54 protein-coding genes, 1 tRNA gene and 1 pseudogene (2 of these 56 cut by a window edge) are annotated in these 57671 nt (G+C 46.9%); 34 read left to right on the top strand and 22 right to left on the bottom strand.

What is annotated here, in order from left to right; genetic code table 11:
• Together IM638_01285 and IM638_01290 are read right to left on the bottom strand one after the other, a co-directional pair.
• Positions 1–75: the beginning of a M28 family peptidase gene (locus IM638_01285; GenBank protein MCA6361646.1), read on the bottom strand. The gene continues 1278 nt to the left of window position 1, outside the view; 75 of the gene's 1353 nt are visible here — the first part of the coding sequence; the start codon lies at positions 73–75; its stop codon lies beyond the left edge, outside the window.
• Positions 76–83: 8 nt separating this feature from the next.
• Positions 84–791 carry a hypothetical protein gene (locus IM638_01290; protein MCA6361647.1) on the bottom strand — a complete coding sequence of 236 codons (708 nt, stop codon included), beginning with the start codon at positions 789–791 and terminating at the stop codon, positions 84–86.
• A 91-nt stretch (positions 792–882) separates the two neighbouring features.
• On the opposite strand from IM638_01290, the gene IM638_01295 reads away from it, so the two are divergent.
• From IM638_01295 to IM638_01315, 5 genes are all read left to right on the top strand, one after another.
• Complete coding sequence (locus IM638_01295) at positions 883–1476, top strand: thymidine kinase (protein ID MCA6361648.1); 594 nt, start codon at positions 883–885, stop codon at positions 1474–1476.
• On the top strand, positions 1473–3950 hold the full coding sequence (locus IM638_01300; GenBank protein ID MCA6361649.1) for a bifunctional UDP-N-acetylmuramoyl-tripeptide:D-alanyl-D-alanine ligase/alanine racemase: 2478 nt from the start codon (positions 1473–1475) through the stop codon (positions 3948–3950). Before IM638_01295 ends, IM638_01300 begins: the two co-directional genes overlap by 4 nt.
• A complete protein-coding gene (locus IM638_01305; GenBank protein ID MCA6361650.1) occupies positions 3947–4537 on the top strand; it encodes a Crp/Fnr family transcriptional regulator in 591 nt (196 codons plus the stop codon). Before IM638_01300 ends, IM638_01305 begins: the two co-directional genes overlap by 4 nt.
• A gap of 49 nt (positions 4538–4586) precedes the next feature.
• Complete coding sequence (locus tag IM638_01310; protein MCA6361651.1) at positions 4587–5165, top strand: NAD(P)H-dependent oxidoreductase; 579 nt, start codon at positions 4587–4589, stop codon at positions 5163–5165.
• Between the two features lie 169 nt (positions 5166–5334).
• On the top strand, positions 5335–5523 hold the full coding sequence (locus IM638_01315; protein MCA6361652.1) for a hypothetical protein: 189 nt from the start codon (positions 5335–5337) through the stop codon (positions 5521–5523).
• A gap of 207 nt (positions 5524–5730) precedes the next feature.
• Here the strand turns inward: IM638_01315 and IM638_01320 are convergent, their stop codons facing one another.
• Positions 5731–6501, bottom strand: coding sequence for a hypothetical protein (locus tag IM638_01320; protein MCA6361653.1), 771 nt, complete (start codon positions 6499–6501; stop codon positions 5731–5733).
• A gap of 149 nt (positions 6502–6650) precedes the next feature.
• The gene (locus IM638_01325) at positions 6651–8252 is read right to left on the bottom strand and encodes a glycine--tRNA ligase (protein ID MCA6361654.1); all 1602 of its coding nucleotides are present in this window, start codon (positions 8250–8252) and stop codon (positions 6651–6653) included.
• 108 nt (positions 8253–8360) lie between these two features.
• Here IM638_01325 and IM638_01330 point away from each other — a divergent pair, with 108 nt between their 5' ends.
• The 11 genes from IM638_01330 to IM638_01380 all read left to right on the top strand — a co-directional run bounded on the left by IM638_01330 (position 8361) and on the right by IM638_01380 (position 20200).
• Complete coding sequence (locus IM638_01330) at positions 8361–8831, top strand: hypothetical protein (GenBank protein ID MCA6361655.1); 471 nt, start codon at positions 8361–8363, stop codon at positions 8829–8831.
• Positions 8828–9595, top strand: a complete 768-nt coding sequence (locus IM638_01335) for a heparin lyase I family protein (GenBank protein ID MCA6361656.1) — start codon at positions 8828–8830, stop codon at positions 9593–9595. The genes IM638_01330 and IM638_01335 overlap by 4 nt, the downstream gene beginning before the upstream one ends.
• A gap of 508 nt (positions 9596–10103) precedes the next feature.
• A complete protein-coding gene (locus IM638_01340; protein MCA6361657.1) occupies positions 10104–11015 on the top strand; it encodes a hypothetical protein in 912 nt (303 codons plus the stop codon).
• A 107-nt stretch (positions 11016–11122) separates the two neighbouring features.
• Positions 11123–11698: a DUF3109 family protein gene (locus IM638_01345; protein ID MCA6361658.1), complete on the top strand. Its 576-nt coding sequence runs from the start codon at positions 11123–11125 to the stop codon at positions 11696–11698.
• A gap of 60 nt (positions 11699–11758) precedes the next feature.
• Positions 11759–13141 carry a M23 family metallopeptidase gene (locus IM638_01350; protein ID MCA6361659.1) on the top strand — a complete coding sequence of 461 codons (1383 nt, stop codon included), beginning with the start codon at positions 11759–11761 and terminating at the stop codon, positions 13139–13141.
• Between the two features lie 529 nt (positions 13142–13670).
• Positions 13671–14648, top strand: coding sequence for a ribonucleotide-diphosphate reductase subunit beta (locus IM638_01355; protein ID MCA6361660.1), 978 nt, complete (start codon positions 13671–13673; stop codon positions 14646–14648).
• Positions 14649–14702: 54 nt separating this feature from the next.
• A complete protein-coding gene (locus IM638_01360) occupies positions 14703–17087 on the top strand; it encodes a ribonucleoside-diphosphate reductase subunit alpha (protein MCA6361661.1) in 2385 nt (794 codons plus the stop codon).
• Between the two features lie 310 nt (positions 17088–17397).
• Positions 17398–18366 carry a hypothetical protein gene (locus IM638_01365; GenBank protein ID MCA6361662.1) on the top strand — a complete coding sequence of 323 codons (969 nt, stop codon included), beginning with the start codon at positions 17398–17400 and terminating at the stop codon, positions 18364–18366.
• Between the two features lie 132 nt (positions 18367–18498).
• Positions 18499–18924 carry a VOC family protein gene (locus IM638_01370; protein MCA6361663.1) on the top strand — a complete coding sequence of 142 codons (426 nt, stop codon included), beginning with the start codon at positions 18499–18501 and terminating at the stop codon, positions 18922–18924.
• 86 nt (positions 18925–19010) lie between these two features.
• Complete coding sequence (gene cutA / locus IM638_01375) at positions 19011–19325, top strand: divalent cation tolerance protein CutA (protein ID MCA6361664.1); 315 nt, start codon at positions 19011–19013, stop codon at positions 19323–19325.
• Positions 19326–19381: 56 nt separating this feature from the next.
• Positions 19382–20200, top strand: a complete 819-nt coding sequence (locus IM638_01380; GenBank protein ID MCA6361665.1) for a methyltransferase domain-containing protein — start codon at positions 19382–19384, stop codon at positions 20198–20200.
• A gap of 9 nt (positions 20201–20209) precedes the next feature.
• On the opposite strand, the gene IM638_01385 is transcribed toward IM638_01380, so the two are convergent.
• A complete protein-coding gene (locus IM638_01385) occupies positions 20210–21754 on the bottom strand; it encodes a hypothetical protein (protein ID MCA6361666.1) in 1545 nt (514 codons plus the stop codon).
• A 476-nt stretch (positions 21755–22230) separates the two neighbouring features.
• Here IM638_01385 and IM638_01390 point away from each other — a divergent pair, with 476 nt between their 5' ends.
• Complete coding sequence (locus IM638_01390; protein MCA6361667.1) at positions 22231–23121, top strand: helix-turn-helix domain-containing protein; 891 nt, start codon at positions 22231–22233, stop codon at positions 23119–23121.
• Positions 23118–23861 carry a class I SAM-dependent methyltransferase gene (locus IM638_01395; protein ID MCA6361668.1) on the top strand — a complete coding sequence of 248 codons (744 nt, stop codon included), beginning with the start codon at positions 23118–23120 and terminating at the stop codon, positions 23859–23861. Before IM638_01390 ends, IM638_01395 begins: the two co-directional genes overlap by 4 nt.
• 45 nt (positions 23862–23906) lie before the next feature.
• On the opposite strand, the gene IM638_01400 is transcribed toward IM638_01395, so the two are convergent.
• The 3 genes from IM638_01400 to IM638_01410 are packed head-to-tail and all read right to left on the bottom strand — an operon-like array spanning position 23907 to position 26055.
• The gene (locus tag IM638_01400) at positions 23907–24470 is read right to left on the bottom strand and encodes an aminoacyl-tRNA hydrolase (protein ID MCA6361669.1); all 564 of its coding nucleotides are present in this window, start codon (positions 24468–24470) and stop codon (positions 23907–23909) included.
• 9 nt (positions 24471–24479) lie between these two features.
• The gene (locus tag IM638_01405) at positions 24480–25076 is read right to left on the bottom strand and encodes a 50S ribosomal protein L25/general stress protein Ctc (protein MCA6361670.1); all 597 of its coding nucleotides are present in this window, start codon (positions 25074–25076) and stop codon (positions 24480–24482) included.
• Positions 25077–25116: 40 nt separating this feature from the next.
• Positions 25117–26055, bottom strand: a complete 939-nt coding sequence (locus IM638_01410) for a ribose-phosphate pyrophosphokinase (protein ID MCA6361671.1) — start codon at positions 26053–26055, stop codon at positions 25117–25119.
• A 200-nt stretch (positions 26056–26255) separates the two neighbouring features.
• Between IM638_01410 and IM638_01415 the strand changes: the two genes are divergently transcribed.
• Positions 26256–26447, top strand: a complete 192-nt coding sequence (locus IM638_01415; GenBank protein MCA6361672.1) for a cold-shock protein — start codon at positions 26256–26258, stop codon at positions 26445–26447.
• Positions 26448–26821: 374 nt separating this feature from the next.
• Here IM638_01415 and IM638_01420 read toward each other — a convergent pair whose 3' ends face one another.
• Positions 26822–28741, bottom strand: a complete 1920-nt coding sequence (locus IM638_01420; GenBank protein MCA6361673.1) for a hypothetical protein — start codon at positions 28739–28741, stop codon at positions 26822–26824.
• 68 nt (positions 28742–28809) lie between these two features.
• Between IM638_01420 and IM638_01425 the strand changes: the two genes are divergently transcribed.
• The 3 genes from IM638_01425 (at position 28810) to IM638_01435 (ending at position 30652) form a co-directional block, all read left to right on the top strand.
• Positions 28810–29478 carry a hypothetical protein gene (locus IM638_01425; GenBank protein ID MCA6361674.1) on the top strand — a complete coding sequence of 223 codons (669 nt, stop codon included), beginning with the start codon at positions 28810–28812 and terminating at the stop codon, positions 29476–29478.
• Between the two features lie 59 nt (positions 29479–29537).
• Positions 29538–29621 (top strand) — tRNA-Leu (locus IM638_01430).
• A 683-nt stretch (positions 29622–30304) separates the two neighbouring features.
• Positions 30305–30652 (top strand): TfoX/Sxy family protein, encoded by a 348-nt coding sequence (locus IM638_01435; protein ID MCA6361675.1) that lies wholly within the window; start codon positions 30305–30307, stop codon positions 30650–30652.
• Here IM638_01435 and IM638_01440 read toward each other — a convergent pair.
• A pseudogene (locus IM638_01440) lies at positions 30653–31025 on the bottom strand (helix-turn-helix transcriptional regulator).
• A gap of 159 nt (positions 31026–31184) precedes the next feature.
• Between IM638_01440 and IM638_01445 the strand changes: the two are divergent.
• Entirely contained in the window at positions 31185–31538 is a 354-nt protein-coding gene (locus IM638_01445; protein MCA6361676.1) for a DoxX family protein, read from the top strand.
• 45 nt (positions 31539–31583) lie between these two features.
• Here IM638_01445 and IM638_01450 read toward each other — a convergent pair whose 3' ends face one another.
• The 3 genes from IM638_01450 to asnS form a co-directional block, all read right to left on the bottom strand.
• The gene (locus IM638_01450) at positions 31584–32240 is read right to left on the bottom strand and encodes a nucleotidyl transferase AbiEii/AbiGii toxin family protein (GenBank protein MCA6361677.1); all 657 of its coding nucleotides are present in this window, start codon (positions 32238–32240) and stop codon (positions 31584–31586) included.
• Positions 32230–32685: a plasmid maintenance system antidote protein gene (locus tag IM638_01455; GenBank protein ID MCA6361678.1), complete on the bottom strand. Its 456-nt coding sequence runs from the start codon at positions 32683–32685 to the stop codon at positions 32230–32232. Before IM638_01455 ends, IM638_01450 begins: the two co-directional genes overlap by 11 nt.
• Positions 32686–32830: 145 nt before the next feature.
• On the bottom strand, positions 32831–34255 hold the full coding sequence (gene asnS, locus IM638_01460; protein ID MCA6361679.1) for an asparagine--tRNA ligase: 1425 nt from the start codon (positions 34253–34255) through the stop codon (positions 32831–32833).
• A 355-nt stretch (positions 34256–34610) separates the two neighbouring features.
• Here asnS and IM638_01465 point away from each other — a divergent pair, with 355 nt between their 5' ends.
• The 7 genes from IM638_01465 (at position 34611) to IM638_01495 (ending at position 44501) form a co-directional block, all read left to right on the top strand.
• Complete coding sequence (locus IM638_01465; GenBank protein ID MCA6361680.1) at positions 34611–35225, top strand: TetR/AcrR family transcriptional regulator; 615 nt, start codon at positions 34611–34613, stop codon at positions 35223–35225.
• A 59-nt stretch (positions 35226–35284) separates the two neighbouring features.
• Positions 35285–36643 carry a TolC family protein gene (locus IM638_01470; GenBank protein MCA6361681.1) on the top strand — a complete coding sequence of 453 codons (1359 nt, stop codon included), beginning with the start codon at positions 35285–35287 and terminating at the stop codon, positions 36641–36643.
• A 37-nt stretch (positions 36644–36680) separates the two neighbouring features.
• Entirely contained in the window at positions 36681–37808 is a 1128-nt protein-coding gene (locus tag IM638_01475; protein ID MCA6361682.1) for an efflux RND transporter periplasmic adaptor subunit, read from the top strand.
• A 38-nt stretch (positions 37809–37846) separates the two neighbouring features.
• Positions 37847–41278 (top strand): efflux RND transporter permease subunit, encoded by a 3432-nt coding sequence (locus IM638_01480; protein ID MCA6361683.1) that lies wholly within the window; start codon positions 37847–37849, stop codon positions 41276–41278.
• A 174-nt stretch (positions 41279–41452) separates the two neighbouring features.
• Positions 41453–42541: an efflux RND transporter periplasmic adaptor subunit gene (locus tag IM638_01485; protein ID MCA6361684.1), complete on the top strand. Its 1089-nt coding sequence runs from the start codon at positions 41453–41455 to the stop codon at positions 42539–42541.
• A 3-nt stretch (positions 42542–42544) separates the two neighbouring features.
• Positions 42545–43810 (top strand): ABC transporter permease, encoded by a 1266-nt coding sequence (locus IM638_01490; protein ID MCA6361685.1) that lies wholly within the window; start codon positions 42545–42547, stop codon positions 43808–43810.
• A 7-nt stretch (positions 43811–43817) separates the two neighbouring features.
• Complete coding sequence (locus IM638_01495; GenBank protein MCA6361686.1) at positions 43818–44501, top strand: ABC transporter ATP-binding protein; 684 nt, start codon at positions 43818–43820, stop codon at positions 44499–44501.
• 10 nt (positions 44502–44511) lie between these two features.
• Here IM638_01495 and IM638_01500 read toward each other — a convergent pair whose 3' ends face one another.
• From IM638_01500 to IM638_01535, 8 genes are all read right to left on the bottom strand, one after another.
• Positions 44512–46299, bottom strand: coding sequence for a hypothetical protein (locus IM638_01500; protein MCA6361687.1), 1788 nt, complete (start codon positions 46297–46299; stop codon positions 44512–44514).
• Between the two features lie 9 nt (positions 46300–46308).
• Positions 46309–46926 (bottom strand): gliding motility-associated C-terminal domain-containing protein, encoded by a 618-nt coding sequence (locus IM638_01505; protein ID MCA6361688.1) that lies wholly within the window; start codon positions 46924–46926, stop codon positions 46309–46311.
• 974 nt (positions 46927–47900) lie between these two features.
• Positions 47901–48431 carry a hypothetical protein gene (locus IM638_01510; protein MCA6361689.1) on the bottom strand — a complete coding sequence of 177 codons (531 nt, stop codon included), beginning with the start codon at positions 48429–48431 and terminating at the stop codon, positions 47901–47903.
• Between the two features lie 115 nt (positions 48432–48546).
• Positions 48547–48897 (bottom strand): hypothetical protein, encoded by a 351-nt coding sequence (locus tag IM638_01515; GenBank protein MCA6361690.1) that lies wholly within the window; start codon positions 48895–48897, stop codon positions 48547–48549.
• A gap of 194 nt (positions 48898–49091) precedes the next feature.
• A complete protein-coding gene (locus IM638_01520; protein ID MCA6361691.1) occupies positions 49092–49277 on the bottom strand; it encodes a hypothetical protein in 186 nt (61 codons plus the stop codon).
• Between the two features lie 204 nt (positions 49278–49481).
• Complete coding sequence (locus IM638_01525; GenBank protein ID MCA6361692.1) at positions 49482–49721, bottom strand: hypothetical protein; 240 nt, start codon at positions 49719–49721, stop codon at positions 49482–49484.
• A 167-nt stretch (positions 49722–49888) separates the two neighbouring features.
• The gene (locus IM638_01530) at positions 49889–50737 is read right to left on the bottom strand and encodes a hypothetical protein (protein MCA6361693.1); all 849 of its coding nucleotides are present in this window, start codon (positions 50735–50737) and stop codon (positions 49889–49891) included.
• On the bottom strand, positions 50712–51710 hold the full coding sequence (locus tag IM638_01535) for a hypothetical protein (GenBank protein ID MCA6361694.1): 999 nt from the start codon (positions 51708–51710) through the stop codon (positions 50712–50714). The genes IM638_01530 and IM638_01535 overlap by 26 nt, the downstream gene beginning before the upstream one ends.
• Positions 51711–52014: 304 nt before the next feature.
• On the opposite strand from IM638_01535, the gene IM638_01540 reads away from it, so the two are divergent.
• On the top strand, positions 52015–53955 hold the full coding sequence (locus IM638_01540) for a 1-deoxy-D-xylulose-5-phosphate synthase (protein ID MCA6361695.1): 1941 nt from the start codon (positions 52015–52017) through the stop codon (positions 53953–53955).
• Positions 53956–53984: 29 nt separating this feature from the next.
• Here the strand turns inward: IM638_01540 and IM638_01545 are convergent, their stop codons facing one another.
• Entirely contained in the window at positions 53985–54632 is a 648-nt protein-coding gene (locus tag IM638_01545) for an HAD family hydrolase (protein MCA6361696.1), read from the bottom strand.
• Between the two features lie 240 nt (positions 54633–54872).
• Between IM638_01545 and IM638_01550 the strand changes: the two genes are divergently transcribed.
• The 3 genes from IM638_01550 to IM638_01560 form a co-directional block, all read left to right on the top strand.
• Positions 54873–56015, top strand: a complete 1143-nt coding sequence (locus IM638_01550; GenBank protein ID MCA6361697.1) for a site-specific integrase — start codon at positions 54873–54875, stop codon at positions 56013–56015.
• A gap of 17 nt (positions 56016–56032) precedes the next feature.
• Positions 56033–57442, top strand: coding sequence for a hypothetical protein (locus tag IM638_01555; protein MCA6361698.1), 1410 nt, complete (start codon positions 56033–56035; stop codon positions 57440–57442).
• A gap of 64 nt (positions 57443–57506) precedes the next feature.
• Positions 57507–57671, top strand: partial view of a helix-turn-helix domain-containing protein gene (locus IM638_01560; GenBank protein ID MCA6361699.1) — the start only. The gene runs 180 nt beyond the window's last position; the window shows 165 of its 345 coding nt (coding positions 1–165); the start codon lies at positions 57507–57509; its stop codon lies off the right edge, out of view.

The raw sequence follows: 57671 nt of genomic DNA on the forward strand, positions 1-57671 counted from the left end.
CACATCGCTTTGTTGCGCGGCCAGCTGGGCCAGCAGCAACAGGGTAAATAAAAGCGAAAGGCTGAGACGAGGCATGGGGTTGATTAGCTGAAACGACGTTTTACCACATTGCGAAACAACTCAGCCGGCTCCGAATCGGCAGACCAGCGGTATTCGCTTTGCAGTACTGATACAAAAGACTCAGCCTCGCCGGGCGAGGAGCTGGAATTAATATGATTAAGTGCTTCGTCGTAAGCAGCTGCATCGCCGCCAAAGAGATTGCGCAAGAACATAAGCTTTTCATTAAACCCGATCAGGCTGCGCACGTCTTTACCCGTGGCTGCAGGCTGCGGCGCTTTCGGTTCGGCTTTGGGCGGTTCGGGCGCTTTTACTTCGGGCACTGCCACCGGTTCGGCTTTGGGCGGTTCGGGCGCTTTTACTTCGGGCACTGCCACCGGTTCGGCTTTAGGCGGTTCGGGCGCTTTTACTTCGGCAATTGCTACCGGTTCCACTTTTGGTGGTTCGGGTGCTGTAATTTCAGGTTCCGGCTTCTTCTCCGGCACGGCAGCAATAACAACCGGCTGCGGCATAACAACCGTTTCGGGCGTTTCTTCCTCGTCGGGCAAGGTATTGAGGTAGCTGAACACCACGGCTTTGCGGTGCAGCTGCTCGATGCTGTGCAGGATAAGGTCAATATCGGTTTGCGGAACGTTGCGGGTAGTGCCAATTCTGTCCGACTGATTCTTAATACTGTCGATGAGCGCAGCAATCTCCTTGCGGAGTTCATTTTTACGCGGCTTCTGATGGGCCATGAGCGATAGGAAAACGCCTTTTTGGTTAGATTTGCCGGAAAGCGGCCGGCTTTACAAAATTACACATTTTCCGTCCGCATATCCGAGAACAATGTTCATCGAAAATACACAACATCCGCAAAAGCGCCGTGGCTGGATCGAAGTCGTTTGCGGATCTATGTTTTCCGGCAAAACCGAAGAGCTCATCCGCCGTCTCAAACGCGCCCAGTTTGCACGGCTAAAGGTGGAAATTTTCAAGCCTGCCGTGGATACGCGTTACGACGAAACACAAGTTGTATCGCACGATGCCAATGCCATTCACTCAACCCCCGTGCCTTCTTCGGCAAACATTCTGCTGCTTGCCAGCGATGTGGATGTGGTGGGAATTGATGAAGCGCAGTTTTTTGATGAAGGACTTACGCAGGTGTGCAACCAGCTGGCCGATAACGGCATCCGCGTAATTGTGGCCGGGCTTGATATGGATTATCTCGGCAAACCGTTTGGGCCCATTCCGGCACTCATGTCGGTAGCCGAATATGTAACCAAAGTGCACGCCATTTGTATGCGCTGCGGACACATCGCCAACCACTCACACCGCATTACCGGCGGCGAATCGCTTATTCAGCTGGGCGAAAAAGACAGTTACGAACCACTCTGCCGCGACTGTTTCAGCGAAGCCATGCAGACTGAGCATCCGCAGCCATGAACTACCGCTTTTCTGATATTGCCCGCATCCTGCACGCCGCGCCGCCCGCCGCCGACGGGCCTGTGCAGCACCTGCTGATCGACAGCCGCAACACGGCACAAACCGAGGCGGCAGTATTTTTCGCCATACGCGGTGAGCGGCACGACGGCCACAGCTTCATTGCCGATTTGTATGCGCGCGGCATCCGCTTTTTTGTGGTGTCTGAAATGCCTGATGCCACTGCATTTCCCGATGCAGGCTTTATTCAGGTAAGTGATACGCTTACGGCCTTGCAGGAGCTTGCCGCGCATCACCGCCGGCAGTTTCATTTTCCGGTTATTGCCATTACGGGCAGCAACGGAAAAACCATTGTGAAGGAATGGCTCTGGCAACTGCTGCGCGATGATTACCGCATTGTGCGCAGTCCCAAAAGCTACAACTCGCAGGTAGGCGTGCCGCTTTCGGTGTGGCAGATGAGTGAAGAACATACGCTGGGCATTTTCGAAGCCGGTATTTCACGCACGGGTGAAATGCAGCGCCTGCAAAAAATTCTTCGCCCCGATGTGGCGCTGCTTACCAACATCGGCCCTGCACACGACGAAAATTTTTCATCGCGCGAAGAAAAAACACACGAAAAACTCAAACTCCTCGAAGGCGCCACACTTATTATTTCCGGCAAAGACGATGCGGCCACCTACGGCATCCTTGCCTCCGGCGAAGGCGCTGCCAGCCAGCGATTCAGCTGGTCGCGCAAAACAAAAGCCACACTCCAGCTGGCCGATATCAAGCGCGACGGGCACGAAACCGAACTCAAAGGGGTTTACGACCACCGGTTTGTCACCATCCGCATTCCGTTTACCGACGAAGCCTCCATTGAGAACGCCATTCATTGCTGGTGTGTGCTGCTGCATTTCGAGCTAAGCGACGAGACCATTGCCGCGCGTATGAAACAGCTTACGCCCGTGGCCATGCGTCTGGAAATGAAAGAAGGCGTAAGCAACTGCTCGGTCATCAACGACAGCTACAACTCCGATCTCGGATCGCTGTCTGTGGCGCTCGATTTTCTGAACCAGCAGCAGCAGCATCCCAAGCGCACACTCATTCTGAGCGATATTCTCCAAAGCGGGCGCAACGAAACCCAGCTTTACGGCGAAGTGGCCGCGCTGCTTCAGGCCAAAGGCATCAACCGCATCATTGGCATTGGCAGCGCCATAAGCAGCCAGCAGCAGTTGTTTCAGGTGCCCGAAAAACAGTTCTTCGCCACCACGCGCGATTTTCTGGCTGCCTTTCACGTATCGCAGTTTCACGACGAAACCATTCTCATTAAAGGCGCGCGTGCATTTGGTTTCGAGGCCATCAGTAAAGTGCTTCAGCAGAAAGCCCATGAAACGGTACTCGAAATAGATCTTAATGCTGTAGTGCATAACCTCAATTACTTCCGCTCACGCATTCACCCCGGCACAAAAATTATGGCTATGGTGAAAGCATTTTCCTACGGAAGCGGAAGTTTTGAAATTGCCAACGTACTGCAATACCATCGTGTCGATTACCTGGCGGTAGCCTATGCCGATGAAGGGGTGGAATTGCGCCGCGCGGGTATTACATTACCGGTAATGGTAATGAATCCCGAAGAGCAGAGCTACGAAACAATGATCCGCTACCAGCTGGAGCCTGAAATTTTTTCGTTCCGCATCCTTCAGCTTTTTGATGAGGTGGCAAAACGATACCGTCAGCGTCACCCTGAAACCCCGCCGGTGCCCGTACACATTAAACTCGACACCGGAATGCGCAGGTTAGGGTTTGAGCAAAGTGAAATAAACGAACTGGTGGTGCGGCTTAAAAATGCGAAAGACTTAACCGTGCGCTCCGTGTTTTCGCACCTTGCGGCCAGCGATGAGGAGGAACATGATGGGTTTACCAACATACAGATAAAACAGTTCATTGCCATGAGCGAGGTGATACGCAGTCATTTCGCACAACCCGTTTTCCGACACATCCTCAACTCGGCAGGCATTGTGCGTTTCCCGGATGCACAGCTTGAATGTGTGCGCCTCGGTGTAGGACTTTACGGCGTGGGGGTGGATGAAGCTGAACAAAAACGACTGCGGCAAATAGGCACACTACGCACCACCATTTCGCAAATAAAAAATGTAGCTGCCGGCGATACCATTGGCTACAGCCGCAAAGGAAAAACAGCGCGCAACACCCGCACCGCCACCGTTCCCATTGGCTATGCCGACGGGCTGAGCCGTAAACTCAGCAACGGTCGCGGATGTATGTGGATAAACGGAAAGCCCGCACACATCATTGGCAATGTGTGCATGGATATGTGCATGCTCGATGTAACCGACATTGACTGCGAGGAAGGTGACGAAGTAATTGTATTCAGCCCCGAGCACCCCATCGGCGAACTGGCTGCAGCTATGGAAACAATTCCTTACGAAGTGCTTACCAATGTTTCGGCCCGCGTAAAACGGGTGTATTATCAGGAATGAGCCAGACTGAATCTTTGCAGCGTTTGAGCACGTATCTGCACACGTTTGGTTTTCTGACTGAAACGGATGTGAGGGAAATGCTTGCATTTGCCTCTTTCCGCAAGCTGGAACGGAATGATTTTTTTATTCGTGAAGGAGAAGTAAACAAGGAGGTGGGCTTCGTGCTTTCGGGTATTTTCCGCTCGTTTTATGTATCGCCTCCGGGCGATGAGATTACTTACTGCATTTTATTTCCCGGTATTTTTATTGCTGCTTATTCCTCGTATATCACCGGTAATCCTTCGGTTGAAAATATTCAGGCCATTGCTGCGGCAGAATTAATCGTTATTCCGCGCAGCCAGATTCTCCGTCTTTCAGAAAAAAGTCCCGGCTGGCTGCGGTTTGAGAAAATGGTGGCCGAGCAGCAATACCTCGAACTTGAACGAAGGTTGTTTCAGTTTCAGAAAGAATCGGCGCTTGAGCGTTATCAGTCGCTGCTGCGCGATTATCCTGAATATGTGAAACACATTCCGCTGCATTATCTGGCAAGCTATCTTGGTATTACACAGCGCCACCTCAGCCGCATCCGCCGCGAGGCTGTTGTTTAATAGACAAATGTCCTCGTTACCTCTTTTTATGCTGCAATAGCTTTGCGGCATGAAAAAGATTCTGGTTATCAATTGTCATCCCGACAAAGCAAGTTTCAATTTTGCACTGGCGGCAGCTTATTGCAAAGGCGCGCAAAGTGCGGGCGCAGAAGTGGCGGAAATTGTACTTGCAGATCTTCACTTCGACCCTAATTTGCGGCATGGTTACCGGCAGCGCACCGAACTTGAGCCGGATCTTCTGCAAGCCTGGCAAAAAATACAATGGGCCGATCATCTGGTGTGGATTCATCCGGTGTGGTGGGGAGGTTTGCCTGCCATTGCCAAAGGCTTTATCGACCGGCTTTTTTTGCCCGGCATGGCGTTTAAGCCTCGTCCAAACAGTGTGTGGTGGGATAAATTGCTGGCGGGTAAAACAGCGCATATCATCACCACACTCGATCAGCCGGGCTGGTATTACCGTTTCGCATTCGGGCGGCCGAGTGTGAACCAGTTAAGGAAATCAACACTCGAATTTTGCGGTGTGAAGCCGGTGCGGGTAACCTATATCGGCATTGTGAAAACGGCTGATGAAGCGAAGAGGAGGGAATGGTTGGAGAAGGTGAGGAGGTTGGGGGATACACAGGGATAGGTTAAAATACTGCAAGTTGCTGCGGTGATATTAATTGCAATTTTTATGAATGTCGAAATTAGTCCGGTATAACAATCGAAAATTGCAATAATTTAACCGGTGTTTTATCAACAGATTTTCGCAAATCGGGCATGATTAGTTATTTTTGTATTTGAAAATAAATCATTCAATGCAGTCTCAAAGTCAAAAGCGTTCTAAAACAACAAATCAGGAAGCTATTCCAGAAGAAGTTTTGCGCTCTGTAATTTCGCATTTACAGGATAAACTTGATGCCCGTAGAATAGAAAAGGAAATGTTCACCGCCTCCATGAAAAAAATTACCGGAGGCAAAGGGTTTACATTAACTTTTTCAAAGTAATTACAGGTGCCTGGTAGGTTTGATTATTGATTTACCCAAAATAAAGTTTATCCCATTTTCATTTATTGTGGCCAGTTTTATATGCCCGCCTACAGTGGGTATTTCTTTTGTGTAAGCCTGAAAATCGCGTTCAACTTTTAGCAGAAGGTATGCCAGATCGGCAGCTTGTTGAAGGCTTATATTTGAAATATGAAACATTTGTGCCTCTTAAATCTGGCTGTTTATTATTTGGAGGGTTTGGGTTTCATCCAGAGACTTGAAAAAGCCATTTGGCAGTTGCTTTCCTTCAACAATGCCATTTTTACCCAATTCCTGTTTCAAGGAATCTAAAATCAGATTTTTTATCTCCAAGCCCTCGATTATTCCTCCATATAATATTCTGTATGCTATTCCTGGCTGACCATCGCAAACAATGAGTTCTTTTACTGTGTTTGTATTTATGCTTACTGAATTAATGTCGCTTGATGGTTTTACACTTACTTTAAATACATGAGGAGTGAGGGAGTTTTTATCAAAATGAGAGAAAATGAATGTGGTTTCTCCAATAGATCCGTGTTCATTCATGTGCGCACTTACTTCCTGATGTAATATTTCACAGAACTCTTCGATTTTTCTGACAATTCCCTGTTGCCTGTAGCTGCGTTTGTTTTTCTGCGTTTTTTTCTTGATTTCGGCTACCAGATTGACAATACGTTTATTATTAATTATTGCCGAACCCGCAGTTGAGATGAGAGTATAATCATCATATTCAAAGAGTTTGTTTTCGAAGTCTTTTGTGTGAGATGGTTTGGTTTGAAATAGCTGTGTTATTTCTTCTTCTGAAAATGAAAAGCCATTTTTCTTTTTTGCTACTGCACGGTTTTTCTCGATGAAGTCTTCCCAGTCTACTCTTTCCAGTGTTTCCGTAAACGAGGAAACTAAAGAATCAGCAACAACAGCAATCCCATCTTTAGCAATTACGCTTGCAATAAAAGTCATACATCAAGTATTGGTTGAATTTGTAAATATAAATACGGCGACAGGTGTATGTCAAGGAGAAAATGTGCGAAGAGAAAACTTATATATAAACAACAGCGGCAGAAGAACATTCTTCTGCCGCTGCTATATTTATAAACTACTAATTCAATCTACACAATCCGTTTCAGCGCCGATTTCAAACTCACGCGCTCATCAATAATAGCGGCAAGTTTGTCGATACTCACACGCTCCTGTTGCATACTGTCGCGTTCGCGGATGGTTACGGTGTTGTCTTCGAGGGTTTGATGATCAACGGTAATGCAGTAGGGAGTGCCAATGGCATCCTGACGGCGGTAGCGTTTTCCGATGTTGTCTTTCTCTTCATAAACGCAGTTGTGATCGTACTTGAGCAGGTTCATAATCTCAAGTGCTTTTTCGGGCATGCCGTCTTTGCTCATGAGCGGGAACACGGCTGCTTTTACAGGGGCGAGGAAAGGCGGAAGATTAAGTACCACACGTTCGGAGCCATCGTCGAGTTTTTCTTCTTTGAGCGAGTGCGAGAGTATGGCGAGGAACATACGGTCGAGACCAATGGAGGTTTCGATTACGTAGGGTATGTAGCTGTGGTTGTCTTTCCAGTCTTCTTCGGTTTGTGTTTTACGCAGTTCCGAGTTTTGCGGGCCGGTGTAGTCGGGATCGAAGTACTGGAGTTTTTTGCCCGAAAATGCCTCGTGGTTGCGCAGGTCGAAATCGGTACGCGAGTGTATGCCTTCGAGTTCCTTGAAGCCGAAGGGGAATTCAAACTCGATATCGCAGGCGGCATCGGCGTAGTGCGCCAGTTTGAGGTGATCGTGGAAACGGTATTTGGTTTCGGGGAAGCCCAGTGCGCGGTGCCATTTCATGCGGGTTTCCTTCCAGTGGTTGTACCATTCGGTTTGCGTGCCGGGGCGGATGAAGAACTGCATCTCCATTTGCTCAAATTCACGCATGCGGAAGATAAACTGGCGTGCCACAATTTCGTTGCGGAAGGCCTTTCCGGTTTGCGCAATGCCAAACGGAATTTTCATGCGGCCGGTTTTCTGCACATTCAGGTAATTCACAAAAATGCCCTGTGCGGTTTCCGGACGCAGATATACTGTGCTGGCATCACCCGCCACTGCACCAAGCTGCGTGCTGAACATGAGGTTAAACTGGCGCACCTCGGTCCAGTTGCGTGAGCCTGATACTTCACACACAATTTCCAGATCAAGAATAATCTGGCGAAGCTCCTCCATGTTATTGTCTTCGAGCGCCGTTTTGAAACGCGTATTGATTGCGTCTATTTTCTGCTGATACTCTACCACACGTGCATTGGTGCTGCGGAACATGTCGGCATCAAACGTTTCACCGAAACGTTTGGCGGCTTTCTCCACCTCTTTCTTGATCTTATCTTCAATTTTCGCCACCGCCCCTTCGATAAGCTGATCGGCGCGGTAGCGTTTTTTCGAATCCTTGTTGTCAATCAGCGGATCACTGAACGCATCCACGTGGCCGGATGCTTTCCAGGTAGTAGGGTGCATAAAAATTGCCGCATCAATACCCACAATATTCTCGTTCAGCTGCGTCATGGCTTTGTACCAGAACGTGCGGATGTTGTTTTTGAGTTCGGCGCCGTTCTGGCCGTAATCATACACAGCGCTTAATCCGTCGTAAATTTCACTCGACGGGAAAATGAATCCATACTCTTTACAGTGCGAGATAAGGTTCTTGAAATGATCTTCCTGATTAGCCATAGTGGCGCAAATATAGTACGCATCAGTGAGCCCACAGTCACCGGGTATCCTTTTGATTTTAAAAATTGATGTGTGGAATATGCCGTAAGAAGTTTATATTTGATTGTGATGCAGCGATTTATTGCTTTTTTTATTCTGCCTGTGCTTTTCGTTCCTGCCATGTTGCGGGCCCAGGCCACACACGCATTTCATGCCGAAGTACTTGGTATGGGTGGTCTGTACAGCTTCAGCTACGAGCGCACTTTTGGCGCAAAACAATGGATGCTTCAGCCCGGATTATCATTTTTTGTGGCCGACAGCAAACCACTTATTATTATTCCGGTGATGTTTAAAAAGGCTTTCGGCAAAGGCGTTCACCGCTTTGAAACAGGCATCGGTCAGGGTTTTACATTCAGACCCGACAACGGGCTCAAATTTTTTATGCGCGGACTGCTGCTGGCCGGATGGCGCATGCAGCGCAACGGGAGTCCCTGGATTTTTCGCGCATTTTACATGCCCTATATCTCCTACCTCATCAACGTGCAATACCAGCACTGGGGCGGAATAGGTATTGGTTATCAGATAGGAGGGAAGTCATGAAAAAAGTATGCCTGGCAACAATGCTGCTGATGCTGGCCGGTTGCTATAAAGCGCGTAACGAATACCTCGAAACGGCGATAAAAGACTATGCGGAAGATTTTGAAAGCTACACGGCATTTCCGCAGCCTGCATTTCTTGCCAACTGGCCGGGGTCGCAGCTTACGTTTTCGCAAAACAGAATTTCCATCGACTCCACATTTTCGCATTCCGGCAATAAATCGTTGCGCTGCGAGGCTACCAATACCCTGGGCGGCGATGTATCGAAAGCGAGCATTCTTAAAAACGATCTCGGCTTTGAGCAGGGCGAAGAAATTTACTTCGAATGCTGGTATTATCTCACCGCAAGTTCGCTCCCCAACATTTTTATTGCCGATTTTGAAGAGCCTGCCACCATCAGTTCAAGTCCCGGTTTCAGGCTTATGCTGAACGAAAATGGCGAATTGTGTGTGGAGCGGAATAAAATGAACAAAAGCACACTTTCACAAACGGGTTCACAGCCGCGTGTATTTCCGCAAATGCAATGGGTGCGCATACAGCTCGAGGCCAAACTCCACAAACGAAATAACGGCTATGTAAAAGTGTGGCAAAATGGCGAACTCATTCTTGAACACTACGATGTACAAACCCTGCCACGCGATATGATTTACGTTACACAGGGCACTGCGGCCGTGCTGCGGCAGGTGGAAATCGGGCTCACGGCAAACAGCAGCAGTGGTTCGGCGGTAATGTATGTGGATGATATGCGAATCAGAAAACTGCGTTAACCGTACTTAGTTAAGTTCGCCACACCACTCAGCGGGCTTCACATACCCTGTTTGTATAATTAGCTATTAATTATCCGCTTATAAATCAGCAGGCGCATACAACACATTCACAGACTCTAAAACTGCTGCGTGAGTATTCCGTATGTAAAGCTCCTGAACGCCCCGTTCACGCCTTAACCTTACCATTGGCTCAGTAACGGCTTCCATTCACTCATTTAGGCTGGCGTTTGGCTTTATGCCAAACTACTTTCGGGTCATAATTACAAAAGACCAGAGGGGCTGTAAGGATTTTTGTCTTGATTTTGATGGATTTTTTGTCCGATTGAGGCGGCTTTTGCAGCGGATCTTTGAAAAAGATCTGTGAAAAGCCAACGAAAAGCGGGTAACTAAGACGCAAAATTTCTGGGAAGAAAAATTCAAAGAGCCTCTGAAACCGAATGTGCACAATTTCGTCAGTGGTAGCCGAAAAACTGTAAAAGAGTAGGCATCATAACCCAAAACAAATCACATGAATACGAAACTGTTTACAGCCGGTTTGGCCGGCGCAGGCATACTGTTTGCAGTTGCATTTGTCAGCTGTCAGAAGGAAGAACTGATTTTTGCTGACAATAATGAAACAATCACCGGGCAAAAGGGCGGTAACCCCACAGTGCAAACCCTGAATCCTCCGGTGGGCGGTAAAGCCTATTCGGCTGTGTTTAATAGCGCAGGAACCTGCACGGGAGGCCCCATTGTAACCTATAATTCTTCAATTCGGTATTTCAATCCGACCAATGGAACCGGAGAGATTATTGTAAATAATCAGGTGTGCTATGCGCGCGCTGTTGCCGAAAATCCACTGGGTTGCGATATATATGTTGCTGTGGGGACTTCCGCCAGCGGTGTTAGTCAGTTATTCACTATCAGTAACACCGGCGCGCTTACGCTTATCGGGGACTTACGGAATCCCAACGGCACACCTTTTTATGTGGATGAAATGGAATGTGACATTTCCGGCAATCTTATTTTTCTGAACGGAGTAAATGTATTTTCCGTTCCACAGGCCAACATTACAGGCCCCAACATTACAGTTCAGTCTAATGGTACTATCGGATCAATTACGGTGAACCGGAAATACTCACTTTGCCGGAATGGTATTCAAATGCGGGTTGTATTGGATAACAAGCCGTTTAGCGGGCCCACTACTACCACAATTTACAACCTGACCGTGCCCATGAGCGGCTCGGCAACAATTGCCGGGGTGGCAACCTACAACTCGCCGGTGAATAGTATTGTGGATATTGCCACGTACTATCATGCGGGTGTACTTTACTACGCCAAGTCAGGCAATTTATACAATCTTGTTGCCGGAACCAATGTTGGTATTGCTACTATGTCAACATTTAACGACATGACCTACCGCGGAATTTGTAATCAGTAGCTTGTTTTACCCGTCCCAGTCCAATACCCCTTACCGGCTTGCCTGAACAGGTGAGCCGGTTTTTTTTTGCCCGGATAAAAATAATTCCTTTGCCTTACCTTTGCTGCATGATTGAAATTGGCCGCACACTGGTAGCTACCGAATTACTTGAGCGCAAATTTGTGTGCGATCTTACCGCTTGCAAAGGTGCCTGCTGTATTCACGGCGATTCGGGAGCTCCGCTGGAAGATGCGGAAACAGATAAGCTGGAAGAAATTTACTCGGCTGTAAAACCCTACATGACACCCGCCGGCATTGCGGCTGTGGAAGAGCAAGGAACCTGGGTAACCGACAGCGACGGCGATAAAGTGACACCGCTCGTGGGTGGCGACAAGGAATGTGCCTATGTGTATTTTGACGAGAAAGGAACAACCCTTTGCGCCATTGAAAAAGCATGGAAGGAAGGCAAAGTAGATTTTCAAAAACCGGTTTCCTGTCATCTTTACCCCGTTCGCATTACACCCTACAAGAAATTTGATGCGGTGAATTATGAGCAATGGGATATTTGCGCGCCGGCCTGCTCCTGCGGCGATAAGCTCGATGTGCCGGTATTCCGCTTCGTGAAAACGGCGCTCATCAGAAAATACGGCGAAGAATGGTATCGTGAGCTTGAAGAGGCCGACCGGCTTATGCGTAACGCATAATTTTACTTGTGAAAAGCTGTAGCAGTGAGTATCTTTCGATACTCACCTGACTCAGCTCACATGAAACGTTTCCTGTTATTTTTGTTAAGCATCCCGGCATTGTGCCCGGCTCAGTTTATTTCACAACCCGCAGGCAGTGCCTATACGTTTCAGTCGGGCGAGTGCATTAGCGATGCGCAGCGTGCGCAAATACGCACCCTGCTCGACAGCAGCAGGCAGCAACTTATTGCACAGGGCCGGCTGAGTAGTGTGCACAGCGCACAGCAGGTGGCGCTCAACTGGCCCCTGCGTTTCCGGTCGGGCATTACGGAATATAATTTCTACTCCATTTCCGGAGGTGTTGATCATAATCCGCAATTCCCTAACCAACTGCTCGATTACAATTGCGGTTCACTTACCTATGATACCCAAAGCGGCTACAACCACGCCGGCACCGATTATTTCCTCTGGCCGTTTGCATTCAATAAAATGGACAGCTCGGAAGTAGAAATTGTGGCCGCCGCCGCCGGGACAATTATTTATAAGTCAGACGGTAATTTCGACCGGAGCTGTGCATTTAACAGCAACAACTGGAACGCCGTGTATGTGCAGCACAGCGACGGCTCCGTGGCCTGGTACGGGCACATGAAAAACGGTTCGCTTACCACCAAAACTGTGGGTCAGTCCGTAGTGCAGGGCGAATACCTCGGTGTAGTAGGCAGTTCTGGTAATTCAAGCGGTCCGCACCTGCATCTCGAAATTTACGATGCAGCCAACAACCTCATCGACCCCTATGCCGGGCCCTGTAACTCGCTCAATACAACCAGCTGGTGGGCTTCGCAGGAACCCTACTTCAACGGTGGCATAAACCACATTGCCACAAACAGCCAGCCGCCGGTATTCAATGCCTGTCCCGGAACCGATATCCGCAACGAGCGAGATTATTTTCTGGGCACTGACACCATTTACCTCATGCTCTACTACCGTTTCCTCGAAACCGGCGACAATACCACATATACCATTTACCGGCCTAACAATACAGTGTGGGGCACATGGCCATCAACCCACAATGGCCCCGATTACACCGCAGCCTGGTACTATTACTGGATTATACCCGGTGTTGGTGCGCCTAACGGGCAGTGGAAGTTTGAGGCCACCTACAACAATCAGACTTATTACACTTATTTCTACCTCGGCACTACTGCTGCTGAGCAAATGCAGGCAACGCCTCCCGCAGCCAGAGTGTGGTACAACCAAGCCGCCACCACACTGCAGCTGGCCTCTACACAGCAGGGTATTTTGTATGTGTTTGATGCGGCCGGGAACCGGGTAAAGGAAACTGTAGTGCAGGATGCCAATGAAGCCGTGTGGTGCGGCGATCTTGCCGCAGGGCTTTATATCTATCACTTTGCCGGAGATAACGGGGCCTCGGTAGCCGGGAAAATGGTGGTTTCGGCCAACTGATGCCTAATCGTAATTCAGCGGTTTCCGGCGGGAGTTCAGCACGTTTTTCAAGCCGGTAAACAAAACCGGCTGTTGAAAGGCGTAGTGGCTTGTTGTTCAGCAGAATGTGTGGTATCGAGAGGTTGAAGCAGCCTTTTACGCAGGAAATTCCGGTTTGTTTTAGGGCAATTTTCAGATGTATTTCCGCTGAAATTTGCAAAGGGGTAAGGTAGATTTTTATTAAAATTTACATACACGCGCCGTACCCCGCACCGTTATTGAAAAAAAGCAAAGTTGTAACCCGTTTTCAACAGAACCGGCTCGTGTAGTGTGTTGACAACTTCGGGACATTGTTAATGGAATGGACTTGACTCCTTCGCCCGATTTCTAAAAATTTGTTGTCGGCGATAACGCTGAAGCAACCAGAATCTAAATGCTTCAACGCGAAGAGATTAACCAGAAACAGCAGGCACACCGCCTGCTTTTTTCGCCACAAAAGATTGATAATCAAAAAATAACATACACTTCATCCCAAAAGGAGGGCAGAATTATGGCAGAGACGACAGAACCGATTTTGGTTGATAATAAAGACCGCTTCGTGTTGTTCCCGGTTAAGTTCCGGGACATCTGGGAAATGTATAAAAAGGCAGAAGCCAGTTTCTGGACTGCTGAGGAAATCGACCTTTCGCCTGACCTTACCGACTGGGCGAACAAGCTGAATGATGATGAGCGTTATTTCATCAAGAACGTGCTGGCGTTTTTTGCAGCCAGCGACGGGATTGTGAACGAAAACCTGGCCATCAATTTCATGCGCGAGGTTCAGTATCCGGAGGCGCGCTGCTTTTATGGCTACCAGATTATGATTGAAAACATTCACAGCGAAACTTACTCGCTGCTGATTGATACCTACATCAAAGATCCGGTTGAGAAAGACAAGTTATTCCACGCCATCGACACTGTTCCGGCTGTTGGGCGTAAGGCCGAGTGGGCGCTGCGCTGGATTTCGAACGGTTCGTTTGCCGAGCGTCTGATTGCATTTGCTGCCGTGGAAGGCATTTTCTTCTCAGGCTCATTCTGCTCTATTTTCTGGCTCAAGAAACGCGGCCTGATGCCCGGCCTTAGCTTCTCAAACGAACTCATTTCGCGCGATGAAGGCCTGCACTGCGATTTTGCATGCCTGCTCTATACAAACCATCTCCAGAACCAGCTTCCCAAAGAGCAGGTTACACAAATCATTGCCGACGCAGTGTCGATCGAAAAAGAATTTGTAACCGATTCGCTGCCCGTAAAACTTATTGGCATGAATGCCGAACTCATGTGCCAGTACATTGAGTTTGTGGCCGACCGCCTGCTCGTGGCTTTGGGCTGCGATAAAATATACAACGCCACAAACCCGTTCGATTTCATGGAAATGATTTCGCTGCAGGGCAAAACCAACTTCTTCGAAAAACGCGTGGCCGAATATCAGAAAGCCGGTGTGACCTCAGACCGCAGCCAGAATGTGTTCAGTCTCGACGAAGATTTCTAATTCAGCCAAACCACCAGTACCCCCACATACTCATCTCTAAAACACACACGCTATATGTACGTAATCAAACGCGACGGCAGCCGGGAATCGGTGAAATTCGACAAAATCACCGCCCGCATTCAGAAGCTCTGCTACGCCCTCGACCCTGTTCACGTGAGCGCGGTTGAGGTAGCCATGAAGGTTATTCAGGGCATCTATCCCGGCGTGACCACCAGTGAGCTCGACAACCTGGCAGCCGAAACCGCTGCCTCGCTCACGGTAAAGCACCCCGATTACGCCTTGCTCGCCTCACGCATTGCCGTTTCAAACCTGCATAAGAACACTGAAAAGTCGTTCTCCAAAACAATGAGCATGCTCTACAACTACGTGGACCCGAAAACCGGTCAGCGTGCAGCACTCATTGCCGACGATGTACACGAAATTATTCAGGCCAACGCGCAGCTGCTCGACTCAAGCATCATTTACGACCGTGATTTCGGCTACGACTATTTCGGGTTCAAAACCCTTGAGCGTTCGTACCTGCTCAAAATTCACGGCAAAATTGCCGAGCGTCCGCAGCACATGCTCATGCGTGTTTCGGTAGGTATTCACAAAGACGATATCGAATCGGCTATTGAAACCTACAACCTCATGAGCGAGCGCTGGTTTACACACGCCACGCCCACACTCTTCAACGCCGGCACACCCAAGCCGCAAATGTCGAGCTGCTTCCTGCTTCAGGTTAAAGACGACAGCATTGACGGTATTTACGATACCCTGAAAAACTGCGCCAAAATTTCGCAGAGTGCCGGTGGTATCGGTCTGAGCATTCACAACGTGCGTGCTACCGGTTCATACATCCGTGGCACAAACGGAACCTCAAACGGCATCATCCCCATGCTGCGTGTGTACAACGATACCGCACGCTACGTGGATCAGGGTGGTGGAAAGCGCAAAGGTTCCTTCGCCATTTACCTCGAACCCTGGCACTCGGATATCTTCGAATTCCTCGACCTGCGCAAAAACAACGGTAAGGAAGAAATGCGTGCACGCGACCTCTTTACCGCACTCTGGATCCCTGATCTGTTTATGAAGCGCGTGAAGGAAAACGGCGAGTGGTCGCTGTTCTGCCCCAACGAATGCCCCGGCCTGCACGATTGCCACAGCGAAGCGTTTGAAAAGCTTTATACCAAATACGAAGAAGAAGGACGCGCCCGCAAAACCATTAAAGCGCAGGACCTCTGGTTTGCCATTCTCGAATCGCAGATCGAAACCGGAAACCCGTACATGCTGTTTAAAGATGCGGCCAACCGCAAATCAAACCAGCAGAACCTCGGCACCATCAAATCATCAAACCTCTGCACCGAAATCATCGAATATACCTCGCCCGATGAAGTGGCCGTGTGCAACCTCGCTTCTCTCGCACTACCCCGCTTCGTTGATCAGGGCAAGTTCGACCACCAGCGCCTGTTTGATGTAACCTACGTGGTGACCAAGAACCTGAACAAAATTATCGACGGCAACTACTACCCCATTCCTGAGGCGCGCAACAGCAACATGCGTCACCGCCCCATCGGACTTGGTGTACAGGGCCTGGCCGATACGTTCATTCTCATGCGCTATGCCTTCGATTCGCCCGAAGCCAAGCAGCTGAACATCGACATTCACGAAACCATTTACTACGCCTCCATGACCGCGTCGAAAGACCTGGCCAAAGAGCAGGGCGCCTACGAAACCTTTGCCGGGTCGCCGCTTTCAAAAGGTCAGTTCCAGTTCGACCTTTGGAACGTGAAGCCCACCGGCCGCTGGGAGTGGGACATTCTGCGCGACGAAGTAATGAAGCATGGTGTACGCAACTCACTGTTGCTGGCACCCATGCCCACCGCTTCAACCTCACAAATACTCGGCAACAACGAGTGCTTTGAGCCTTACACCTCCAACATTTACACCCGCCGCGTACTCTCCGGCGAGTTTGTGGTGGTAAACAAACACCTGCTCAAAGATCTCGTGAAGCTGGGCCTGTGGAACGATAACCTGAAAAACAAAATTATTGCCGCCAACGGCTCTATTCAGGACATTGCCGAGATTCCGCAAAACATCAAGGAACTGTACAAAACAGTGTGGGAACTTTCGCAGCGCACGCTCATTGATATGGCCGCTGATCGTGGCGCCTATATCTGCCAGAGCCAGTCGCTCAACCTCTTTGTACAGAGCCCCAACTTTGCGAAACTCACTTCGATGCACTTCTACGCCTGGGAAAAAGGCCTGAAAACAGGCATGTACTACCTGCGTACAAAAGCAGCTGCCGATGCCATCAAGTTTACGGTTGATACTTCAGCCCTTCAGGCTGCTCCCGAAACCACCGGCACCACCATCGAAGACGTGACCAGCGAACAACGCCTCGCCGAAATCGCCTGCTCACTCGACAATCCGGATGCCTGCGAAGCCTGCGGCAGCTAATACAGCCATTGAAGGATAGGTTTTGAAGAAAGAAGCCCTCTTTGCGAAATGCGGAGAGGGCTTTTTGTGTAAAGTAAAATTGAAGGCAACGTTTTTTATTTGCTGCGTCTGTATCTAAAAACCTGTTAATTGTTATAAGAGAAAGCTAAACCCAATATTACTTGAACAGGTAAGAAACGAAAACCTTCTTTTCGTTGCAATATGGCCTTTTGGGGCTGATTTACAGCTTGAACGAGGTAAGTAAGCCATCAACTCCGGTTGCCAGGCAAATGCAACCGTTGCAATTTTATCCCAACAAAACCCGAAACACATGAAAAAGATCATTCCCCTTTTGTGTATTGCCGCATTCGTTATGCAGGCATTTACCGGCTGCCGCCGCGAACCCGATACACTTACATACAGCAGTCGTTCCGAAGCATTTCTCAATGCTTTCTACGACCGGCATAAACCGCGCACAGAATCGTTTTCCTTTTCCGCATCAGCAGGATATACACATACTACACAAAAAGGAACAGTGGTTGTGATTCCACCCAACGCCTTTGTCGATCAAAATGGCCAGCCTTACAACAGCACCGTAACGGTTTCCATTACTGATTTGTACAAAAAGAGCGAAATGCTTTTTGCCGATATGCACACCGTAACCACCGGCGGTTTGTTGCTCGAATCGGCCGGCGAATTCAATATCAAGGCAGTAAACTCCATTCAGGTGCCACTCGAACTTGCGCCCGGTGCATTTATCCGTATAGAACAACCGTTGCAGCCCCAGCAGCAAATTGAACCGGGCATGATGGCTTTTATTGCGGAGCAAGACTCGGCAGGCGGAAACGGATGGGCACTGGCTGATACCGCAAGTGCCGCTCCACTCGTATCCGCACAGGCGAACTATATCTTTACGCTGTATTCATTTTCCACTCCGCTTGGCAATGGCACCTGGTGCAATTCTGATCAGCCGGCTTTTGGTACAATGCCCACCACCACGCTTACACTTAACGGAACCGATGACTACACGGAATTTTCAACCGATGTTTTTCTGATCTTCTCCGGTGTAAACAGTATGATTCATGTGTATTACGGTGGTGGTACGGGTGGAGCCGTGTTCCCCTATCCGTATGCACCGCAGGGGCAATCGTGCACGCTGGTAGCCATAGGTGCAAAAGACGATCAGCTTTATGCTTCGTTTGTGCCGGTAAACATTGGCACACAACCCACCAATGTAAACTTTACGCTTACACCAATCAGTGAAAACGATTTTGTAACGCAATTAGAGGCATTGAACTGATTGGCCGAGCAAGAAGATAAGCACGCTTAACAATATCAAGCAGGGGCTGCCGGGTAATATTCTGGCAGCCCCTGCCTGTTGTTATTCCCAATGAGAATGCGTAATCTTAACAAACCAATCATTCATCACCACATGGCAAAAGTTACATCCCTCGGCGGCATCCTCTTTAAGTGCGATGATCCGAAAGCACAAAACGAATGGTATCGCACACATCTCGGTTTACAAACCGGCGATTATGGTACCTCGTTTATCTGGCGTAAACACGGGCATCCTGAACAAACCGGCTTAACGGTGTGGAGTCCTTTCAGCAACAATACCAAGTATTTTGCGCCTTCCGAAAAATCATTCATGATTAATTTCCGTGTCGATAACCTCGATGAATTACTTGCGCAGCTTAAAGCACAGGGTGTGGAGCAGGTAGGCGAAGTGCAGGATTATGAGTATGGCCGCTTTGCGTGGATTATGGATCCGGAAGGCAATAAAATTGAACTCTGGCAGCCGCTCGAAAATGAATCGGAAGATTCACTCGGCAATGACATTACCGGTGTGGGTTACTAACTGCACGGAATTAGAATACACTTAAATACATAACCGGGTGCAAAAACCGGTATGTATTTTGTGCCGTTGTAAAGTAAAACCGCAAAATGATTTTATTGCACATTGCCTCCGCCAGCGACAGCGAATTGACGCACATTGCCGCACTGCTGCTGAAAGAAAAATTAGTGGCTGATGTGCGTATTGATACCATCAGAAGGCTCCTGCTGAACGAGAAAGGGCAACTTGAAGAAGTACCCCGCTTTTTACTCATCTGCAAAACCAAAGCATTATTATTCAACAGCATTGTAGATTTCATCCGCGAAAACAACAACAGCAGTCTCCCCGAAATTTATGCCCTGCCGTTGGTTAGCATGGAGCGTTCGCAGGAAGAAAAGGTTCGTATGCATACCAGACAGGTTTGAGCCTTGTGCGAGGTGTTGCCGTTTTGCCCCTTATCTTTGTCTGAAATAAATTTTCCATGAGCAACAACAGCAATTATCTGCACGGTTTTACCACTGAAGAACAGGACAGGCTTTATCGCCAGGCCCGTTTTCTCGAAAGTATTATTTACCGCGATGTGGAATTGAGTCAGGTAAAACAGTTGCTCGAAGTAGGAAGCGGTGTGGGTGCACAGTCGCAGATACTGCTGCGCCGGTTTCCTGATCTGCAGCTTACCTGTCTCGACTTTTCGCCCGCCCAGATTGCCCGTGCCGAACAAATGCTGGCCACCAGCCCGCTGGCTGCCGGTCGCTACCAGATCAGGCAGATGAATGCAATGGATATGGATTTGCCCTCGGCCACACAGTTCGACGGGGCCTTTCTCTGCTGGGTGCTGGAGCACGTACCCAGTCCGCAAAAAGTGCTTTCCGAAGTGCGCCGTGTGCTTACCCCGGGCAGCGTGGTATATATTACCGAAGTGCTCAATTCCACCTTTTTCCTTGAGCCGTATTCGCCCAATGTATGGCAATACTGGATGCGCTACAACGACTGGCAGTACGACAATGGCGGCGACCCGTTTGTGGGTGCCAAGCTGGGCAACCTGCTGCTTTCGCTGGGCTACACCAATATACGCACACAGGTAAAAACCATTCACCTCGATAACCGCCAGCCCGGCCGCCGCGCCGAAATGATTGCCTTCTGGAGTGAACTCCTCCAGAGCGGTGTGCCGCAAATGCTCAAAGCCGGTTACGTTACCGAAGAAACAGTTGCCCGGATGAAAGAGGAAATGCACAAAGTAGCCAAAGACCCCAATGCCGTGTTCTTCTACTCATTTGTGCAGGCCACTGCACATACCTGACCAGGCGCGCTAACGCATATCCATATCAAATGTATAGGTCCCGCTGGTGGCTACTTTCTCATTCCCGTCATAAATTACAAGATAGTATTGTAATTTATGATACTGCCCGTTTGCCAGATTCAGCTCGTTATACGGTATAGTAATTGAAATATCGGAATTGGCGGACTTGCTGTAGAGTGCATTCTGAAACTTTGGCATAAACTGGCGGCAAAACATCAGCTCAGCGCCCGATTGATTGACCAGCTTTTTACCATCGGTAAAGGAAAAATAGGCACATACCCGATAATTGTTGTTAAGCCCGTTCTCAATTGAAAACTGTGGCCTTATGTTGAGAAACTTATTCCTGTTGTTGAATTCGGTAATGGAAGAAAAATTGTGAATGATAGCCCCCTTTGTAAAATCGAAATAATAATGACCGCTTTTGAATAAATCATTCGAATGATTGCCCCATAATACAACCTGAAACTTCAGCTTGGAGTGACCCTGATTCATGTGTAATTCATCGTAAGGAATAAATAATTCCATTTTGGAATATCCCCCAACTGTAAAATCAGGGATAAATTTATACGAAACGGCTACCTGACCATCGGGTGCTTTATATTGCTGGTTAAAATCGCGCAGCATTTCACCATTTGCGTAATAGAAATAGGCGCTAAGCTCGCACGACTTTCCCATTGAATTTTTCAGTGAAAAAGAAGAATAAATCCGCATGCCCTTTTGATTATCCTTGAATTGATTATGCTGAATTTCAATCCACATATCTGAACACGTGGCTTCATCAGGGTTTTGTACCGTAGTGATTGGAAGCAGCGTTACCCTTTTCGGATACATTTCTTTAATCAGGCGAATATCTCCTTCTGATAAATCACTGTTCCAGCCTACCGAGTAACCGTTCCGGGTAAACTTTTTATCCACCGGATAGTGCATAATCGAATTCGGATCGTATTGCTGATTGGTGAGGTTTACGCTGTACCGGCTCAGCACCTGCTGATCCACCTGCTGTTTATTCCAGCCATGCGTCATAAAATAGTAGTTATATACGTATTCCGTATTCCACTGAATCGGGCTGAGCGGATTCATGTGCTCGTGAAGTAAGCCAAGCGCGTGCCCAAATTCGTGCAGCACAGTTGATTTTACCCACTCGTCGGCAGTCTTGTCGTCAAAGCCCTCAAAATTCATTGTCGGATTTCCAAAAGCGGCCTTTTGCCGGGCATTGGTACCGATCAGACTCCAGTAGCCGCCTTTTTGAAATGCAATCAGAATATCGGGCACGCCCGTGCTGTGAAAGTCGAAGGTGATGTTTGCATAATTCTCCCAAATTTTGGCATACCGCTCTATTCTTGTACGCACACCCTGCGTGCCGCCGTTGAACTGTACATGAATAATACTGCCGTTGGTCCATTGCACATTAGCAAGGTAAACTCCGCTGCTGCTGCCTGCGGCTACTTCCTGATGTTCGAGAATCTGATCGGTACACATTCTGACCTGAGCTAAGGCCGGAACTGCACTCATCAGCCATGCACACAGGAGGCTGACTTTCAAAGTTGTTTTCATTGTGTAAGGGTTTGAAATAATGTTTTAAAGTAATAAATAGTCCCGCACATGCTGCTCAATTGTGCATGCTGAGCCATAAATGAGTGCGACAAGCTATATACTTTCCGGGAAAGTGTATTAATCCCGCAGAGGGCCGAAGAGTAAGCCGGAAAAATAAGTGTAGTTTCTGATCGGTTCCCGGGGCGTTGTGGGCTTTACGCGATCAATATTGCATAAAAATGCGAAAGACCGGCTTCAGCCTGCCAGTCTTTCGCGTATTGGTGTGTTAAGCGGAATATTGTGAGCGACAACTATTCACGCTGTAGCAATCCGGTTCCAAAACCCATAATACCTGATTGCTTCACAAACATACATAGTTCAATAGTGTATTTGTTAATTCTATTTTAGCTTGTTTTTTGCTGATTTTAACCTTGGGTGCTTTTTTCTTCCAACAAGATGATTAATATTGCACCAACCAACACACCTGCGTAAATCTTATGAAAGCATTACCCTTTAAAATCCCCATAGTAGGGGATACCTCCGTAATTGTGGAGGAAGAAATAGAACCTCACTTTTACACTTACCTTCACCAACACGAGGAAGTTCAGCTAACCTGGATTCTCAAAGGTGAAGGTACGCTAATTGCCGGGAACTACACCGGGCAATTTTCATCGGGCGATATTTACTGGTTTGGCCCTAATCTGCCACACGTATTTCGTTGTGATCCAATTTATTTCCAGAACAAAGCCTGGCTCAAGGCGCAATCAATCTCGGTGTATTTCGATGTGTCGGAAACCCGCACCGGGCTTACTGATATTCCCGAGCTCACCGCCCTGCGGCAGTTTGCCAGCCGTTCGGGAAGAGGATTTCGGATTGAGCCGGAAAATTATGTGGCCATGACCGAGGCTTTTCTGAAAATTCGTGTGCAGCAGGGCATCCCCCGGCTTATGGCTTTTTTGCAACTGGCCGAAGAAGTGCTGCACCACAGTAGTTTGCAGCCGCTTTCGGATGTGCAGGCGGCTAAAGACCTTTCCGAAAAAGAAGGAACGCGCATGCACACCATTTACGATTTCACCCTGAAAAATTTCGATAAAGACATTAGCGTAAGCGACGCAGCTGCACTGGTGCACATGACACCCGAGGCCTTTTGCCGCTTCTTTAAAAAGCACACACGCAAAACCTATGTCACTTTCCTCAACGCCGTGCGCGTAGAGCAGGCCTGCCGCCGGTTGCGTACCGAAAACGACCAGCTTGTGGCCGAAATAGCCTACTCCTGCGGTTTTGGAAATGTATCGCATTTTAACCGCGTGTTTCGCAAAATAACAGGCAAAACCCCGCGCGAATTTCAGCAACAGGCCGTCGCTCAGGTGCAGAAAGCCAGCCGATGAAAAGCATTATCCGCAAACTGATTACCGGACGTGTCAGTCAGGTATTTATCGATAAGTCCGATGAATACCTGAACTGGCTGCTGGTGTCGAATCCCGGCATGCAGCACAAAGGCAATATCTATTGCTTTGAGCTGGCCGTGTGCGAGATGCCTCGCGGATTACCCGTACTCGAAATTGGTGCGCATGCCGGACTTTCGGCCAATATACTCACGTACCTGCTGCATAAACTCGGCCGCAGCGTACCTGTACTTTCGGCCGATCCGTGGATTGTGCGCGGCTACCGGGATGAGCAAGAGCCCGGTGAGGCTTACTTGCAGGTACTGGGCGATAATGCGCTGATTTCCCGCAAGTCATACGCCGATTTCATCTGTCAAAGCTACCTGCAAAACACCCGCTTCTTCAGTCCGCAAAACCAGCCCTACGGCTTTCGCCTCACGGCCGATGCGTTCTTCGAAAAATGGGCCGCCGCACAGCCGCTCACTGATCTCGAAGGCCGGAGTTTTGCCACTGGCGGCCAGTTCGGGCTCGTGTATATCGACGGCAATCACGATTACGACGATTGCCGCCGGGATTTCGAGAATGCTCACCGCTTTCTGGCTCCCGGCGGTTTCATTCTGTTCGACGACTCGGCCGACGGATCACCGTTTGGTTCCGCGAAATTTGCAAAAGAGCTGGAAAGGAATTCGGCCTACACGCTTGTGGCCAAAAACCCAAACAGGCTGTTCCGTAAAACGGGGTGACTTGACTTTTTTTGGCGGGGTGGTACTATTTTGACCAAACGGTGTTTACTTTCCGTTAAAGTTGGTCATGGTAAGTCCGATGCCGATGGTGGTGAATGCTTTTATCGCCTCGCTGCATTTTTCCAGCCGCTCAGGGAGCAGTTTTTGCTCGTCGGCATTCCATTTGCCAAGCACATAATCCACTTGGCGGCCTTTGGCAAATTCGCTCCCCACGCCAAAGCGCAGGCGGGCGTATTCCACACTGTTCAGCGTGGCCTGAATGTGTTTTAAGCCATTGTGGCCGCCGTCGCTGCCTTTGCCTTTAATGCGGATCGTGCCGAAGGGCAGGGCAATGTCGTCGGTTACCACCAGCAGGTTTTCCTGAGTAATTTTTTCGGCCTGCATCCAGTACTGGATGGCTTTGCCGCTCAGGTTCATGTAGGTGGTGGGTTTGATGAGCACGAGAATACGGCCCTTGTGCTTTATCTCTGTCACAAAAGCATGGCGGTCGTGCCTGAAAACAGCACTGGATGCCCCGGCAAGGGCATCCAGCACTGAAAATCCGATGTTGTGGCGGGTGTTGGCGTATTCGTCGCCGATATTGCCGAGGCCCGCGATTAAGTATTTCACAACAGCTTATTATTTTTTGCCTTTGGCAGCTTTCTTGTCATCGGCAGGAGCAGCCGCAGCCACGTTACGGGTGGTTTTAATGGTTACCACAGTCAGCGACGGAGCGTCGAGCAGGGCAAGACCATCAAGAGCCACTTCGCCGGCACGGATAGACTGGCCGAGATCGAGGGCGGTGATGTCGATAGTAATTTCACCCGGCATCTTGTCGATGGGGCCGCGCACTTTCAGTTTGCGCATTTTCTTGGTGAGTTTACCACCCGCTTTCACACCGGCAGAGTTACCGGTAAGTTTAATGGGCAGGCTCATTGTAACCGCTTTGCCATCGCCTACTTCCAGGAAGTCGGCATGAAGGATGCGGTCAGTAACGGGATGCAGCTGAAGGTCTTTCAGAATCGCTTTGTGGGCTACGCCGTCGATGGTGAGCTCCACAGTATGCACGTCCGGCGTAAACACGAGCGGCTTAAACTCCGCTTCGGTTGTCGAAAATGCAATCTGATCGGCACCACCGTACAGTACGCACGGCACAAGGCTCTGAACACGCAGCGCTTTAGCATCTTTTTTCCCTACGTTCGCACGACGCGAACCGCTCATAGCTACTGATTTCATTGCTTGTTGATTTGGTATTGATTGGATTTGATTAAAGATTTCAGATGATAAAATGTGAACTGATCGACTCGTGGTTTACGATGCGGTGGAACACATCGGAAAACATCTCGGCTACCGACAGCACTTTGATTTTGCTGCTTTCCTGACGCAGCGGAATGGTGTCGGTAACAATCAGTTCGGTGATTTTGGATTTCTCCAGGTTTTCATAGGCTTTGCCCGAAAGCACCGCATGTGTACAGAAAGCACGCACGCTCAGTGCGCCGCGTTCCATCATCATATCAGCTGCCTTGCAAAGTGTGCCGCCGGTGTCAATTATATCGTCCACCAGCACAATATTGCGGCCTTCTATTTCGCCGATGGCCGTCATGTGATCCACCACATTGGCGCGCGAACGCTGCTTGTAGCAGATTACAATGTCTGATTTAAGGTGTTTGGCGTATGCGTTTGCGCGTTTTGAGCCGCCCATATCCGGCGCCGCCATGGTCAGGTTTTGCAGGTTCAGGCTTTCGATGTAAGGAATAAACAGGGTAGAGGCGTAAAGATGATCTACCGGCACATCAAAAAAGCCCTGAATCTGATCGGCATGCAAATCCATGGTCATAATGCGGTGTACACCGGCCGTAGCCAGCATATCGGCTACTAACTTGGCACCGATAGCTACACGGGGCTGGTCTTTGCGGTCCTGACGGGCAAAACCGTAATAGGGCATTACCGCAATAATTTCCTTTGCCGAAGCACGCTTGGCCGCGTCCACCATCAACAACAGTTCAAACAGATTGTCGGTAGGCGGCATGGTTGACTGTACGATGAAAACGGTTGCACCACGTACGGTTTCTTCATACGAAGTTTGAATTTCTCCATCGCTGAATCGCTGAAAAGTCATATTTCCAAGCGGCTGACCATAAGACCGGGCCACATTCTCGGCAAAGTGCCGCGAGGCTGTTCCTGTAAATATTTTGACCAGTGATGACACGCGCAGTCGTTTTTAGGGCTGCAAATGTAGGAATTCGGCTGAAATACCGCAAGTTTTTCAACAGGTAATCTTTAAGAAGGATAGATAATTAAGTGCTTGTTTATCAATAAATTAATGCATAACTGCGAATTCCCTGGAGGATAATGTGTTAATATCTACGTATATTGGTCTATCTTTGACAAAATAATTCAATACCAATCAAATCAATGAAAACTGGAACAGTAAAATTTTTCAACGAAACAAAGGGCTTCGGCTTCATCAAGAACAGTGAAGACGGCAAAGACATCTTTGTTCATGTTTCCGGACTGAAAGAAGAAATTCGTCAGGACGACGAAGTTGTTTTCGAAGTTCAGGAAGGTCGTAAAGGCCCCAACGCAGTTAACGTTCGTCGTGCATAATATTTGCTGAGATAGTTACCTGAAAGCCCGCTCAAATTGAGCGGGTTTTTTGTTTTTTGTGATGTTGGTTTAGAGGTAATGGTGCAAAAATAGTTGGTACAAACTCAACCACCGGGCAGCATTCCCCCCGGTGGTTTCGACGGCATTTGTCGCATGTGAGCATTTTTGTAGCTCAACCACCGGGCAACATTCCCCCCGGTGGTTTCGACGGCATTTGTCGCATTTGAGCATTTTTGTAGCTCAACCACCGGGCTACATTCCCCCCGGTGGTTGAGTTTATCGAAACCACCGTAATTCAGTTCCCGGTGGTTGAGTTTATCGAAACCACCGTAATTCAGCTCCCGGTGGTTGAATGGCACAAAATCCACGTTATGCTAAAATGATGGCGTAATGGTCATGAAGCTTTTCTTGATTTCAAATGCGCAATCGGCCACGTTAGCAGGAAAAATCAGCGTAATGCGGCCTGTACGTGTGCTACGCACATTGATAAAACCCTGCAGTTGTGTATTAGGCGTGCGCGTGTTGTAATAGTTTACTACATACATCGCATTGCGTTCAAAACCGTTTAGTGTTATGGTTTTGCCGGTCCGGTTTTCGGGCGCAGCTACAGCATCATCGTCTTTAGGCAGTTGCATTTGTTTCTGGTTGCGGTCGCGGCAGTTTTGGCTCATGTTGGCCCACCAGTAGCTGGTGTTGTGGAGCCAGCCGGCGGCTTCTGTGCCTGCTTCATTGCTGCACCAGAAGGCCTCAAGGCCGTTTGCGGTGTTTGTGCCGGCACGTGTAAATTTATGCATGGGAACCTTCGCCAGGAAGGCTGCCAGCGCGGGGAAATTGGCCGCACGTATGCTGTCGTTGCGCCATTGCCACCAGTTGAGTCCGGTGCCGAAACAACCCGTAAAGCATGTGGCCCAAAGTGCGTTGTGAAAGCTCACATCGCTGCACCAGGTGTAATCGTCGGGGTCGGCCGCATTTACAGGGCCGTTTATCATTCCCATTTCGCCAAACTGGCTGGGTTTGTTGTACCGGCGCAGCGTGCCGCGTTTTTCGCCAAACAGCCCGTCGCCGTTTATGAGTTCGTAGCGGCGGTGATTGTCTCTGAAATCGTTTGTGTAATGATGAAGGCTTACAAACTGCACGCCTTCCAGGTCGTAAATACTGCCATAAGGCGGTGTGGCAAACGACACAGTAAGCAGGTGGCGGTTGTCGTGCAGGCCATTGCGCACAAAGTTTATCTGCTGTTCAATCCACGATTTAAACAGGGGCCGGTTTTGCTCAAACTGTGGCCAGTTGTCCATTTCACCCATCAGTTCATACACCGCCAGATTGGGGCTGCTGCCGTAACGGGCATGGAAATAGCGGATGAGTTGCTGCTGCAGTTTCAGGGCCGAATCGTTGCGCAGCAGTTCGAGGTAGCTGCCTGAGGCCACCGTGTTTCGCAGCGGGTGTTTTTCCCAGTTCCACTGATGCTGCCACGGCACAGTATAGCCGTGATGAAATTCGAAATTCACCTGCGCGTATATGCCGCGTTTTTCGCAAATATGCAGCATACTGTCGAGCGCAGCCGCATGATCCTGCCTGTAGTTGCCAGCTACACTGCTTTCCAGTCCGCCGCACCAGGGTGTAAGTACAATGCGCACAAAATTTCCGCCGCAATCGGCCAGATGATTAAGATAATGGTACACATCCTCAAATCCGCCGATATACACCGGATGCGGACCATTGAATCCTTTCAGCACGGCTTCTTCGGCCCAGGCAATATTCTGGCCGATAGCGAAAAACGGTGTGCCGTCGGTAAATTGCAAATGACGGTTGTCGGGCGCCACCTTCAGCCAGCCGTGGCGGTCTGATGCGGCACAGTTAAAACGTATGTTTGTGGCCACGGGTATGGCGGTTTCGCCGGGCTGCGTGGTAAGCAGTTGCATGGTCCATATTCCCGGTAGCGGTGGTGCATAGCGAATACGCCAGGGCCAGGCAGCAGCTTCAGTATCGTAGCGGTTGGCGGCGCGGTTTATTACCGGCGCTTCGTACCAGAAAGCCTGTACCGTATCGCGCAGCACACCATTGCTGAATATTGCCCGCAGGTTAAGGTGTTTAGTCGTATATGGACTCAGTCCGCCACTTTCCCCGGCAATGAATGCCCTGAAACGGTTATCCATCGACGGGATGCTTACCCCCGCTTCAAGGGTCTGCCATTGTTTTACAGGCTCCTGACTAAGCAGTTGGGCATAAAAATTCAGTTGTGCCTGCGCTGTGAAGCAGAATAGTAGAGAAAGAGAAAAAAGTAATTTTCGCATTACTTCAAATTTGGCAATTTTAAGGCGCAAAAAGCAACAACCGGCACTGTTGTTTGTTATTTCACCGTATGCCACGCGTAAAGAAAGCACCCACCGAAGAGAGAGGCATCATTGCCCGGTTTCTCAATCAGCATCCCGTAAGTACCGCTACCCGGTTTCTGCTGGGCGGTATTACTGTTTTGTTTCTTACACTCATGGTGCTTTTTGCGTTGTATTCGCCGGGCAAGTTTCTGGCCGGGCAACCTTTTCCGAAATGGTTTTTCTTCAGCACGGGAATTATCCTGCTCAGCAGCTTTACCATTGACCGTGCCCGGCGCGCGTATCTGAAAGACGATGGTGCTGTTTTGCTAAACTTTCTGCTCATTACGCTGGTACTTGGCACACTGTTCAGCATTACACAATTTTTAGGCTGGCAGCAATTGTGGAGCGCCAAACTCACACTTTATGGCGTACCTGAAACGCCGCGTACCGAGGGTGCCGAACTTCGCACCACGCCCGGAGCCGCATTGCTGTTTATAATTTCCGGCCTGCACGTATTTCACCTTGCAGGCGGGCTCGTGTATCTGTTTATCAGTATGTTCCGCACTGTAAATCATAACGGTGATCAGGTGAAGAGCCTGCTTTTTTTCTCCAGTCCGCTCGAACGGGCTCGCATCACCGCGCTGGCACTCTACTGGCATTTTTTAGACCTGCTCTGGGTGCTGCTGTTTGTTTATTTTCTCTGGTTTTTTGTCTGAATGCCGGAAAACGGTATTTTCGCATCCCGGTTCAAACGCACCGCCGCTGAACCGGAAATGCCCTGATGGCGGAATTGGTAGACGCGATGGTCTCAAACACCATTGTCTTCACTGACATGCCGGTTCGAGTCCGGCTCGGGGTACAACACAGAGCGAGGAACAGAGCGAGAGCGATGTTCCTCGTTTTTCTTTTCTTTTCTTCGCTCTCATTCTCCTTCTCGCTCTAAGTTTTTCGCTCTCTTTCTCCAACTCGCTCTGCTTTTCTTCGCTCTCTTTCTCCTTCTCGCTCTGAGTTTTCGCTCTATGTTGTCCCCATATCAAATTTCGATGGCCTTATATACAACACAGAGCGAGGAACAGAGCGAGAGCGATGTTCCTCGTTTTTCTTTTCTTCGCTCTCGCTCTGCTTCTCGCTCTGTTTTTTTCGCTCTCTTTCTCCAACTCGTTCTGCTTTTCTTCGCTCTCTTTCTCCTTCTCGCTCTAAGTTTTTCGCTCTCGTTCTCCAACTCGCTCTGCTTTTCTTCGCTCTCTTTCTCCTTCTCGCTCTGAGTTTTTGCTCTCTTTCTCCTTCTCGCTCTGAGTTTTTCGCTCTCATTCTCCTTCTCGCTCTGAGTTTTTCGCTCTCATTCTCCTTCTCGCTCTAAGTTTTTCGCTCTCGTTCTCATACTCGCTCTGCTTTTCTTCGCTCTCATTCTCCTTCTCGCTCTGAGTTTTCGCTCTATATTGTCCCCATATCAAATTTCGATGGCCTTTTATGCATTGAGCCAAAATCCGGGTTAGCTTTATTGATGTAATCAAACGAAACATTGATTTAAAAATAAATAGAATGCCGTTCAACGAAAAAATATCCGACCGCATCCGTGAGGCATTAATGAACCAGGCACATGTAGAGGAGAAGTATATGTTTGGCGGCGTGTGTTATATGGTTAATGGTAAGATGTGTGTGGGTGTGGTTGGCGATGAAATGATGTGCCGTATTGATCCGGGAAAAGAAGCAGAAGCCCTTTCAAAAAACGGATGCCGTCTCATGGACTTTACCGGCCGGCCAATGAAAGGCTATGTGTATGTAGATAATTCGGGGATGAAAACAAAGGCTGAGTTTGATTACTGGATCAACCTCTGCCTTGCATTTAACGAAACTGCGAAAGCTGCGGTAAAAAAGAAAAAGAAGTAATCAATTTCGGCCTGTGATGCGCTTGCGGTGTTTCTCTCCCCATTTATATAATTCGCCGATAAGAGGCTTTAATGTTTGGCCATAGGGCGTGAGTCTGTATTCCACACACAGGCTGCGTATCATACACCGTGCGCGAAACAAGTTCGTTTATTTCCAGATCCTTCAGTTCTTTCGAAAGTACCTTCGCCGTAATTCCCGGTATATCGCGCACAAGCTGGTTAAATCGTTTTTTATTAAAGCTGAGCGCCAGAATAATCTGCAGTTTCCATTTTCCGCTCAGTATATCCAGCGCATCTTTTACGGGCAGCATCTTTATTCTGCATTCGTGTGAACTATGCGGAGCCTGCCTTTCGCAAATGTTGTCTTTTTTCATCACCTTCAAAAGTACATCTGATTGGGTTTGCTTTCTATATGATAGTAGTTACCTTTTGGATACCAGTTTCTTTTTTGCTACCAGTTACCATTTGTAAACCGAAGCCTTACCATCAGCCACACCGCATACATTTGCTTCATAAACCAAACGCTTTTATTCATGAACGATAAGACAAAACGAATCATATCAATCATATTGGGTGTAGTCCCCTCACTCATGCTGCTTATGAGTGCTGCAATGAAATTAGCAAAAGCCGAGCCGGTTTTTACCGGTTTAACAAAAGCAGGTTTTGGCGACAAGATACTGCTGCTTGGCCTTGTTGAGCTTGTGTCAGTGGCGCTTTTTCTGATTCCTAAAACATGGAAAATTGGCTTTCTGCTTTTGTGCGGCTATCTCGGTGGAGCCATGTCAATTGAAATTGCCGGTGGTCAGTTTCCGGTTGCAGGCGTATTGCTGGCAGTGTGCTGGGTTTCGGCCTACCTGCGTGATCGCAGCATGTTTGCAATAGGGTGATTTATGTTTATTAAAAAGCCGGACAGCTTTTGTGTGTCCGGCTTTTTAGCGGGCTGTGTTTTTGAAGTCTGTAAGATCCAGTTTGATCAGCTCCCAATACTTTCCGCGCAGACAATCAGGTTCAAAATCATTATCGGCTGCGGAAAAGTCTGTGAATTTTTCAATAAGTAAATCCCGGTTATGGGAATATGGATATCGCTGCTGATGCAGTTCGAGCATGCCTGTGAAGGAATACTCTTCATGCAATTCATGGATATCCCAAAAATCTTTTTTCCTGCCGCCACGCTGAATCACGTCCATCTTCATGGCAATGATTTCTGCTACACTTGCAAGCCTCACTCCTTTTGAGAGTACAGGGGGAAATATGAATGGATCTGTAGAATAGTATAAATCAATTTTCAACAACTCGTTTTCTGCATGCCCTGCAAAGTACGACTTCCCCATCCCCACAATATTGTTACCTCCCGGGTCGATATGTGTAAACTTCTCGCGCAGAAAATTTTCAAGTACATCAAAGTTTACACTTCCGTACAGCGCATCCGTAAACAAATCAATATCAACCGACATTCTGTGTCCGCGCAGTAAACTCAATGCCGTGCCTCCCACAAGCCTGAATGAGTCGAATTCCGGTGCGTCCATCAGCATGCGGAGCGTACTTTTCAGCAGTGGCGAAACGGTATTATAATGAAGTTTAATGCTCATTTTTCCCCAGCACGGAATCAATGGCCGTTTGCCCGTAATAGTTAATTATTGCTTGCTTTTCCGCATCATTACCCCGTTCAAAAACACGTTTTATAATTGCCGCTTTGTTTTTCTCCCAATCAATGAGATCAAAGCGTGTATCCCAAAAGAGTACAGCCCGGAGTTTGGTAGTAAGCGGGTGCGTTTTTGCCTGCTCACGTTTTAAACGGGCAATTTCATAATAGACCTGAAGCATCATGAAGTAACCTTCCTCGAAACCCAATGCCGACTCTATTTTTAAGGCAAGCGCGGTATTCATGCCTCGCCGGCCTTTGGTAATAGCCGTAATGGTTTGAGGAAATTCCTGCAACGAAAGCGCAAAACGGCCTTTCGCTATTTTGCGCTTTTTCAGCTCCCGGTCTAAAATAATACCTGGATGAATACCTGATAATTTGATTGTTTGCATTTCCACACCCAAAAATAAGCAAATTTGTTTAAACAAAAATACTTATACCTTATCAATAGTGTAATAAATTGAAAATCATAAGCATAAAAGCCAGTGGCGATGTCTTTTGAAACATCGCCACTGGCTTTTTCGGTATAATTTCAGCTTAAAACTCCGCGTTCTTCGGTGTGCGTGGGAACGGAATCACATCGCGGATGTTGGTCATGCCGGTAACAAACAGCAGTAAACGCTCGAAACCGAGGCCGAAGCCGCTGTGCGGGCAGGTACCGAACTGACGTGTTTCGAGGTACCACCAAAGCGATTCTTCGGGAATGCCTTGTTCTTTCACACGCGCGTGCAGGAGTTCGTAGTTTTCCTCGCGTTGCGAACCACCAATAATTTCGCCGATCCACGGGAACAGAATATCCATGGCGCGTACGGTTTTACCATCGGGGTTTTGCTTCATGTAGAAGGCTTTGATGGCTTTGGGATAATTGATCACAATTACCGGTCCGCCGAAATGTTCCACAAGAAAGTTCTCATGTTCTTTCTGCAAATCCTTGCCCCAGCCGGGCTCGTACTCGAATGGTTTTTTGGCGTGTGTGGCAATGAGCACATCAACGGCATCGGTATAGGTGATGCGTGTAAACGGCTTGCCTACTACCGATTGCAGACGGGCCAGCAGTTTATCATCATATGTATCGTTGAGGAACTGTACATCTTCGGCGCAGTTGTCGAGCGCATACTGTACGAGGTATTTCAGCATTTCCTCGGCCAGGTTCATGTTGTCGTCAATGTCGTAAAACGCCATTTCGGGCTCAATCATCCAGAACTCGGCCAGGTGGCGCGGGGTGTTTGAGTTTTCGGCGCGGAATGTGGGGCCGAATGTATAAATGAGTCCGAGGCCCATGGCACCGAGTTCACCTTCGAGCTGGCCCGATACGGTGAGGTTGGTTTCCTTACCAAAGAAATCCTGCTCGAAGTCGATGTGGCCTGCTTCGGTTTTCGGCAGATTGTGCAGGTCCAGCGTGGTTACACGGAACATTTCGCCTGCACCCTCGGCATCGGAGCCGGTAATGATGGGCGTGTGCAGGTTGAAGAAGCCGCGGTCGTTGAAAAACTTGTGGATGCCGAAGCTCATGTGGTGGCGAATGCGCAGCACCGCGCCAAATGTATTGGTGCGCGGACGCAGGTGCGCTTTTTCACGCAGAAACTCAAGCGGCAGCGTAACCGGCTTTTTGTCTTTACTGTCCTGCCCGCGTTTTTGCAGCGGATAGGTTTCAGCGTCGCAGTCGCCAAGAATTTCAATGCTGGCGGCTTGTATCTCTGAACTCTGGCCCTTGCCCTGCGAAGCCACAAGCAAACCAGTAACGCTGATGCAGGCACCAGTGGCACCGGCACGTTTCAACAAGGCTTCATCAAACTTATTGGTATCGGCCACCACCTGAATGTTCCGTATCGTGGAGCCATCATTCACATGAATAAATTGTACATATTTATTGCCGCGCGCACTGCGCACCCAGCCCATTACAGTTACTTCACGGTCAAGTTCTGCCGATTGCAGAAGCTCTTTTACTTTCGTATGTATCATTATTGAAAAGAATTACAGGCCGCAAAAATCGGAAATTTCAGCCTTGCCGCAGCATTTCTTCCGTTTTGCATTTTCATTTCCCCGCTTTTTCTCAGGCCGGATACATGAAATACTACTGACAAACCCTTGTCAGTACCTCTTCTTTAATTTGAGCCATGAAACAAAAGAGCACAAAAAATGTTTCCTGTGTGTATGTGTTGCAACCCGGAAAATTTTAATGTTTCTAAAGTTTCCATTGTAATGTCCAATAAATCAGTGATTTAAATTAATTCCATGTCTTCCACAGGTAAAAAAACAGACAAAGAAACTCCGGGAATGAAAAAAGTTTCCATAGTTTTGCGCCGTGATCTCAGAAATGGAACCTAAAGACAAGATTCTGGCAGCCTCTTTCGAGCTGTTCTCGCGCTATGGTATCAAAAGCGTGACAATGGACGATATAGCAAAGCATCTGTCCATGTCGAAAAAAACGATTTATCAGTATTTCCGCGATAAAAGTGAAGTGGTGCACCTGCTCATGGAAAAGGAAATTGAACACGACATCAAAAACTTCACACACATCTCGGGGAATTCGAAAAATGTGGTGGAGGAAGTGTTTATGCACATGAAACAGATGCACCAGATACTGGCAAACATCAATCCGAACATGTTTTACGACCTTAAAAAGTATCACCCGCAATCGTGGCAGCTGTTTCAAAAGTTTAAGTCAGACTTTATGCTTGTGCAGGTTAAGTCCACACTTCAGCGCGGCATTGACCAGGGGCTTGTGCGCAGCGATATCAATGTGGATGTGATGGCAAGGCTGCGCATGGAGGAAATTGATATAGGGTTTAATCCTGACGTATTTCCGTTTGATAAGTTCAGGATTATTGATGTGCAGCTTTCGCTGGCCGAGCATTTTCTCTACGGAATCTGTACACTCAAGGGGCACAAGCTGATAAATAAACACCGGCAAATTATCGAGGAAGAATAAAATAATTCACACTATATAACAGACTACACATTACCAACCGCTTCAATAATTCAATCAATATGACAACTCAAACAAAATGGCTTACCGGTTTGCTCTTGCTGCTTACCACCGCAGGCGTATTGCAGGCACAACCGCAGCCGTCGGGACAGTCTTACAGCTTTACGCTGCAGCAGGCTGTTGATTTTGCGATGTCGAATCAAAACACCGTGCGCAACGCACAGCTCGATGAGAAAGCTGCGCATTATAAGGTGAATGAGATTATCGGTATCGGCCTTCCGCAGGTTAGCGGAAGTTTTCAGTTTCAGGATTTTGTAGAACTGCCCACCTCGCTGCTTCCGGCCGAAATATTCGGCGGCCCTCCGGGATCCTTTATTCCGGTACAGTTTGGTGTGAAGTATAACGCCACCGCATCCGTATCGGCCCAGCAGCTGCTTTTCAGCGGCAGTTACTTTCTGGGTGTGCAGGGCGCAAAAGTGTATCAGGAACTGGCCCGCAAAAACACGGTGCGTACCCGCATCGAAGCTACGGCCGATGTGACCAAAGCCTACTACACCGTGCTTGTGAACAAAGAGCGAAAAGCCCGGCTCGAAGCCAACCTCGCCCTGCTCAAAAAGCTCATGGAAGATACAAAAGCCCTTAACCAGAATGGCTTTGTGGAAAAAATAGACGTGGACCGCGCTACGGTGAGCTATAACTCGCTCGCCATTGAAGTGCAAAATGTTCAGCGTTTGCTCGATCTGGGCATGGTGCTGCTCAAGTATCAGATGGGCATGGATCAAACATCCGCACTCACACTCACCGACGACCTTTCGAAGCTCACCTTCTCGCAGCCGCAGCCCAACATGCTCAGGTACAACGACCGGGTTGAGTACCAGTTGCTTGATCTTCAGCTGCGCGGCAGCCTGCTTACCATGCGCGCCGAGCGTATGGGATACCTGCCCACAATCGCTTTTTTTGCAAGTGTTCAGGCACAGGCACAGCGCAATAAGTTTGATTTCTTCGACAGCAACAGCCAGCGCTGGTATCCCATCGGTATCATCGGGTTGCAGGTAAACGTTCCCATTTTCGACGGCGGCCAGCGCCACTTCCGTATTCAGCAGGCGCGTGTGAGCATGATGAAAGCGCAGAATGACATGCTGTTCATTCAGCAAACCATCGACCTGCAGGTGGCCTCGGCGCGCGTTACGCTCGAAAACAGCACCGCCACGCTCGATATACGCAAAGCCAACATGGACCTTGCACAGGGCGTGTATGATGTGGCCCGCAAAAAATACGAGCAGGGTGTGGGCTCAAACCTTGAAGTGATGGTGGCCCAAACTTCACTCACCGATGCCCAGGCCGAATACTACGATGCACTCTACGCCGCAGTAATCGCCAAAGTGGATTACGACAAGGCGATGGGCACACTCACAAAATAATTTCCCACACACACTACAAAGCAACCAACCCGTTATTATGAAACATTACATATTCATTTTCAGTGCTGCACTTTTCCTCGCTGCATGCGGCGAACAAAAGGATCCTGCGCAGAAACTGAAAGACGAAATCAGTACCAAAAAAGGTGAAATGAGCAAACTTCAGGGCGAAATTGCAAGCCTCGAAGCCGATCTGCTTAAACTCGATCCTAACGCAGCCAAGAAAGGAAAAGCCGTACAGCTGCTTACACTTCAGCCTACCACGTTTGTACATTCAATCGACATTCAGGGCCGTGTGGATGCAGAAGAAAGTGTAACCGTTGGGCCGCAAATGCCCGGCATGGTAAAGCGTGTACTTGTACAGCCCGGCGACCGTGTAGCCGCAGGCCAGCTGCTCGCTGAACTTGATGCGGATGCCATGGTGCAGCAGCTTGGCGCACTTAAAATACAGCGCGATCTGACCAAACAAATTTTCGATCGTCAGCGCAACTTGTGGGATCAGAAAATCGGTACCGAAGTACAGTTTCTGCAAGCTAAAGCCAGCTACGAAGCCGTAGATAAACAAGTTTCCGCACTGGAAGAACAGATTGATATGGCCCGTATCAAGGCACCAATGGCTGGTGTGGTTGATAATGTAGGCCTCAAAGTGGGCGAAATGGCAAGCCCCGGTTTTACAACCATTCTCATTGTAAACGGCAGCAAACTCCGCGTGAAAGGCGAAGTGGCCGAAGGCTATGTAGCAAAAGTGAAGGCCGGAAATGCAGTAACCATCGAACTTCCCGATGCCGGTAAAACCATTGATGCCAATGTAACTTATGCCGGTCGCATCATCAACAAACTCAACCGCACATTCAACGTGGAAGTAGCTATCCGCCCCGATGCGGATGTAGTGCCCAACATGGTTGCCGTGATGAAGATCGAAGACTACCGCAAAGACAACCAGATTGTGGTTCCCCTCTCGTGCATCCAGCAGGGTTCTGACGGAAAGAGTTTTGTGTTTGTAGCAAAGTCGAATGGAAAAACAGTTGTGGCCGAGCGCCGCGAAGTAACCTATTCCATGACCTACAACGGCAAAGCACAAATTGACAGCGGACTTGCAGCCGGCGATCAGGTGGTTACCGAAGGATATGCCGAACTCAACAGTGGCGACGAAATTTCGGGTAAATAAGCACACGGCAATTTCTCTGCCTACAAAGACATACTACTATGCTTGATAAAATCAAAGAGTTCAAGCCCACCAGCTGGTCGATAACGAATAAGACTACCATCTTTATTCTTACGCTATTCCTCGGTCTGGCAGGCATACTCTACTATCAGAAACTGCCCAAAGAGCAGTTCCCCGATATTGTGGTGCCCACAATTTATGTGACCACCGTATATGCAGGTTCTTCACCTACCGATATGGAGAACCTCGTAACCAAGCCGCTCGAAAAGCAAATGAAAGCCATTACCGGCGTGAAGAAAATCACCAGCAACTCGGTGCAGGACTTCTCCAACGTAATTGTAGAATTTGCTACCGATGTAAAACCTGAAGTGGCCAAGCAGCGCGTGAAAGACGCTATTGACCGCGCACAGCGCGACCTGCCGCAGTCGCTTACTTCGGGCCCCACAGCCATTGAGATCAACTTCTCCGACCTGCCGATTATGGCCCTTAACGTGGCCGGTAATTATGATCTTGCCAAACTCAAGTACTATGCCGACAACCTCAAGGATAAAATTGAGGGCATGAAGGAAATTACCCGCATCGACATGATCGGCGCGCTCTCGCGCGAGATTACCGTGGATGTGGATATGTACAAGATGCAGGCCGCACAGCTTACCATTGGCGATATTTCGCGCGCCATTGGTATGGAAAATCTTAACATTTCGGGTGGCGATGTAACTACCGATGGAATCCGCCGCACACTTGTAGTGCGTAAGGAATTTAAAGATGTGGAAGAACTGCGTAATGTAGTTATTGGTTCGCAGGCCGGGGCACTGGTTTACCTGAAAGACGTGGCCGATGTGAAAGACGGATTTGAAGAGCAGCAGAGCTTTGCACGCCTCAACGGTAAAAACGTAATTACGCTTAACGTAATTAAACGCGCTGGCGAAAACCTCATCGAAGCCTCCGATAAAATTCACAAAGTGGTTGATGATATGCGTGAGTCAGGTGCGTTGCCCAAAGACCTTGATGTGTCTTTTACCGGCGAACAGGCTGATGCCACACGTGTAACATTGCACGACCTTATTAATACGATTATTATCGGTTTCGTACTGGTTGTAATTGTACTCATGTTCTTCATGGGGGCTACCAATTCATTTTTTGTGGCGCTTTCGGTGCCGCTTTCCATGGCGGTAGCGTTTATCGTGTTGTTCACTATGGGCTACACGCTGAACATGATTGTACTCTTTGCGTTCCTGCTTGCGCTGGGTATTGTGGTTGACGATGCTATTGTAGTAATCGAAAACACCCACCGCATTTTTATGGAAAACAAAGGCATTAGTATTGTGCGGGCAGCCAAACTGGCCGCCGGCGAAGTGTTTTTGCCTGTACTTTCAGGTACGCTTACCATGCTTGCTCCGTTTATCCCGCTTGCCTTCTGGAGCGGCATTATCGGTAAGTTCATGATCTTCCTTCCTGTTACGCTTATCATCACTCTCCTTGCTTCGTTGCTGGTGGCCTACATCATTAACCCGGTGTTTGCCGTGCAGTTCATGCGTCATTATGATGCGGCCGAAGCGAAAAACAATGCATGGCCGCGCTGGCTCAAACGCTTTACCATTGTGGCCGGTGCTATTGCGTTACTCAGCTACGCTTCCGGTTCGTTTGGTACGGCAAACTTTACCGTGTTTATTCTTGCAGTGGTTCTTCTCCACCATTATTTCCTGCGCCGCACCATTTTCTCTTTTCAGGATAATGTGTGGCCCAAAGTGCGTGAGTGGTATGGCCGCCGGCTTACCTGGGCAGTGAATCATCCTGCAATTATTCTTGTTTCAACGGTTGTACTGTTTGTTCTTTCCGTTTTTCTGGTAGTTGCACGCCAGCCCGCCGTAGAATTCTTCCCCACAGCCGATCCGAACTTCGTGTACACCTATGTGAAAATGCCGGTAGGCACTGATCAGAGCAAAACCGATTCGGTAGCACGCATTGTAGAAAACAAAGTGGCCGAACTTGTGAAGGGCGATCTGGATGTGGTGAAATCGGTAATTACAAACGTTACCATTGGTACCGGCGACGGACAGGATCAGGATCAGTCGCCGCACCCTGAAAAAGCCAAAGTAACGGTTGCCTTCGTTGAATTTGCAAAACGTAACGGTAAAAACACCCGCGATATTCTCATCCGTATTCAGGATGAAATGGCCAAGCTCCGTATTCCCGGTGCACAGATTTATGCCGAACAGGAGCAGGGCGGCCCGCCGGTGCCCAAACCAATAAGTATTGAAATCAGCGGCGACGATCTGAATGATCTCGTAATTACTGCCGATTCCCTCAAGCAGTATCTCAATAAACAGGATATTGCGGGTGTTGATTATCTGCAGTCAGATGTAGTAGCCAGCAAGCCCGAAGTAGTGTTCTCTGTTGATCGTGAGCGTGCAAACCGCGAAGGTGTTTCGGCTTACAGCGTAGGCATGGAAGTACGTAATGCTGTCTTTGGTGCCGAAGCTTCGAAGTTCCGCGATGACAACGACGAATACAAAATCATGGTGCGCTACAAGCCTGAGCAGCGTAAAGACATTAACGCGCTCAAAAACCTCAAGCTCACTTACCGCGATATGAATATGGGCGGTATGATCCGCAACGTGCCGCTCTCGTCGTTTGCCGATGTGCGCTACGAATCGAGCTTTGGTGCCGTGAAACGCAAAGGTCAGAAACGACTCATCACACTTGAGTCGAACGTGCTCCCCGGCTTCGATCAAAATCAGGTGGTGCAGAACATTACAGCACAGATAACCGGTTTCAAAGGAAAGCGCCCGGGTGTGGAAATCAAAATGGGTGGCCAGCAGGAAGAACAGGCCGAAACAGCCAGCTTCCTTGGCGGTGCACTCATGGCGTCGATGGGTCTCATTCTGCTCATCCTCACCCTGCAGTTCAACTCGGTTGGAAAGCCGCTCATTATTATGAGTGTAATTTTCTTCAGCATCATTGGTGTATTCCTCGGCCTCGGCATCTTTGGCGATGCGGTTTCGATTGTAATGACCGGTGTGGGTATTGTGGCGCTTGCAGGTATTGTGGTGAGGAACGGTATTCTGGTGGTGGAGTTTATTGATATTCTGCGCGAACGCGGAATGGAAACAAAAGCGGCCATTATTGAAGCCGGTAAAACACGTATGACGCCCGTGCTGCTTACTGCTACAGCCACCATTCTTGGCCTTATTCCGCTGGCTATCGGTCTTAACATCGACTTCGCCAGGCTGTTCTCCGAACTCAATCCGCACATCTTCCTCGGCGGCGACAGTGTAGCTTTCTGGGGCCCGCTTTCGTGGACAATGATTTACGGCTTGAGCTTTGCCACCATACTGACACTCATCGTACTTCCGGTGTTGTATCTGGTGGCGTGGAGAACCAAACAGCGTTTCTCGCCCAAGAAAACCACCGACTCCCATCATGGACATGAGGCGGACACTGAACCAACAACCGAGCAACACATTGCATAATGAATGTGAGATTGATTTTTTTTGAGGGGTGAAGGACGAAAAGACCCGCGATGCTGTTTGGGCAGGCGGGTCTTTTCAATTCATGGCAACGATCATTTGCATATATAAACAGAAATGAGAATAATCAGGTATCGCCTTCTTGAATTCCCGTTTGTTCGCTCTACCTTTCCGGTTATGAAACACAAATTCCTGCTCCTGTTCTTGCCCGTATTCGCGCTGTTTTCGTGCGGCGGAAGTAAAGAACAGATATTTGCACAGCGTCGCGATCTTACGCAGGCTGTGTATGCTTCGGGCAAATTATTTCCTAAAAATGATTACAAGGTTTTTGCGCGCCTGCCCGGTTACGTGCAGGAAGTGCATGTGCATGTAGGCGATACCGTGCGCATCGGCGATCCGCTTATTACCATACGCAGCGAAGTAAGTTCTATTAATGTTGATGTTGCGCGCAATCAGTATCAGCTGGCGCAAAATAATGCGGCTGAATCAGGCCCGCTGCTGCGTACGCTGCTCGAAGATGTGGACGCTGCCCGCTCAAAATATATGCTTGATTCAACCACGGCAGCCCGCTATGCCAATCTGCTGCAGCAAAACGCTACCTCAAAACAGCAGGCCGATCAGGCGCGCACGCAGTTTGAAATTTCGCGTGCGGCTTGGCAAAAATCGCAGGCTAATCTTCAAAACACCCGCGCCCGACTGCGTACCGAAAGCGAAAACGCCCGCCTCCAGCTCGATGCACAAACTTCAAACCGCAGCGATTATGTGGTTACGGCTGCCGTTGCCGGCCGCGTTTATGATGTTGTGCCCAAGGTTGGTGATTTGGTGAACTCACAACAAGCGCTGCTCGAAATCGGTGATGCATCAAGCTTTGAAGTTGAACTGAGCGTTGATGAAACCGATGTATCGCTGCTGAAAGACGCACAGCAGGTCATTTATTCTATTGATGCGTATGAAAGCACGGCCTTCAGCGGAAATCTTGTTGAGGTCTATCCGCGCATAAGCTCCGGAAACAAAACAGCGCGTGTTATCGGCTCCATCACTATTCCCAAAGATATACAGGTGTTTGCCGGACTTTCGGTTGAAGCCAATATTGTAATTGCCGAACGCAAAAACATACTCGTCATTCCGCGCGAATATCTGCAGTCTGACAATACCGTTAAAGTAAAAGGGAAAGATGCCGCAGTATCTGTAAAAACAGGTGTTTCCGACCTGCAATTTGTAGAAATTGTTTCGGGAATTACCGAGCAGGATGAACTAATTAAATAAACCATGAGCTATCGCCGGCATCCTGTTTTTCGCATTGCCATTACGCACCTTGTTTCTAAAAAGCGGCAAACTATTGTTGCCATGCTGGGTGTAACGTTTGGCATTGCTATTTTTATTTTTCAGGCCGGACTCATGTCGGGCTTTCAAAGCACGTTTATTGATCAAACCGTAAATACCTCGGCCAATGTGCGCATCTACAATGATGTGCAGGAGCAGCGGTCTTCGGTGCTCGAACGCTTTGGGAAGAAGCAAGACCACTGGTATGTAGTGCGCAATCAAAAGCCGAAAGAGCAGGAGCAGAATATCAAGAACGGAAGGCAGATTATGCAGATTCTTGAAAAGCATCCTGAGGTAAAAGGCATTTCACCGTTTATCGGCGCGCAAACTATTTTCAGGCTCGGTCTGGCGCAGGTTGCAGGGCGTGTGGCCGGTGTTGATATTGAAAAAGAGAATGCCGTGTTTAATGTTGAGCAATACATTGTGCAGGGCGATTTGCGAAGATTAGAAACCATCAACAACGGCATCATTCTCGGCTCCGGACTTGCTGAAAAATTGGGCGCAAAGCTCAATGATAACATGACGGTGACTTCGCCGCGCGGCGTTACACTCGACATGAAAATTGTGGGCATTCACAAATCAGGAATTACCGAGCTTGACAATAACCGCGCTTACATCAGCATTTACAACGGACAGAAATTGCTGATGGTTGATGGCTCTTACATTACCGATTTGAACATCAAGCTGCGCGACATCAGCAAAGCCGCACAGCTTGCGGCCGAATTTCAGGAGCGTTTCGGCTACAAGGCGCAAGACTGGGAAACCGCCAATGCCAGTATTTTCAGTGTCTTCAAGATTCAGAACATGGTTACGTATCTCATTATCGTTTCGATATTGATTGTATCGGGCTTCGGTATTTTCAATATTCTGATGATGATTATTTATGAGAAGATGCCCGATATTGCGATTCTGAAAGCTACCGGTTTCCGCAGTCGCGATATACGACAGATATTCCTAACCGAATCGCTTGTGATTGGTATTATTGGCGGTTTGCTCGGACTTATCGTAGGCTTTTTGCTGCAGAAAATTGCCGGCAGCATCCGCATGGATGTAAAAGGTTTTGTAGAGATGGAATATTTGCATTTCAACACATCGCCTTCATTCTATGCCTTTGCTTATATGTTCGGGTTAGTGGTAACTGCGCTTGCCGGTTACTTCCCCGCCCGCAAAGCCGCCCGTGTTGATACTATTGATATTATCCGCAGCAAATAACCGGGGCATGGAAAAGAAAGCAATTATCCGCACGCAAAATCTCAACAAAATCTTCCACGATCCGGTCGATTTTCAGGCACTGAAAAATGTCAACATCCGCATCAACGAAGGCGAGTTTCTGTCTATCATCGGTTCATCGGGAAGCGGAAAGTCCACACTGCTTTACGTGCTCTCCACACTCGATACCGATTACGAAGGCGAAATTTTCTTCGAGGAAAAAGAGCTCGGAAAAATGAACAGCAACCAGCTTTCCGATTTACGCAACGAGAAGATCGGTTTCGTATTTCAGTTTCACTATCTGCTGCCCGAGTTCACCGTAATCGACAATGTAATGCTGCCCGCGCTCAAACTCGGCCGCTACGATGAAGCGCAGATTCGCCACAACGCCAACGAAAAACTCAGACTCCTCGGCCTCGAAGATCAGGCGCACAAAAAAGCCAACAAACTCTCCGGCGGCCAGCAGCAGCGCGTAGCCATTGCCCGCGCCCTCATCAACGAACCCCGCATCATTTTCGGCGACGAACCCACCGGCAACCTCGATTCAAAAAATGCACAAACAGTGTTTGAGATTTTTCAGGAGCTAAAAGAGAAGTACAATCAAACCATTGTTATCGTAACGCACGATATGAATTTTGCGAATCAGACGGATCGGTTGATTCGGTTGAAGGATGGGGAAGTGGTGAGCGAGTGAGTTGCAAAATTTATAAAGACGAATATTGCCACTCCTCCAATACAATATCAACGCCCTGTCTCGAAGTAAGTATATGTTTCAATGGCAATCCGTCTAAATTGTAAGTATAGGTATGTCGATAAACACGCACGCCATCTTCCAAATAACTCATTTCCACCACACGACCTGATTCATAACGACTGATCCATTCGTTGTATAAACCGTCTGCTTTGTTGCTTCTGCTTATGTAATGATAAGCAGTATCACCCCGGCTGTTCAGACTCAGCGAATCATAGCTGTGCAATCCGTTCATGCCGAGACTGTCGGTAACTAAGCAAATTCCTTTATCATTCCACACGTAACGGATACTGGTCTTTTCAGTTGTTGTGTCGCAACTGATATCTTCTGTAATGCACTGTCCTTTTGAGTTGTAAGTGTAGGTAATTATAGTTTTTGAAAGATGTACAGAATCTTTCGATACTGTTTTCTCTTTTCGGATGAGTCGGTTGTTTTCATCGTAGAGAAATGTATCCCGGTGTGATTTCCCTGCTATGTGATATTCCTGAAACACATTATGTTGTAGTACACTGTCCCAAGCAAATGTTACGTAAGGTTTGAAATAATAGCCTGAAACATACAGATTCGTTTTTAATCTGTTTACAGGAATATCCAGTTCAGAGAGGCGATGATAATCTGTAGTAATTGAAACATTCCCCTTTTTTGTGTATGAATACATATTCACAAAGTATCTGTCAATTAGAAACGTCAGTACCTGATTTGTTGAATCATTATAGTAGTTACGAATAACATCGTATTTGTTTTCTGCCGTATGATAGGTTATTAATGGGAGTATGTGAGATGTGCCTTCATAACTCAACAAACGTCCTTTTTTATCATATATCCATTTCCCCTTTACCGGTTTTCGAAATGCAAATGCTTTAGAAAAAGCATCCATATTTTCGTTGTAAATATATCCGCGCATCCGCAGTGGCCGTCCATCGCGTGTATAGCTGCATTTTACATGTTGCCTGAATTCTTTTCTCCACGCATGTGTGCGCATACGTTTCAAACTTCCCTGTTTGTTGTAGGAATACCAGGTAAATGCGGGTCTTATACTCATCGAATTCGAACGGAGTGAATTACTTACAAAGGAAATTTTACCCGCTTTGTTATATCTCACTTTTAATATACGTTCGCCCCTGTATGATACGGTTTTTGTTTTTCTGATTCGGTCTGGATAATATGTGTACGCCACATCTATTTTCTTCAATCCCTCTTCTATCCGCTCATGTAATAATAAGCTATCCTTCGACCAAGTTTGAATAAGTGTAGCTCCGGCACTGTATTTTTCAAGATATAGAAGTCCGGAGTCAGTACGTAATACTTTTTTTGAAAACAGTACAATTTCATCGGGCAGTTTGCCTGTGGAATCGGCTACAGGTTTTTTTGAAAGCAGAATGGTATGAAAAGCGGTATCGCCATTGGCATTATAGCGCCACACTTCGCGCCACTGGTCTTTGTGCGTAATCGAATCATAAGAAATAAGTAAATACACAAAACGCCCGGCTGTATCGGTTTTCAGGGTGCAACTGGGTTCGTTAAGCGATTGGGTAATGATGGTTTGCGAACGGGCTGTGTTGTTGCTTTGCAGATAAATTTCCGGGCGGCCAAACCAATGCGGAGTGGTTTGTGCGTTTACAAAGTGCGGCAGTAGAAGAGTGAAAAGCAGCAGAATACTTCGTATTACCCGATACAAATATCCTGATGCTGCATGATGCAAGTCTATATACAGATATGTAAGTAAATTAATTGCCATCATAGAAAATCACTACCTGATTAACGTCACAAATCCGGCAATATTAGTTGTTGCAGAAGCAGAGGTGGCCGTAAGAATCCAGTAATACACCCCATCGGGTGAAGGCGAGTTATTAACGTTTCCATCCCATCCTGTATCCGCCTTACCCGAATAAAGCTCTTTTCCCCAGCGGTTGAATACCCTCAGCGAATATTCAATGCTATTGGCGCAGTTGGGTGAAATTGTGCCTGTGGGAAGCCGGAACATGTCGTTTACTAAATCGCCATTGGGTGTAAATACATTGGGCATTGCCAGTTGCGGAACCGGATTTATATTTCCTCCGGGCGCACTCTGGCTTTCCTGGGGCGAGGCTGCGCCATACAGGCCATCAAACTGTTGCATTGCGCTAACCACGCAGAAGGGGGTTACGGCTGCGGTTTGCGGATCTACTTCAAAAATGGTGCGTCCGCCTGTGGCAAACATTCTTACGCTATCGGTGCCTGTTATCAGGCCGGTACAAGTATCAACGATGGGCTGCCCCGAAGTAATGATGCCGAAAATCGGATCAGTGACAGTTTGCATATTGCCTATAAGCTGCAACCCAAAGGGGTTGAGCGTAATGCGCACCAACTGTTGCGATAAATCGGCCATGTACAAATCGCCATTATAAAAAGTAAGATCGCCACCTGCCACATAAGGAAAAAGCGAACCTACAAGCACCCAGCTGTTGTTCACCGGATCGAGTCTGTACAGATCATTACTGGCTGAGTACAGCACACCGTTGGCATCACTTACAAGAGCCACTTCAACTGCCGTCGGAAACGGCGGTGCGCCTGCCACCAGCGTGGTGGCTGCCGTGCTGGTGTTTATGCTCACCAGTCCGTTAATATCAATGCCATAGAGTGTGCCGTTGGGCGTAAGCGCAATATCGGCCTGCGGATTGCCGGTGTTGCCAATGAGTGTGCTGGTGCAGTTGCTCAGGTCAACAGAAATTAAATCGGCCAGGGCGGTACACACGTAAATTATTTGTGAGCGAACGGGAACACTGGCAAGTAAAAAACAGAATAAAATAATTGATTTAGTAAAATGGCCGAATGGGGTTTTCATACGTTCAGCATTTTGTGTACTGATGCCGGGTGTTTTGTGGAGAACTGATTATGAAAGTTACATAATAATTAACGAACATTCAACAAGACCCTGTACAAATTCTGTGTAAGTAATGTGTGGCAACATCCTTCGGCTGTTTCAGCCGGTTTGCACTTACCGTCCGGTTTTAGGCAACGTGTAAAGCTAATTTACAAAACGTGTAGCCGCATTATCTACATCTCATCGTGTAAATAATGCAGTAATGCGATGTAATTAAGGGATAAAATAACCTGTTCTGTGTTAAGCAGCAGCAGGTTTTATTTACCGGTTAAATATACAGGCAAAATCATAAACATATTGCACACCATATCCTTTAGCAGGCAGCAATATATACTGATCTACTGTAAAAATGGAAGATATCCGGGGAGTTTAATTCACGGAATTTTGACAAAGCAGATGAATAGACTGTAGGCAATTCTTCCAATGAATAACTCATTGTGGTACTTCTTGTTCGTCTAAATATAGTGTGATGGATATCGCTACCCTCCATTTTTCTTGGCTTTCACCCATAACCCCAAGGCAAGACTAATTCTATGATCCGAAATTTCAGAAGATCTATATCTATTTATGAGATAAGAATAGATAATTTCAATGCCACCAATATCCAAACCGATAGACGGATATGCCGATATGAAGTTGGTTTGATTGAAGTTTGTTGTATAGTCAATACCAGCTCCCAATCTAATTATTCCAAGTGTTAAGGGATAAGACCTGAAATGCGCTTCCAAATTCGAATTGATAAATTGCTGATCGTTGAATTTTGTATAGTTCAGTGAAAACGTTTGTCCAGTGTTAAAAGTAAAAATTCCTGCTTCATTGTCGGATTTTTCTCTTTTGTATTGAATGCCATACATCAGGTTTGAAGACATCCACGAAAATCTTCCTTGCAGGTAATGATAAGTAGAAGACATTTCGGCACCATACAATCGATCGGTAATTTTTATCTTCTCCTGAGCAATACAGGAAGATGAGAAAAGAATGAAAACCAAAATTAGTTTAAGCGAATTCATATAGTAACCTATTAAGATTTCAGATATAAGTTGATATGTTCAATTAAGGTAAAAACGATTTAACGAGTCAAAAATTTTATACCAATAATTAATGTCTGCGATTCTAGCAGCTTACTTAATCCATTTTTATGTAACCCGATAACCAGCAAATGCTTAATCCTATAAAGAAAAGCCCGACTAAAGTTGCTAACGTAAATGAAAAATAGTTGAAACCCTTTTCTTTTTCTAAAACAAATTTTTTTGGATCATCAGGGTCATATATGATAATTACAGGTTGATTAATTAAGTTTGAGTATGTTCTTAGTTTACTCAAATCTGTCGTGGTATAAACATAAGGCTTCTCTTGTATGAGTTGGCCTGTCTTTGTTGTAAATTCGATAAGAGGTGTTTTATTTCTGTTCCAACTTATATGATATCCGATTATTTTGCCTTCCCATTCAATTCCCTTTTTGTGTATTCTTGACATAAAACGGAATGCTCCAAATGCAACATAACAACAAATTATTCCCAGAATTAAAAAACAGAATGCGGGTTTGATGAACGCGCACAAAGCAAAAAAATATTGCAATTCCCTTCTGATGTTTTACTATAAAATTCATTGGATAAAGTTCGAAATTATGAAATACAATTACTCGTATTGTCGTAGATCTCAAGTTGACTTTACTTCACTGTTAAAATAGTTGTTGCACTTAAACTATCACCAGTTTCAGGATCAACTTCTGAAAACACTTCTGGTCCCCAAACAGAGTAAGGACGAATAATTTCGTAGCTGTAATACCTGAATACCTTGCCTTTTGGCGGATTGGGAACTGTGAAATCTCCGTTTTTGGGCAAACGTTTATCCATGTATTCTTTGCCTATAAAACGAACCGTTGTGCCATTTACTCCTACGCGCCAGTCGAGTTCGAGCGAACTGTCGGCGGCTTCTATATAATATCCATGCTCGTCAAGGTTGAATTGTAACTGGCCTCTTGCGTCAAGTTCATCTACATTGTCATTTTGAGTTTTTGCTTTATTATGAATATCTGCAAGAATCCATTGTTGACAATCTCAAAAGGCAAAGTAGTAGGTGAGTTCAAGTGTATCTATTGGCATTTGGGGCGGCATTATATCCTTATCCACCAGATCTAAACGGGAGACACGTTCTTTGATGGCTAATTGCGAAATTACCTTTGCGGTGTCAAAGTCACCAACCAGCATTCGGGATGTAGCTGGGGTTTTGTTTTCTGCTGTTTGGCAGGAAAAGGCGGCGAGAACGACTATCAGGGTTATGCAGTTGATTGGATGCATGCAGATTAGGTCTAATCATTATTTCTTGGTAAAACTGCTGCTGAATATTTTTCAGTGAATCTTTAGTGCTAAACAAGTTAATCAATTTCAATTTACTCATTTCAAATTCAGCTTCTTTATATATCGCTGAACTTCTCGTTCTACTTTCTCAAAATCGGGTAAATCTTTTATTTGTTTGTTTCGTTAATACCGATTTTAATTTCTTGTAGCCATTCGGTTATTTCCTCAACAGTTTTATTTAATGCTCCTGCAATAATTTCAGCAATGGCCTTTGCATTTCCTTTTGCTGAAAGAATCCCTACAACTCTCTCGGTTAATTTTTCATTACGTTTCAAAAACTTACTCATTTCCCTGCCTAAAACCCTTGCTGATATTTTTTCCAGCGATTTGTCATCATCGAATAAGTCATTGTGATCACTCCAAATGAGTTCATCATAAATGTTGAAGAAGTGAATAAGAATGTCTGCAATATCAATCAGGTCATCTCTTCGTATTTCTGGACGGTCATCATAAGCAATCAGTTTTAGTAATACGATCCCCGGCAAGGTGCATACTTTAAACGTTATTTTTTCTTCAAAACTTACTTCAGGAATACCTTCTTCAAAAACTTCCTTCATGCCGTCCACATATATGGTGGTCATGCCTGTTCCCTTAACAGTTACTTTTCCTTCCTTTTCAATTTCTCCGAAAGGAAGAATATCAATTTGCCTGCGGTTAGGTGCAATCAATACAAAGGCATTTTCCTTATAACCTGTAAACCCTTCCTTGTTAATTAAATAATCTTTAAGTTCTGCAAAGTGTTCACTGTTTTTAATTAGAATTCCGAAATCAATATCACTGGTTGCTCTTCTTGGTGTAATGTCTTTCAATCCTCGCATCCATACCTCACGCGCAAGAGCACCAACTAAATAATAGTCAATGCCAAATTTTGCGAACCCCCTTTCAAGAGCTTCTAAAATTTGGAGAATTGATGTCTCCTGTCTGATTTTATTAAAGTCGGTTACTAAGTAGCTCATCGTATATTTTATTTGCTGTTTCCATGCTTCTTCTATCGCCTGTGTTCATAAGGTCGGCGTATGCAAGCAGGGGATGAACTGTAGTTTCATCAAATGTGTTCTGCCCTTTCCAGAATTTTTTGTATGCTCTTACATTTCCATTTGGATCAGGAATCAGGCGATAATTTTTTATGAGATTGCTTCTTGTTTCATCAGTATATAATGTAAATATTTCAGGTAGCAAATAGTTTGTGATTATGGCTCCTGCTGGTTCACCTCCCCAATAAGTTTGGTTTTTATGCAACGCAATATTTTTCCATTGGGTGTAATCATCATTTCTCAGAAATCGAAAATTGCCGATGTGTAAAGTAGGCTTTAGTTTTTCTTCAAATTGCATTACCCACTTTTGAAGCAGATCGCGTTTATTGATAAGTTGAATTTCATTTTTGTTTATCTCAATCAGGAATTTAAATTCTTTCAGTCCTTTCAATATGTAGTTGATGTTGCCTAACGCAATTCCCGCTTCTTTTGCAATCGCACGCTGTGGTTGATTAATCAAAGTTGTATTTGTAAGAAAAAGATAAATCACTTTTAATCCTGCGGTCTTAAATGCTCTGTTCGTTTTTTCTGTTTCCTTTTTTTCAGCTTTATGGCCTTCAATCCATAAATGATACTTGGGTGTTTGCAGAAAAATATTTCCTGCCATGTCCAAATAACAGATACCTAGTTTCCGCAATCTTTCCTTTATTTTCGGGAAAATGGTTTCGGCTATCAATAGGAATTTTTTGTTGTTTCGTGCCAAATCCTCAATTGCAGGTATCTGGTGGTTTCTGATTTCTCGTTTCACTTCCACCAAGAACAATTCCCGGCTATTTTGTATTGTTAAGTTCACCTCACCTTCAACCCCCTTTTTTTGCGTGATTCTGTAAGTGCCCTCAAAGCCAGTATGCTTTCTTAGGCTCTCTAAGGCCGTATGAACTATTTTTTCTTTCATTTTCTAAAATATGTTCAGTAAATATATTTGTTCACGAACCGTGAACATACAAATATAGTGAACACGGTATTAGTTAAACAAATTTTTTTGGACCTCTCTTGCAAAAAATCCTGGATAGTAATCAATTGAAAATAAGGCAAATATTATAACACAAAAAAACATTTCTAACATTCGAGTATTCTCCCGGCCCCCAAAAAAAGCAATTAACACCTTTTACCAAATCTCCCCACCCCAAAACCCCCGTAAATCCCCCCAAAATCCCCCCGCATAAACCTTTTTGCACTACCTTTGTTTAGCTTTAGCAATGAGTACACCCACCCACCAACCCGAGTTTCAGGCCGGAGAACTCCTCCGGAACATCGAAATTCCAGCCGATCTGCGCAAACTGGCCGAAGAAAAACTTCCCCAGCTTTGCGATGAACTTCGTCAGTATATCATTGATTTAGTGTCGGTTAAGGGCGGGCATTTTGGTGCCAGCCTGGGTGTTGTGGAGCTTACCGTGGCGCTGCATTATGTGTTTGAAACGCCCCACGATCAGCTTGTTTGGGATGTGGGACACCAAGCCTACGGACACAAGATTTTGACCGGCCGCCGCAAGGTGTTTCATACCAACCGCATTTACAAAGGCATTTCTGGTTTCCCCAAACGCTCTGAAAGCGAGTATGATACGTTTGGCGTAGGCCACTCGTCAACCTCCATTTCGGCGGCGCTGGGCATGGCGGTTGCCGCCAACCGCAAAGGCGAACACGACCGCCAGGTAGTTGCTGTAATTGGCGACGGCGCCATGACGGCCGGCCTCGCATTTGAAGGCCTCAACCACGCAGGTATCGAAAAAAGCAACCTGCTGGTGGTGCTCAACGACAACTGCATGAGCATTGACCCCAACGTGGGCGCGCTCAAAGAATACCTGAACGACATTACCACCTCGCACACCTACAACAAGGTGAAAGACGAGGTGTGGAAAGTGCTCAGCAAGTTTGGCCCCGATGCACAGAAAATGGCATCGAAGCTCAGCGACGGACTGAAAACCGCGCTGCTCAAGCACAGCAACCTGTTCGAATCACTCAACTTCCGCTATTTCGGGCCTATTGACGGGCACGATGTGGACCGGTTGGTGAAAGTGATGCGCGACCTCAAAGACATTCCCGGCCCCAAACTCCTGCATGTGGTTACGCGCAAGGGAAAAGGCTTCAAGTTTTCGGAAGAAGGTAATCCTACGCTCTGGCACGCGCCGGGGCTGTTTGACAAAACCACCGGTCAGCTGGTGAAATCGCCCAACAACGGGCCTTCGGCGCCGAAGTATCAGGATGTGTTTGGCCACACGATGGTGGAACTGGCCGAAGCCAATCCGAAAATCATGGGTATTACGCCGGCCATGCCCTCGGGCTGCTCGCTCAATATCATGATGAAAGCCATGCCCGAACGCGCAATCGACGTGGGCATTGCCGAACAGCATGCGGTAACGTTCTCGGCCGGACTGGCCACACAGGGTATGGTGCCGTTCTGCAACATCTATTCCTCGTTCATGCAGCGCGCCTACGATCAGGTGGTGCATGATGTGGCGCTGCAGAACCTGCACGTAGTATTTTGCCTCGATCGCGGCGGACTGGCGGGTGCTGATGGCCCCACGCACCACGGCGCATTTGATCTTGCCTATTTCCGCTGCATCCCGAACATGGTGGTGAGCGCACCGATGAATGAACAGGAGCTGCGCAACCTCATGTACACCGCACAGCTCGATAAAAATGCCGGGCCGTTCTCGATCCGCTATCCGCGCGGCAACGGCGTGATGCCCGAGTGGCGCGCTCCGCTTGAAGAATTACCCATTGGCAAAGGTCGCAAAGTGCGTGCAGGCAAAGATGTAGCCATTCTTACCATAGGCCATCCCGGCAATTTTGCGGTAGAAGCCTGCGAAACACTTGCCGCCAAAGGCATTCAGGCCGCGCATTACGATATGCGTTTTGTGAAGCCGATTGATGAAGAAATGCTGCACGAAGTATTCTCGAAGTACAGTGCGGTAATTACTGTGGAAGACGGCTGCATACAAGGCGGTTTCGGCAGTGCGGTAATTGAATTTATGGCCGATCACGGCTACTCCGCAAAACTCAAACGCCTCGGCATTCCTGATAAATGGATTGAGCACGGCGAACAACCGCAGCTCTGGAAAGAATGCGGCTTTGATACGGATGCCATTGTGAATACTGCGGTGGAGTTGGTGGAGAAGAAGAGTATAGTAACCGTGTAAGTACACATGCAAAAAAAACACCGGCTTTGTTATTTAGAGCCGGTGTTTTCATTTGTATCAAATCCAAACATTACATCGAGAAAATCGGCGGACCGGTTGATGAGATTTTCTTTCCAGTTCCGTTTTTCTATAGTACGCATGTTGTGTACATTGCGCAGACTTTGCAGATAGAATGCGAGATAATAAAGTTCTTTATCATCGGTCTGGCCTGTCCATTCATTCACATAAATCGCATTGCCGTAATTAAACTGCACTTTAGCCGGTGTATCGTCCACAATCAACATACGGTTAATATCCCATCCACGCTTGCGGAGTTTATTCAGTTTTTTGGCATACAGATAATTACCAAAACCGTGCGGGCTAACCAGTGAGGTTTCGTCAAACGCAGGAAAATAAGGTGTGCAGCGCGAATTGCCCCATACAAATTCCAGCGGAATATCTGCTGGAAAAATCCGCTTAACTACTTCAGCTACATAATCATCACTGGCCGATGACCAGACAGCAAGCTGATAGTGCGGTTTTACGAACTTAAGGAAATAGTGGAGGTGAGGGCGTATATATACGGAGTAGTTAAACACACTGAAGTCAGCTTCACGAGCCAATGGTTTGGGAGCAGCGTGAATAAGGGTTTCGTCGAGATCGAGGATGAGTAATGCGGGGTTATAGGGGGGATTCATAGGGTGGTTAATTGTAAAGCGAAGTTATTGATTTTGTACGGCAAGTCTGGAGACTTGCGAAAGTTAAAAGTAAACTCAAAAACCAAACAGATAACAACACAAAACATATATAGACAAACTATTGTATATCCATTACTTACGGCATTTTGTTTGATTCCTATTATTTGTATTTTCTCTGATATTTAGCTCAGATTTGTACCTTTGTTGTACCTCAAACAGTCGAGGTACAAATATTAGCCTATGCCTATCAAAGTAAAACTCCGTCAAAAGAAAATTTCCCAAAACAGGCAAAGTTTATACTTAGACTTTTACCCTGCCATCATTAACCCGGAAACAGGTAAATCCACACGGAGGGAGTTTTTGAACTTATACTTATACGATAATACCAGAAACCCTATTGATAAGCAGCACAACAAAGAAACGCTGCAAATAGCCCAGCAGATACGCCAGAAACGTGAAAACAGTTTGAACAAACCGGAGGTTTACACTGAGCAGGAAAGGGAACATCTGAATAAAAAACAGTTAGGCGAAAAGGACTTTTTGGCCTATTACATAGCACTTAAAGATAAGCGGCACGGAAGTAACCGCGAAATCTGGGCTGCCGCATATTCATACATTGAAATGTTTGCTAATGGAAATTTGAAATTTTCCGATTTAACACCTCAGTTTTGTGATAATCTTAGAGAGTATCTGCTCAACTCAAAAAGTCTGAGAAATCAAAATTTAATGATAAGTCAGAACACAGCATCCGGGTATTTCAGAACTTTCAAAACTGCACTCAAAAAGGCCTTTAAAGACGGATATATTCAAACTGATATTAGTACAAAAGTGGCCGCAATTCCTCCCGCCGAAACATTTAGAAATTTTCTGAGTTTGGAGGAGTTAAAAAACCTTGCAAATACAGAATGTGCAGACCCTCTAATTAAAAGAGCGGCGCTGTTTTCTGCTCTTACCGGGTTGAGGTTTTCGGATATTTCAAATCTTACATGGGGCGATGTGCATTTAAGCGATACACAAGGCTGTTCAATACATTTCCGGCAGCAAAAGACAAAAGGGGTTGAAATCATGCCTATTTCAGCGGATGCGGTGGTATTAATGGGAGAACGAAAAGAAACACACAAACAGGTTTTCGAGGGGCTTAAAAAATCTGCATACGGCAATGTATATATGTACAGATGGCTGGGGGCTGCCGGTATTACCAAACACATAACATTTCACTGTTTCAGGCATACTTTTGCTACTATTCAACTCTCTTTAGGTACAGACATTTACACGGTTTCAAAAATGCTGGGACATCGGGAGTTATCCACAACTCAGGTTTATGCCAAAGTAATTGACAAATCAAAGAGAGAGGCGGCAGACAGGATTAAACTGGATTTGTAAACCCTAATAGAAACAAAATGAGAGAAAGGCATTTTTCATTTGACGTTGAACGCATTACCCCTCTAAAGATGTGTGGTAAAGTAGTTATGTATGAGTTTAAAACAAGCGGGGGTTTTGAATATCCTTTTGAAATACAACCAACAAAGGGAGAACATGATTTTTCAACCTGCGAAAAATGCCAAAAATCGCTCAGTGACTTAACGAAAAGATTTACTGAAAAGTTCAACGGCAATAAACAAAAAAAAGGATTTCCATTATGCTGTCCTTATCACTCAAATCTTGTAAATATTAAAGAGTTTAACCGTGATTTTATGGTGAACGTTCCGGCAATGGTTGCCAGAAAAATAATTTACACAAACCAGCATATTATCAATTATCACAGTTCTGAAAATTGGTATAAACAGATTACGGATTACATAGATTACGCTGTGGATAGCTTTGGGAAAATGCCTAAAGACTGCGGGGAACCCTTGTATTTATCAGATTACTTTGATTATGTGACTGATCTGCTCAAACCAAATACAGTGATTAACTCAAAAAAGAAAGAGCAGATATTTGATTTTATTAACGCCTATAAGCAACCGGCAAAAAGCTACAAAACCGATTTACAATTACTGCTAAACATTTATCAAAAGTGGCTCAACGAATTTCCTTTTGAGTTGAATAGTTACTTCGGAAATCTGAAACAATACTTTGAAAATAGCTTACCATTACTAAATGGCACATCCGAAATGAATATTTATTCTGGTTGGGCAAGGGTTAAATTTCATACCAAAGCCAGCCTCATTATGCTAATAGAAAATATTACAAAAGATATACTAAATCAAATAAACGGGGTTTCGCTATATGAAAAGGGATTAATTACAGATACAAACAAAATCCAAATTGAACTCTTAATTAGCAGCCGTAAACTGAAACTAAATGCAGGGTATAAAAGCAGTTCAAAGGACGAAGAACAACGCTACCGGAAAATATTAAAAGAGTGGTTAGAAGATGAGAAAAAATTCTTTAAGGAGTTAGCCCCTTTATTATCTCAATCAATAGCGGTAAATCAAAATCCGAAACAGGAAACCAGAGCAGAGAAACTATCTAAAATATTTGCTCAACACGGGTTCAATGAATTAGATAAAGTGAAGAATTTATCTGAGCCTAACAAAATCAAATTAGTTGAATTAATCGCTCAAAATAAGATACCCTACATTGTGGCAATGTTGGATTTTTTGGGTTTTTTCACTTTGCTTAAAAAAGATTATTTCGGAAGCGATGATAAGTTATATAAATCAATGAGCAAGTGGTTTGACTGTGACGAAAGAGCAATAAAAGGTAATAAAGCGGTACTAAATGAAATATCTAAAGAAGATAGGAAAAGATACACTGCCGACCAGCAGAAAGAAACAGTAAAAAAAGACTATGAAAAATTAAAATAGGGCGTACCCCCCTATTGTTGCCCCTAAATGCCCCTCAGAGTATTGCAGCCAAAATATAACTGCAATGCTAAAAGTAACATTTGACACCCTCCCGGAAGCGGTTACACAGCTTTACGATAAGCTAACCGCTATTGAGCGCATTCTGGTTGAGCAAAACCCGCCTCAACACGCAGAAACCGAACAACTGCTCACTATTCAACAGGCCGGGGAATTTCTCAATCTCTCAGTA

It is taken from the genome of Bacteroidota bacterium, assembly GCA_020402865.1.
Classification (GTDB): domain Bacteria; phylum Bacteroidota; class Bacteroidia; order Palsa-965; family Palsa-965.

What these genes read in the sequence shown, in the direction of transcription:
- IM638_01290 (MCA6361647.1), bottom strand. Translation starts at nt 791, where the DNA reads ATGGCCCATCAGAAGCCGCGTAAAAATGAACTCCGCAAGGAGATTGCT.
- IM638_01295 (MCA6361648.1), top strand. Translation starts at nt 883, where the DNA reads ATGTTCATCGAAAATACACAACATCCGCAAAAGCGCCGTGGCTGGATC.
- IM638_01300 (MCA6361649.1), top strand. Translation starts at nt 1,473, where the DNA reads ATGAACTACCGCTTTTCTGATATTGCCCGCATCCTGCACGCCGCGCCG.
- IM638_01305 (MCA6361650.1), top strand. Translation starts at nt 3,947, where the DNA reads ATGAGCCAGACTGAATCTTTGCAGCGTTTGAGCACGTATCTGCACACG.
- IM638_01310 (MCA6361651.1), top strand. Translation starts at nt 4,587, where the DNA reads ATGAAAAAGATTCTGGTTATCAATTGTCATCCCGACAAAGCAAGTTTC.
- IM638_01315 (MCA6361652.1), top strand. Translation starts at nt 5,335, where the DNA reads ATGCAGTCTCAAAGTCAAAAGCGTTCTAAAACAACAAATCAGGAAGCT.
- IM638_01320 (MCA6361653.1), bottom strand. Translation starts at nt 6,501, where the DNA reads ATGACTTTTATTGCAAGCGTAATTGCTAAAGATGGGATTGCTGTTGTT.
- IM638_01325 (MCA6361654.1), bottom strand. Translation starts at nt 8,252, where the DNA reads ATGGCTAATCAGGAAGATCATTTCAAGAACCTTATCTCGCACTGTAAA.
- IM638_01330 (MCA6361655.1), top strand. Translation starts at nt 8,361, where the DNA reads ATGCAGCGATTTATTGCTTTTTTTATTCTGCCTGTGCTTTTCGTTCCT.
- IM638_01335 (MCA6361656.1), top strand. Translation starts at nt 8,828, where the DNA reads ATGAAAAAAGTATGCCTGGCAACAATGCTGCTGATGCTGGCCGGTTGC.
- IM638_01340 (MCA6361657.1), top strand. Translation starts at nt 10,104, where the DNA reads ATGAATACGAAACTGTTTACAGCCGGTTTGGCCGGCGCAGGCATACTG.
- IM638_01345 (MCA6361658.1), top strand. Translation starts at nt 11,123, where the DNA reads ATGATTGAAATTGGCCGCACACTGGTAGCTACCGAATTACTTGAGCGC.
- IM638_01350 (MCA6361659.1), top strand. Translation starts at nt 11,759, where the DNA reads ATGAAACGTTTCCTGTTATTTTTGTTAAGCATCCCGGCATTGTGCCCG.
- IM638_01355 (MCA6361660.1), top strand. Translation starts at nt 13,671, where the DNA reads ATGGCAGAGACGACAGAACCGATTTTGGTTGATAATAAAGACCGCTTC.
- IM638_01360 (MCA6361661.1), top strand. Translation starts at nt 14,703, where the DNA reads ATGTACGTAATCAAACGCGACGGCAGCCGGGAATCGGTGAAATTCGAC.
- IM638_01365 (MCA6361662.1), top strand. Translation starts at nt 17,398, where the DNA reads ATGAAAAAGATCATTCCCCTTTTGTGTATTGCCGCATTCGTTATGCAG.
- IM638_01370 (MCA6361663.1), top strand. Translation starts at nt 18,499, where the DNA reads ATGGCAAAAGTTACATCCCTCGGCGGCATCCTCTTTAAGTGCGATGAT.
- cutA (MCA6361664.1), top strand. Translation starts at nt 19,011, where the DNA reads ATGATTTTATTGCACATTGCCTCCGCCAGCGACAGCGAATTGACGCAC.
- IM638_01380 (MCA6361665.1), top strand. Translation starts at nt 19,382, where the DNA reads ATGAGCAACAACAGCAATTATCTGCACGGTTTTACCACTGAAGAACAG.
- IM638_01385 (MCA6361666.1), bottom strand. Translation starts at nt 21,754, where the DNA reads ATGAAAACAACTTTGAAAGTCAGCCTCCTGTGTGCATGGCTGATGAGT.
- IM638_01390 (MCA6361667.1), top strand. Translation starts at nt 22,231, where the DNA reads ATGAAAGCATTACCCTTTAAAATCCCCATAGTAGGGGATACCTCCGTA.
- IM638_01395 (MCA6361668.1), top strand. Translation starts at nt 23,118, where the DNA reads ATGAAAAGCATTATCCGCAAACTGATTACCGGACGTGTCAGTCAGGTA.
- IM638_01405 (MCA6361670.1), bottom strand. Translation starts at nt 25,076, where the DNA reads ATGAAATCAGTAGCTATGAGCGGTTCGCGTCGTGCGAACGTAGGGAAA.
- IM638_01415 (MCA6361672.1), top strand. Translation starts at nt 26,256, where the DNA reads ATGAAAACTGGAACAGTAAAATTTTTCAACGAAACAAAGGGCTTCGGC.
- IM638_01420 (MCA6361673.1), bottom strand. Translation starts at nt 28,741, where the DNA reads ATGCGAAAATTACTTTTTTCTCTTTCTCTACTATTCTGCTTCACAGCG.
- IM638_01425 (MCA6361674.1), top strand. Translation starts at nt 28,810, where the DNA reads ATGCCACGCGTAAAGAAAGCACCCACCGAAGAGAGAGGCATCATTGCC.
- IM638_01435 (MCA6361675.1), top strand. Translation starts at nt 30,305, where the DNA reads ATGCCGTTCAACGAAAAAATATCCGACCGCATCCGTGAGGCATTAATG.
- IM638_01445 (MCA6361676.1), top strand. Translation starts at nt 31,185, where the DNA reads ATGAACGATAAGACAAAACGAATCATATCAATCATATTGGGTGTAGTC.
- IM638_01450 (MCA6361677.1), bottom strand. Translation starts at nt 32,240, where the DNA reads ATGAGCATTAAACTTCATTATAATACCGTTTCGCCACTGCTGAAAAGT.
- IM638_01455 (MCA6361678.1), bottom strand. Translation starts at nt 32,685, where the DNA reads ATGCAAACAATCAAATTATCAGGTATTCATCCAGGTATTATTTTAGAC.
- asnS (MCA6361679.1), bottom strand. Translation starts at nt 34,255, where the DNA reads ATGATACATACGAAAGTAAAAGAGCTTCTGCAATCGGCAGAACTTGAC.
- IM638_01465 (MCA6361680.1), top strand. Translation starts at nt 34,611, where the DNA reads ATGGAACCTAAAGACAAGATTCTGGCAGCCTCTTTCGAGCTGTTCTCG.
- IM638_01470 (MCA6361681.1), top strand. Translation starts at nt 35,285, where the DNA reads ATGACAACTCAAACAAAATGGCTTACCGGTTTGCTCTTGCTGCTTACC.
- IM638_01475 (MCA6361682.1), top strand. Translation starts at nt 36,681, where the DNA reads ATGAAACATTACATATTCATTTTCAGTGCTGCACTTTTCCTCGCTGCA.
- IM638_01480 (MCA6361683.1), top strand. Translation starts at nt 37,847, where the DNA reads ATGCTTGATAAAATCAAAGAGTTCAAGCCCACCAGCTGGTCGATAACG.
- IM638_01485 (MCA6361684.1), top strand. Translation starts at nt 41,453, where the DNA reads ATGAAACACAAATTCCTGCTCCTGTTCTTGCCCGTATTCGCGCTGTTT.
- IM638_01490 (MCA6361685.1), top strand. Translation starts at nt 42,545, where the DNA reads ATGAGCTATCGCCGGCATCCTGTTTTTCGCATTGCCATTACGCACCTT.
- IM638_01495 (MCA6361686.1), top strand. Translation starts at nt 43,818, where the DNA reads ATGGAAAAGAAAGCAATTATCCGCACGCAAAATCTCAACAAAATCTTC.
- IM638_01500 (MCA6361687.1), bottom strand. Translation starts at nt 46,299, where the DNA reads ATGATGGCAATTAATTTACTTACATATCTGTATATAGACTTGCATCAT.
- IM638_01505 (MCA6361688.1), bottom strand. Translation starts at nt 46,926, where the DNA reads ATGGCCGATTTATCGCAACAGTTGGTGCGCATTACGCTCAACCCCTTT.
- IM638_01510 (MCA6361689.1), bottom strand. Translation starts at nt 48,431, where the DNA reads ATGAATTCGCTTAAACTAATTTTGGTTTTCATTCTTTTCTCATCTTCC.
- IM638_01515 (MCA6361690.1), bottom strand. Translation starts at nt 48,897, where the DNA reads ATGTCAAGAATACACAAAAAGGGAATTGAATGGGAAGGCAAAATAATC.
- IM638_01520 (MCA6361691.1), bottom strand. Translation starts at nt 49,277, where the DNA reads ATGGATAAACGTTTGCCCAAAAACGGAGATTTCACAGTTCCCAATCCG.
- IM638_01525 (MCA6361692.1), bottom strand. Translation starts at nt 49,721, where the DNA reads ATGCATCCAATCAACTGCATAACCCTGATAGTCGTTCTCGCCGCCTTT.
- IM638_01530 (MCA6361693.1), bottom strand. Translation starts at nt 50,737, where the DNA reads ATGAGCTACTTAGTAACCGACTTTAATAAAATCAGACAGGAGACATCA.
- IM638_01535 (MCA6361694.1), bottom strand. Translation starts at nt 51,710, where the DNA reads ATGAAAGAAAAAATAGTTCATACGGCCTTAGAGAGCCTAAGAAAGCAT.
- IM638_01540 (MCA6361695.1), top strand. Translation starts at nt 52,015, where the DNA reads ATGAGTACACCCACCCACCAACCCGAGTTTCAGGCCGGAGAACTCCTC.
- IM638_01545 (MCA6361696.1), bottom strand. Translation starts at nt 54,632, where the DNA reads ATGAATCCCCCCTATAACCCCGCATTACTCATCCTCGATCTCGACGAA.
- IM638_01550 (MCA6361697.1), top strand. Translation starts at nt 54,873, where the DNA reads ATGCCTATCAAAGTAAAACTCCGTCAAAAGAAAATTTCCCAAAACAGG.
- IM638_01555 (MCA6361698.1), top strand. Translation starts at nt 56,033, where the DNA reads ATGAGAGAAAGGCATTTTTCATTTGACGTTGAACGCATTACCCCTCTA.